This window comes from Catalinimonas locisalis (assembly GCF_038039535.1).
Taxonomy (GTDB): Bacteria; Bacteroidota; Bacteroidia; order Cytophagales; family Cyclobacteriaceae; genus Catalinimonas.
The window spans coordinates 173015-229978 of record NZ_JBBPHP010000009.1 but is presented as its reverse complement, the minus strand read 5'-3'; the positions used below and the strand labels follow the sequence as shown (position 1 = coordinate 229978).

Below are 56964 nucleotides of genomic sequence, written 5' to 3'. Positions count from 1 at the left end.
GCTTGCTAACAGCCAGGGTTTTACGTAGCGGTGGAAGCACATGAAGGTAGATACCGGGTTGCCGGGTAGCGCAAAGACAACTTTGTGTTTCTGACTTTTACCAAACCAAAAGGGTTTGCCGGGCTTTTGTTTCACCCGATGAAATTGCTTTTCAACTCCTAGTGTTTCCAGTACTTCCGGCACATAATCTTTTTTGCCTTTGGAAACCCCTCCGCTCATGATCAGGACATCATGTTTTTCCAATGCACTTTTTAATCCTTGCTGAATGATATCTTTTTCATCTGCGAAGTGATAAAAATGAGCGGTAATCCCCATCTGCTGAAGGGCAGCATAGAGTGCATAAGAATTAGAACGGCGAATCTGATAAGGTTCCGGCTTTTCTTCAACTCCCACCAGCTCATCGCCAGTAGAGATGATGCCTATACTAGGGTTTTGACTTACCAGAAGGTGACTTTTGCCTACTGATGCTGCTACCGCAATCTCTGCCGGACCAATGATCACCCCTGATTCCAGTAATTCGGTACCTTCAATTTCATCCAGTCCTTGCTGGTGTATATTTTGGCCTTTTTTCTTAGGCAGTTCCAGAAGTTTGGCGTACTTCTTTCCCTCTTTTTCTAGAAACTCTACATCCTCATAGCGGGTGACCGTATCCGCATTCACCGGACAGACAGCTCCAGTCATCACTTCTATACATGCCTGGGCATCCTCCAGGGTAGAGGGAGGAGTACCGGCGGCCAGCAGGCTTTCTACTTCCAATAGTGCCCCTTCCTTCACGCTATCAAAGAGGTAAGCAATCCCATCCATAGTGACGCGGTCAAAAGGAGGGAAGTCGCGATCGGCGTAGATTGACTCCTGAAGCACTTTTCCCTGACACTCCTCCAGTGGAAGCGCTTCGGATTTTGGTTGCAAAGTATGCTGCATTACGATCTCAATGGCCTGCTGTACATCAATCATATCGGTAGTGTTTAGGTGATGTGACAATTTTACTAAAGTATAGACAAAATAAAAAAGCGCCCAAAGGACGCTTTCATAACAGTGATATCTAATCTATGTGCTTAGTTATTGAGATTAAGTGACAGATATATCTGAGCCAACGAGTTGCTTACCTCACTCAATATGGCATCTGAAGTAATACCTTCATTGATTTTGGTTAACCCTAGATTATAACGAGTACCAATAGAAAGCACTTCAAAGTCTAAAGCAAATCCTCCGGCCAGCCCGAAGTCTAACGTTTTGAAACTGTCTTCACCATCAAATTCTCCTACTGCATCAGCATCAATATTACTGTTGAGCAAAAAGCCTACATAAGGCCCTATATGGATATTGGCTGACTCACCCAGCTTAAATACTGCTAAAACAGGAATATCTATATAACTCAGGTTAAAATTGACATCGCCTTCGGCCACTCCAAGATCATAAGTAGCTTTGGTACCTTTAGTATTGTATAAAATCTCTGGTTGTATTGCGAACCCATCCAGAATAGGTAGCTGAGCAAATACTCCCACATGAAATCCGGTCCTCATACTCTGATCCTCTACATTCTCCAGCGAAGCAAAATTACTGAAGTTTACGCCTCCCTTTACACCTGCTTTGATATCCTGTGCGATGATACTCAAAGGGATCAGCAAGGCGCACATGATGAGAATAATCAGTCTAATAATTGTCTTTCTTTTTTTATCTATTTGGTCTGTATTTTCCATATAATTAATTACGATGGTTATACCCTTATTATGTAAATATGATGCCACAGCCCCTTAAAGAAGTAGGATGTATCGCAAATACTGCATTTGCTAAAGGGTTAGGCCGTTTATTTATTTTTCTGTGGAACATTAGAAATTAATCTTTACACAAAAGTGTGTAAGATTTACCCAATAATGTGGATTTTTCAGGTACATACTCATGCACTGAAAACTACAAGATGGCCTCATAAGTCCGTTTAACTATGATTATGAGTACCTGCTGTGGAGGTAAGGCTAGTAATAATTCTGGTATGTCATTTGAATCTATTTGTTACAGAAACAAATTTGTTAGATAGATGAAGAGATTCAAATACAATAATTCAAGTAAAATAATGAGTTGGGTAGCCGCTGTTGCGCTACTTGCCAACCTTAGCTTTTTACCTGCCTGCAAGACAATGGATAATACCCAGAAAGGTGGAGCCATTGGTGCGGGTGCAGGAGGTGCCATTGGTGGGGTAATTGGTAATAAAGCCGGTAATACCGCAGTGGGTGCCATCATCGGCGCTACGGTAGGAGGTGCTGCTGGTGCTTTGATCGGGAGGCAGATGGATAAGCAGGCGGAAGAGCTGGAAGAAGACCTGGAAGGCGCGGAAGTTACCCGGGTAGGTGAAGGGATAAAGATTACTTTTGACTCCGGTCTGCTGTTTGACTATGACTCTTATGCGCTGCGAGATAATACCAAAGAGAACCTTCAGGAGATGGCGGAAACGCTTAAAAAGTACGAGGACACCAACATCCTGATTGAAGGGCATACTGACAGTTCTGGTTCGGATGATTATAATGAAGAACTATCCGAAGACAGAGCTGAGGCAGTTTCAGAGTATTTGTTGGGTCTGGGAGTGAGTCCTGGCCGCCTGACTACTATGGGTTATGGAGAAGAGCAACCTATAGCTGATAATGACACTGCTGAAGGTCGCCAGGAAAACCGTCGTGTAGAGGTGGCTATCTATGCCAATGAGGAGATGAAAGAAGCCGCTGAAGATGGCAGACTTGGGGAGTAAATTTAGTATTAATCAACTTGCAAGAAATATAAGCCTCCGTAAACGGAGGTTTTTTTATGCCTTTTTGCCGCTTATCTTAGCAGTTACAGCAAAGTAAAATACTATGGCAAAGGATAAACAGGAACTTACCCATCTGGACGCAGAGAACCAGCCTACTATGGTGGATGTAGGAGCCAAGGAAATCACACAGAGGAGTGCTACCGCACAATGCGTAGTAGTGCTTGGCAAAGAGATTATGCAGGCGCTTACGCAAAGTGAGGGTAAAGAGGAGATTTACAGCAAGAAAGGCCCGGTATTCCAGACCGCGATCATTGCCGGTACTATGGCTGCTAAAAAGACGCATGAGCTGATTCCATTTTGTCACCCACTACCAATTGAGAAGTGCAAGCTGAAGATATACATCAACGAGGCACAGGAGGTGGTGGTGGAGTGTACGGTCGGGGTGACTTCCAGGACCGGGGTGGAGATGGAAGCCCTCACCGGAGCCAATGTAGCCGCCCTCACCATTTATGATATGTGCAAAGCCCTCTCTCATGACATTGTGATCAAAGAGACCCGATTGATGGCCAAGAGCGGCGGCAAGCGGGATTTTAAGCGGGAGTAGACAGACGGCTTAAAGGTGTAAAGCAGTAGGCAATAAGCTGTGTAATAATTGTACTTTGCCCAGAAATGGGCGATATCCCCGCTTCGGTGTGTCTTCGCTTCAGCTTCGGTATTCCTTCGTTACGGCTTTGCTTTGGGGTTTTGGTATTTTTTGGAGATAAGGCTTCTTTTTGTGCTGTGGTAAAGTGGAGGTGCTGGGGTCGGTGGAGACACCGACCATGGATATGCGAGCTTGTATTGAGGCTGAAGTTGCAAACTTCAGTTAGGGTATGTGGGGGTGGTAAAGATTCCCGGTCCCCGGCGGCTCCGCTGCGCTGCGGAATGACGCAATGGAGATATCTTCTAATCCCTGGCCTGTGTCTCCACAGGACAGTTTGCAGCACATAGAGTAAGAAACCTTTTTACAAAGTTTACTTCATATCTTACTCACATATTTTCCGCTAATGTTCCGGCGAAGGGTGCAAAGTAAAGTGGAGGTGCGGGGGTCGGTGGAGACACCGACCACGGGTAAGCAAGGTTATATTGAAGCTGAAGTTACAAACTTCAGTGAGAGGGGATAGCGTACTAACAATAGCTTCTCAAGATAGAAAGGAATTTAGCTTAACACAATGAAAGATTGACAAGTGGTGTTGGGCAGGATAAAATTAATATTCAAGAGAGAGAAGGAAGTTTATAGGCCGGTTGTGTAGTGCTTCTTGGACTTAGGCTACTACTTCTGAGCGCTGGGAGCGGTTGCCGGGAAGGTCAATGGCTTTGATCTCCAGGCGGTTGCCCTGCACCTCAGTGGTCGCTTTCTGGGTGGCATAGGTCCAGTCCAGGCCGTTTTCTTCTGGCGTGGCACTGCCTTCTTCCAGCAATACCCCATTGCCATCATAAATGGCTACCTGCACTTCGGTCACCATATGGTCGTCAGAAGCACGGATTGTCAAAGGGCTGCCTTTCTTGCCATCGTAGAGACTGAAATCTACCAGGCTGATGTCGGGGGCAGTCATGTAATCTGAAACCGCTACACTGTAAGCCGACTGTCCGGGCCTGGCGCGCTGCGCATAGGCTGCCTTGGTTACCGGGTCTTTGATCACCTTCTTCGCGTAGATGGTCGCCTCCCTGAACGTCTGCATCTGCCGAAGCTGGGCTTCGCTTTTTGGAGAGGAGGGTTGAGGCTTTACGGATACCACCGTCTTACCTGCCCTCTGGCTGAATACGATACGGTTACCTAAAGAGCCTGACAGCCCTTCAATCACGATGTTGTTTTTTACTTTTGCCATTGATTCTAATTGTTTTGTTTAACATATATTAATTCTACTTGTGAAGAAACTCCTTTGCTATTTTGAGGCCAGTTATAAGCCATAGTGTATTTATACTCTGGTAATATTATGCTAATCTTCACGATGATGGGATGAGTGTTTCTGTGTATATATCAGGAAAACTTACGAATACTCATTTTTGCTATTCCATTGCAGGTGAGCAGTTTAACTGAATTAAAGACTATTTATTCTTTCCAGGGTAAAATTGTGTCTTATATTTATTGAGCATTTGTACCAACTTCTGCTTGCGTGAGGTTTAGGGCTGTTTGTAAGCAGTGGTTAACAAGGCCTGGAGGAAAAAGCTGCCGGAGGGTCTGTAGGACACTGACCCTGGCTATAGAAGGTCTCACAGACCTGGGGGTGTTTATTTATTATTAGGAGTAAAATGAAAAATGGACCTATATTGCATAGGCTATTGCCTGATGCCTATTGAAGCTGCCTGATTTGAAACCATATAGGCGGAATTTTCATTGCTTAAGCATACATCATCACAATAAGCTTCATTTATCTTTCAATATTTGATCCTCCATGTCAACATCCATAAAAAGCCAGGCAGACATTTTAGCTAAACTAGGCATAGCACAACTGAACCCTATGCAGATAGAGGCGCAGTCTACCATAGCAGGCAGCCCGGAAGTTGTATTACTTTCTCCCACCGGTACGGGTAAAACACTGGCTTTTCTGCTCCCAATTATTAAGGCATTAGATCCCGCTTGTGATGAAATTCAATGTGTAATCATTGTACCATCCCGCGAACTGGCCATTCAGATTGAACAGGTGATGCGGGAGATGGGCACGGGCTTTAAAGTTAATGCCGTATATGGAGGGCGTACAGGTTCTAAAGACAGGCTGGAAATTAAACATAGGCCAGCCGTGCTGATTGGTACACCGGGCAGAGTGGCTGACCATCTCAAAAGAGAAGCATTTGAGACGCGTGATATCAATACCCTGGTGCTGGATGAATTTGATAAATCACTGGAAGTGGGTTTTGAAAGTGAGATGAAAGATATTCTCAGGCTGCTGACCAAAGTGAAGAAGAAGGTATTGACCTCAGCCACGCAGGGGGTCGCTATTCCCGGCTTTGTCAATCTGAAAGACCCTATTGTTATTGATTATCTGGAAAAAAGAAGCCTGCGCCTACAAATCAAATTAGTGATTTCACCGGTCAAAGATAAGCTGGATACGCTTGTTGAGCTGCTGGCGCATATCGGTGATCAGAATGGTATCATCTTCTGCAATTTCAAAGACTCCATACAGCGGGTAAGCGATTATCTGACTGAGCATCATATATCCCATGGTACCTTTTATGGTGGTATGGAGCAGGTAGACAGGGAAAGAGCATTGATCAAATTCAGGAATGGTACGCATAATATCCTCCTGTCCACAGATTTGGCAGCCAGGGGTTTAGATGTGCCTGAAATAGGTTTTATCATTCATTATCATCTTCCCCTCAGGCATGAGGAATTTATCCATCGTAATGGCAGAACGGCCCGTATGCATAGCGATGGGACAGCTTATGTGATTCAGTATAAAAATGAAGATAGCCCCGATTATATAAAAGATATCCCCATTGAAAAGCTCAAGCAAAACCCGACACCCAAGGCTTCTGCCTGGAGTACATTGTTTATTTCCGGAGGCAGGAAAGACAAGATCTCTAAAGGTGATGTGGCAGGCTTATTTATCAAGCAGGGCAAACTTGCGCAGGATGAGGTCGGTGTTATTGAACTCAAAAATGATTGTGCTTTTGTTGCTGTAAAGACCGCTACCATAAAAAAGCTTATTCCCAAAGTAAATAATGTGAAGTTGAAGAAGAAAAAGGTCAGGGTATCGGTGATTTAGGTGGGGTGAATTTTTCTGATGATGTACTTACAGTCCTTATAAGAAAATGTACCGTAGTATGACCTATGCGTTATGCTGACTTCCCTAAGGCTGGGAATACTGTCTATAATGACTGGCTTTTAGATGAGTAAATTTAGGGGCAACAGACTGTATACCGGAGTATGCCTGCCGCCCGTAAAGCTAAACAGACTTTTATTGACCAGCGGTGATATTGGCCTGATCATTCCTTATCTGCCATTGACCGTCGGTATATTGCCATTCCGTTACATAGGTGCCTCTTACCTCATTGCCAGAAGCAAAGAGAATGGTGAACTTGCCCTCTTCTTTGGCGATGTTATCCTCTATACTGATGTGATCAGCAGCCAGTTCTTTGAATGTATACCGGCCCATTTGTACTCTGTAATAATCCGTAAGGTAGTTTTTGTGACAACCAATACCTGCCACACAAGCATCCTCATGATATAAGGTCATCAGTGAATCAATCTCTCCCTGGTTAAACCACTGGACATAATTGGCATTGGCAGTCTGAATAGCCTGTTTGGCCTCATCCTCACTTTGGGCTTTACTTTCCGTACTTAGGGTGAGCATCATGAGACAAATAGCGAAGATAGCGAGTGCGTACATTTTTGTCGTTTTCATCTTTTCTGTGTTTAAGTGTTATGAAATCATGCGTTGATTTGAGCAGGCTTAAAATTTACTACCTGCTGCTTGTCGCATCGGAAACAAGATTAGGGAAAAGCGTCAACACTGAACACGAATTTGACATACATTGGCCCGCCATTCGCCCGACATTTGGTTTGAGGACGCTCAGCCGGGGCTTTTGGGTAGGTCGTCAGGAGTGATGAACAAGATATGTAAGCTATAGATCTGCCTTGTTTCTGAAATGGGCCACTCGGCGGCGGCTAGTACTGGCAGATCCGTTTTGCACTAAGGGAGGTTTTGTAGCATGAAGCGTTTTACATTTTCTCCCATAATGGCTCTGATTTCATCTTCCTCAAAACCCTGGGCGAGCATCTCTTCTACCAGCAGGGGTAAGCCGGTGACATCAAAGGGCACTGTGGCGCTGCCATCATAGTCTGAGCCCAGAGCGATACAGTCTACTCCGGCAATCGCTTTGATGTGTTGCATCGCCTCTACTATCCCCTGGGTAAGAGGTTCATTGACCGCACCGGCAAAAAAGCCTACGCCTATCAGCCCCCCATTTTCAGCGATGCGCCGTATGTGGGCATCTGAAAGGTTACGCACATTGTCCCGGGTGCCTTTTACCCCGGTATGCGAAACCAGTACCGGACGCTGGCTCAGGTCCAGCACATCATCAATAAGCGTGGGAGAGGCGTGGGCCAGATCAATGATTATCTTTAACTCGTCCATACGTTGTATGACTTCACTGCCAAAATCGGTTAGACCTCCTTTATCCATACCGTGGGCAGAGCCGCCCAGGGCATTGTCAAAGAAGTGGGTAGGGGCTAGCATACGGACGCCTTCCTGGTATAGTTTTTCAAGATTCTCCATTTTACCTTCCAGACAATGCGCTCCTTCAATCCCTAAAAAGCCTCCTGTCACTCTTCTGTTCTCTTTCCTCAGAGTAATCAGGCGGTTTAAGTCTTCCCGGCTTTTCACCACGATAAACTCATCCTCGTATGCCTCAGCAAACTGATGGAGCTGCTGACTCTGGTACACCGCCCTTGCTGAGAGGCTGAACCAGTTGGATAGCGGCTTTGCCTGTAGAAAATTCAGCAGGGTGATGTTATCAAAAGAGTCTCCCGAGTTTTTTCTGAAATTCTGCCCAGCCGGAGATTTGGTGACTATGGTAAAGGCTTGCAGTGCCATATTCGCTTCCTGCATTCGGGGAAAGTCCACATGCCCTATGTCATGTTTTTGCGTCAGGTCACGGTCCCAGAGCAGGGCATCACAGTGCAGGTCAGCGACAAAATCCAGAGAGGTATAAAGATTCAGGGCTTTATTAGAGACAAGATAGGGGGGAGGGTTTTGCGTCTTGTTCAACTGCTGGTCAAACTGCCGGGGCACAATCCATGCGACTGCCGAATAAATAATGATAAGGAGCAATAGAACGATGACAGGCCATTTGAATTTTTTCATATCGTCAGAATGGAACGTGTTAGCAGTTTAAAGCAAGCCAGGTTAATCAGCTGTAATTTGAAGGAATATCATGAATATTAAAACTGTGGCTTCTAAAAATATGAACAGAGAAGGTATGAAATAAGAAACCCGCACCAGTAAGCTGAGCGCTTAGAGCCGATGCGGGTGAGAGATGAAGTAATTGGTAAAAGGTGAATGGCTTATTTGGTAAGTTCTGACTCAGTTTCTCTGATCTCTGGTCTATCCGTATGCTCTACCACTTGTACAGCAGGGCTTTCTTCAGATTGTGAAGCCTTCACTTTGGGCTGGCTCACATCTTTGAAGAGCAGCATATCTCCTACACGGGCCGAGGCACCATCATAAAAGCCAGTATCATGTTCAAAGCTTTGAGGATTGTGAAATGTGCCAAAAATGATGTCAAACAGGGCTACATCCGAATAGTTGCATTTATGTATGCCACGAGCATGATGATAGGCATGACTCTCCGGACGTTGTACAATATACCCCAGCCAGCGTGGTGTTTTGATATTGGCATGCTGAAACATACCCAAAAAGGTAGTCACTAAAAGTACCATGGTAATCGCCTGGGGAGATAATCCTACCAGTAGGGTAAAGCACACACTACCCAACATGGTAAAGCCTATCATATCCAGCGGACTGAAGTAAAAGGCACCGTAAGTATCCATACGTTCGGCACTATGATGCATCTGATGAAAGCTACGCCACAGGAAGTTGGAATGGTGCAGGCTGTAGTGCCAGGCAAACACACCAAGCTCATAGAGCAGTATCCCCAACAAACCTCCGCTTACAGTGCCTAAGGCAGAAAGATCAATCAACTGATAAGGGGCCAGCCAGGGATCCACCAGCAGGGGCAGATAGGAGGAGAGGTAAAAGAAGAAGGCAAAGGAGCTCAGTCCTCTAAGCTTCCAGTTTTTTACTTTGGGTAGTGTTTTACCGGGAAACAAAGCTTCCCAAAGCATCAGACCGCCATAAAAAGCAAGAATAATGAGTGATAAAGGGTCCAGCAAAACTTCTAATGGAGTTGGCATAATTCTATAAGGTTTAATTTCTGTTTTACCCTATAGGCGTAAGCTCCGAACTTACGATGTAAGACATATATTCTCTTGCTGATTTTACTTCTGGAAATTTAAGCTACACAGACTGAGTTTCTTCCTGCGAAGGCCAGAACCTGTCCAGGTTCAGGAGGTAGCGGATGAGTTTGAGAGGTAGACGGGTAATGCGATATGGTCCGTTAATGATAAGCCGGGTATTGACTTCACAGCTCCGATAGAGCGCACTTTCAATATCTATGTGGGCTTTGAGCCTTTGGAAATTGTACCATGCGATACCTCTTGACAGCCGAATCCCATAATTGGTAATGATTTCGTCATTGTTTTTGAGGTAGCGGTCCAGAGAAAAAAGACGGTAACTGTACCGCCGTGCTACCAACTCCTGTATTTCATCAATGGAAGTTTGCAAAACATCATTGACCAGATGAAAATCATGAATGCTGAGCGCATCAGGGAGCTTTTGTTCTACTTCCCAAAGTGCAAAGGGCAGGTCATAGCTGATATGCACATACATGCAGATTAGCAGTTCATCCAGCAGAGAAGTAGTAGTTCCCTTGAGTGTATCAAAGGCATAATTCCAGGCCGGGGGACAGTTTAAGTGATTAGAATAAGCTTCAACTGCACTCATATATTTGTGGGCGAAGGATTCAGTAAGAGCGGTTACAGTTTCGGGCTTTAGATAAGCGTGTTCGTTCAGGCTTAGCAGGATTCTGTAAGTCATTCTGGTATATACCAAAGCAAAGGTAGCCCTCGTATCTTGCTGAGATTCCAGCAATCGGGTAAGTTTATCCAAGGCCTTATAAACCTCTTCAATCCGTTGCTGATAGGTGAGCGTAGTAGTTGTCATAGTCTATGAATGGTTTCTATAGATTCGCCCCATTTACACTTCAGTAGCCCATCTACATGATCATGATCCTTCACACTATATTCACAAACCCAGGTGCTACCCAGCAAGGGCATATAGTAGCGGGACTGGAGGCCTTCATCAAGAATCTCTGCCGGATATGATTTTTGTTTATTCAGGAGAAAAGGAAATGGTCCGAATCGGTCATTGGCATTCACCACTACATCTTTACCGTTTGGGTCCAGTATGTATTCTTCTCTCAGCAGATAAAGCGTCAAGCCATATTTATGTATCCTTACTACATTAAAGGCGCTGCCTATCTCGTACTTATCCGGATAGATTTTGATCTCAGAGTCAATCCGGGCCTTCCCCAATAACTTTTGAAATAGCAGCATGGCCTGAACCAGCAGATTATTAATCAGACCCACTTTTTCTTGTGTGAGCCTGTCTTTGTCCGTAAGCCTGAATTCAAACTTTCCTGTCCACTTGCCTTTTCCTACCTTAAAATAATAAATCTGATTGGCTTTTTGATACTCCATCTGCATTTGATTTAAGGTGAGGAATTTACAGTACAGCGAATGGCTTAGACTTTACATACAAGCCTAACTTACCGAAAGCACATCATACGGCTATATTGGTCTGCCGGGATACTCTGGAAATATGATGATCTGGGTTATAGGCTGTTTCATCTTCTTCCATTATACGGTACACTTTAGAGTGGTATTCTTCACGCGTCAGCACACCTTCGTCTCTTAGTATGGCTAACTCACGGAGCAACATTTCAGGCGTTGCCGGATAGTATTTCCAGTTAAATTCCTCTTCATTGAGGATACCCTGCTCTCTTAGTTGTTTAAGGCGTTCCACCCTCTGATAAGAGTTCATTCTTTCTCCAAACCAGAGTAAAAGGACCATCCCGGCAATTGGGGTGAATAATAAAGAGGCAGCGGCTACATAACCCCAATGGAGGTTACTTTTTCTGCCCAGATAGGAGGTAAGCAGTACCATAAAAAAATAGATGCCTCCAAAATACAGCGATAATAAAGTTTCGGTCAGTGCAGTGCTCATGTCGTAGTAAGCTTTTGTGTTCTTTAGAGCTTAGTAGACACTGAGAGGAATGATGTAACCTGGAATTGTATATGTTAATTGTGCAACTCAAATTCCACAGTTGGCGAACACACACTGGCAATCATGTTAAGTATAGCAGACATACCCTTACATCTGCAATACTCAATATTTAAGTTTTATGAAGGTACTACGATACCCAAAGCTTCCAGCTGCTGTTTATCCTCATCAAAAGCAAAGCGGGCGGCTTTGATAAACTTGCTCATCCATAGCTGTAATGCTTTTCGCTCTTCATCACGGCGTACTTTAGCCACCTGTTTACTACTCCTGTACTTGTTTTGCTCTACCCTTGCATCGGCTACTGCCTCAATCATGGCCTGCACCTGGGCCATTTCTTCGGCAGTAATTCCCCTTTGCGCGAGCTGCTCACTTACGGCCCCGGCATATTTATAAAAGGCTTTTACCTGCATGAACCATCCGGCCATATCTCTGCGTCTCTTGCCCTCCAGCTTCATATCGTGCCATGCCTGGCTATTGGGTGAAATGGTCATACGGGCAAACTTCAGATGTGTAACATAAAGGGCGTTGGCTTCTTTAAAAGCATCGCGTAGCTTTTGGGTACTGGATTTCTGCAGGTTCTCTTCCTGTTCGCGCTGCTCCTGCTGCCCTGACATCCGGGCCAGCAAACTGTTGCCATTCATAATTTCTTTACGGTCAAAGCCCAGAGGAGTCAGGGCTTTGATGATCTGAGGATTGGACAAAGCACCGCTGATGATCAGGCGGTTACTTTCCAGTTCGTTGTAAATACCATTCTTTTTCATCACTCTATTTTTTTCAATAAAAATAAGCTGACATGATGCAATTCTCCGCTTCACGAACACAAGCAAACTTACTCAGGTAAGCATATTGATGCTGTCTGCTATTTTTCAAAGAAGTGAGTGGATAGCGGAAACAGGTAGTTACTGTTGTACTAAGCGTGCTGATATGTTACTTGTGGGAAGTAGAGGATGCGGATGAATACTTTGAATGTTAAAAAACGGACGATCGGACCTGATGTCGTCCGGGGCATTCTTAGAGCACTGTACCTTAACCCTTGCCCCGGGCGGGGCGGACACAAAGTACTGATACAATGTACTTGCCCCTGTAAGGTACATGTACCAAACGGCAAAGCTCAACGACTGCCCCACTCAGGGATAGCTACTGAGGACTGGTACTTTATCATTGCCCCATAGCGGGGCAGTCAGTAAGCTTCGCCACTAACACTTTATCCCTTCCGGGACAACTCCAAAACCCTCTTAGCGAGTGATCATTTGAATACAAAGCATTAAGCAGACGCAGGAGAGTACAAATAAGCGCAACGAAAACATAAAGAAGGAATGGGCAAGTAATACTTTGGTTCAGGGTAATGAAAATGCTTTTATGCATACTTATTAGTGGATATTTACAAAACCCATTGATTTCATACATCTTCAATGAAGATAGGGTGAGTTTACTTAGTTTAGAGAAGTTTTACATAGAGGAAATTAGTCTTTTTTACAGATGTTAGGTTTCATAAGAAATGAAAAACACAATATTAATTCTTTTAGGATTTTTACTGCTCAGTTGTAATAAGCAATCAACTTCAGTTGATTCAAGTAATCAAATAGAATTTATCAAAGCACAGATAAACAGGAGAAGCAGTGATCTAATCACTCATGTTGAGGAAACTGGCTACTCACCTGCTGGTAAAGAGTTTATAGAAATTAGTGAGAAGCTATCAGAGAAGACTCAAAATCTTATTTCTAAGATTGATAATGGTGAAATACCACAAAAGGAAGTAGTGCTTGAGATAATAGACCTAGCGAATAACAGATATGATACTATTCCTATAGATAGCTTATTCATCACTCAAGCTTACAATAAATTCAAACAAACTGGAAATAAAGAAATTTTTAAAGTCTCACTACTTCTATTTAATGCGGATTTCATAAATAGCATTCATAGTAAATTTAGTAACTATTTCCAGCATGTAGATTATTTCATACCAATTCCAGTGGGTGATAAATTTACCATAAGAAAAGGAGATAGCTTTAATGGCATGGCGATTTCTCAAGCTAAGATGGTTGCTATTAAATATTTGTATGAAATTGACGATCCACAAACCGATGAAGGATTTGTAGAGTTACCCTCTAATGTTGCCAGTAAATATGATGGAATTATTAATATTAAAGGAAAAGAAGTAGGGGTTCACAAGATCAAATTAAGATCTACTCATTGGCAAAACGGGAAGAAAATATCATTTGAAAATGAATTTGAATTAGAAGTTACTGAATAACCTCCACAGTAACTATGGGTGGCTTAGAGCTAGCTTATTTGACACAGAAACATAAATAAATATCTGTCATTCTTATTTTCTTTTATGCAAGCAAAAAATGAAGTACTCAGCGTCATTCCGTAACGCAGTGGAGGAATCTTCTACAGCCCTACAGATCCATAACTTTCACAACGTATAAGATCCCTCCGGGATCACACGGTGGCGACTGCCGTAGTGGTAACTGCCTCAGTAGAACTGAAAACTTACTTTTTCTTCTTTCAATGATAGCAAGCTGTAAAAAATCAAATAACCTTTGATGCATATTTATTAGTGGATTTATATAAAACCCTCTCATTTAATACATCTTCAATAAAAATAGGGTGAATTAGCTTAGTTTGTGGAGGTATATTAATAAAGGAGATAGGTCTCTTTAATCAGTTATTATCCTCAATTTGAATGGAAGAAATTAATCAAAACAACTTAATTGAATTTTTGAGCAAGCTAAAAACACTTGAGAATGTCTGCGATCACTCAAAATTCAAAGGATGGAATGATTGGAATCCAAATTTTGAACCTGAACTGGTTAGAATCGGACAAATTGAACAAGAAGTAAGTATGGAACCTCCTAAATCATATTGGGGAGAAAAGGCTCCTATCAGTTTGGACGAATACCCTTATTGGCATTGCGAAATTCACCAATGTCCAAAATGTAATGAACTCTTCTTCTTTTACAATGAGGATGGAGGTCATAGTAGACAGAAAAGATATCGTCTGATACAAAAAGAACTGATTGATATTGAAAGTATTAAACCTACTCAAAATTGTCAGATAATTTCAAGTCCGTACAAATATGCGATTTACAAAAAACCTGATTTGACATTTGAGCTATCAATTTGTAAACCTGTTGCTTTGGGAGTTGACATATATCATATAATGACTGATGAAGAGGTGAAGTCATTTATAGATAATGGTATAAAGGTTTTAGAAAACAGAATGAAAGATATGGGTGAAAACTACACAAATTACAGAGTAGTCTCATGGCGATAAAAAATAAGGATGCTACTTAACAACTTCAGATACAATTCAAGGATTAGTAGCTCAAGGAAGAACAATCAACGAGACAATAGAAATTGCACGAGATATTGCTAAAAAATTGTTGGAAGCCCATGTTTAGCCGCTCAGTTGGATGTAAGCGGCTAAACATTGGATGATTAGAAAGGCAATGGCTCGCTCAACTCATCTATCATTTGGTCAAACTTCTTTCGGAGTTTGGGAAGGAGTCTTTCACCTGCTTTGTTTTCTATTTTCCGCCCATCCATTTCACTTACCGGAGTCATCTCTCCCATAGTACCGGTAGCAAATACCTCATCAGCAGTATAAAACTCAGTAAGCGAAAGGTTCTTTTCAATCACTTCTATGCCCAGGGAACGCCCGATTTCAATGGTCAGGCCGCGGGTGATGCCGTGCAGGCAGGCATCGGCATGGGGAGTGTACAGTTTTCCCCCTTTCACCATGAAAAGATTGGTGTCATTGAGTTCGGACACAAAGCCGTAGGCATCCAGCATGATCGCCGCATCGGCACCCGCCACATTGGCCTGTATCTTCGCCAGTATGTTGTTAAGCAGGTTATTGTGGTGAATTTTGGAATCCAGATGCTTGGGGCTGTTACGGGCTATCCCCGACGTAATGACCTTGATGCCTTTTTCGTTATCATACACGGGAGGTTTCCATTCGGCCAGCACGATAAGGCAGCATCCATCCTGGTTTACCCGTGGGTCCATGCCCGAAGTCACTTTCTCACCCCGAGTCAGTGTCAGGCGGATATGGGTGTCGTCTTTCATGCCATTGGCTTCCAGCGTCTGAATGATGGCCTGCCTGATACTTTCGTTAGTTGGAATATTCTCAAACAATAGTGCTTTGGCAGAGTCCTGCAGGCGGTTCAGGTGGCGGTCCAGGCAGAAGATTTTGTTTTTGTACACGCGCAGCCCTTCCCAGACTGCATCCCCTCCCTGTACGGAGCTGTCAAATACGGAGACTTTGGCTTCGGAGCGAGGGTAGAGACCATCTTTCACATATACCTGTATATCGGCGTTCTTAGGATTGAATTTCTGTAGCATGGAGTTGGTAAAAAGTTGAAAGTTAAAGGTTTAAGGTTGTGCTTTAAGTCATTTGAAATTTGTATTCTTCAATTTGCAATTTTAAGCTTTGATGGAATGCTGGTAGAGCGCATCGTAATAAGGCCTGGCTTTTTCGTACAATGGCTGCAGGTGGTCGGGTAGGGAGCGGCGGCTGGTCTCCTGCTTACTGAATCCGGTAGACTGGTGAATATTGTGGTACCAATATTTGGCCCAGACTCCATCTTCGGGTCGTGCCCCGGCTTTCCATTGCAGCATATTTTCATCAAAAGGAATATCCAGCGCGGCACAGAGCTTCTGCATAACGCCCTCCTGATCTTTGAGTAACTCTCCCGAATCCAGCACCACAGGATTTTGTCCATGCTCCTTGAGCCAATGATAGAGTTCGTACTGTTGCTTGGAACCAATATCCTCCATCTCCGGCTGCTTCATCACCTTACCGATGGAAGCAATCAATTGTTTGGGGTTGCGGATCAGAAAGAGGTTGGTCATGGAAAGCATGAAATCCAGCTTCATTTCAATGAGGTGATGGGCCATATCTTTGATAAAAAATATTGGCCGGTCATATTCTTTGAGCAGCACCTCATCAATCACTTGCTGAAGGTCACTGCTCATGCTCTCCATAATTTCGTCCTTTCCCGGATGATCTACATCAGGTCGGAGCTTCAGGTAATAGGCGTATAAAGGTTCATCCACCACCCGGGTATCTTGGCGCTGGGCAAAGGAATACATCAGCGCAGTGGACAGGTTACGGGGGTTAGAGATCAAATGAATTCTTTTCAATATCAGGCAAAATTAGGTTCAGGTTTATCGGCATGTTTTTCCAGGTAACCCTCAATATAGGGTATGGAGTCAAATAATTGTTCGTACGAATTAATAATAAAATATTGAGACTGAAAAACATCTTTGCGATAAGGTGTGCCCATCACTTTGTCTACATCATATGGTAGTTGAGTAGCTTCTTCGCTCAGCGAATATTTGGTCTCTCCTGCGGAGGATAATATGCCTGCTCCGTAAATGCGTAAAGCATTATTCTCTCTGATCAGGCCGAATTCTACGGTGAACCAGTAAATGCGGGAGATCAGATGAATCGCCCACAGGTTGTCAATATATTTTAAAGCAATCTTGCTGAGGGCCTGCAGAAAATCTACGAAAGGCTGATTGGTGAGCATCGGTACATGTCCGAATACATCATGAAACATATCTGGTTCCTCCAGATAATCCAGCTGACTCATTTTGCGGAGCCAGGTAGAAGCCGGAAACCTGCAGTTGGCCATTAGTTGAAAAAACTTGTCATCGTCAATCAGGCCGGGTACTACATGGATTTGCCAGCCGGTAAGCCCTTTGAGTACTGTATTAGTTTCATCAAAGTTGGGGATTTTGTCAGCGGTAAAGTGGATAAGTTGAAGGCCGTCCAGATAAGCCTGGGTGGCGGCATGGGGGAGGTTAACAATCTGCCTTTCGTACAAGGTTTTCCATACCTGAAAATCTTCCTCGCTATACTTTTCATATTCCTGCTTCATCATGGGTTGTTGTTTTATGGTGCTGATGTGCAATCCTAATCTTCATTTTTGGAATGGCACATATGGATACAATTAATTCTATATAGATAAAACCTAAATAAAAGAAAACTGTTGTTTCTAAAAATATAACAAAGTGAAGAAGGTACTTATTGCAGGGGCTTCGGGCGTACTAGGCTTGGAAGTACTCAAACAACTCCACAACCATCCTGAGTATTGGGTGAGAGGGCATATTCGTGATGAAGCCAAGAGAAAAACTATAGCTCCATACTGTGATGAGGTGGTGCTGGCGGATGCCACACAGCCCGAGCAGCTGAGCGGAATATGTGACGATATAGAGATTGTGTTATCTACCATTGGCAAAAGTGTTAGTCTGTTTGCTCCGGAGTGGGGAAACTTCGTGGATATAGATTTCAGGGGCAATCTTAATTTGCTGGAAGAAGCCAAGAAAGCAGGCGTATCCCGCTTCGTCTACACCTCTATTTATGGCAGTGAAACTTCCCCCAATTTGATGCAGGGCTGGGCGCAGGAAATGTTTGCCCAGAACCTGATGCATACCAACTTATCACACACCGTCATCAAGCCGGTAGGTATGTTTTCTGGTCTGAATGATCTGATTATTATGTCTAAAAGTGGAATGCTGATGACTCCGGGGGATGGTAAATGCCTGACCAATGCCATTCACCCCAAAGATCTTGCAAAGTTTTGCATTGAGCATCTTCAGAATGGTCCTCAGATAGCTGAAGTAGGAGGGCCGGAGATTCATAGTCGCAACGAGGTGATGGAAATGGTAGCTGAAGCCACGCACACCAGGCTTACAATGAACATTCCCCTCTGGATTGTGAAACCAGGGCTGATGCTGGTCAGGCTGCTCAACAAAAACCTGTATGATAAGCTCAGCTATTTTTCTTACATCACTACCCATGATATGGTAGCGCCCAGGTATGGCGGTCTAACCTTTAAAGAATATTTGGAAGGACAAGAGCTAAGGCCTGTTCCCTCATAGTACGTTAAGCTGATCTTTTAGCTGCAGAATTTTGCCCTTCTCAGTGTCAGGAATAACAGTATTCACACATAGATGGTAGTAATGATTGAACTGTTCAGCCTGTGCGAAAGAGGGTAAAGATTCTTCCCGGCGGTTGATGAAGGTGCTCATAAAACTATTGTCAGCAATACTGCTGAGCGGATCGCGGGTAGGTACGGTACAGCGGGCGCAGGGCTTTTTGCCAACAAACGAGACATTGCCAAGCTGAAAAAACTTGTCAGTACCCGGGACATCAAATAAACGGTCTTCCCAGAAAGGTGCATAACAGTCGCCTAGCTCAATATTTGCCCGAAAGCGTCTTCTGATATTTCCCAGAGAGAGATCAGGAAACCATTGCTGTACTTCCAGATAAGTAGCGGTACTCACGATGGTAGGGCCGGAGTTTTCATCATCATCGGGAAAACCAGAAACTTCATTTTGCTTGATAAACACCGGCTCTTTAAGGTATTCGCTAAAAAATTCCGCGATTTGCTGCTGTTCATGCTCCATCTGAAAACTTGCCATCAGCCCTTCGGGGGTAGACAGATTAACCCTTAGCTGGTGAAGGTCAAAGCCTGCGCGTACCTTTTGTATAGCCGGGTATTTCTTGGCATTGACCGTTCTGCCTGCCTGATTGTACAGGGCAAACATCCGGTCCAGATACAAAGCTCCTTTGTCAGTAATGCTAGCTTGTGTTACCTCTATGCCATCCAGTGATTTGATAGGGTAGAGGGTTAGTTTTTCAATATAAGGCATAAGTTAGGGATGGGCGGCTACCCATGTTTCTCCGTCTTCAAAAATCTCCTTTTTCCATATGGGTACACTCTGCTTTAGCGTATCAATAGTGTATTTGCAGGCTTCAAAAGCCTCCTGCCGATGGGGTGTAGATACGGCAATGATTACTGCAATGTCGCCAATGTACAAAGTACCTTTGCGGTGATGAATGGCAATTTTAGCAACCGGCCACTTAGAAGCGGTTTCTTCCGCCAGCTTTTCCATCTCCTTGATCGCCATACTGTCGTAGGCTTCGTATTCCAGCCGTACTACAGCGCGCTCCTGCGTCTTATTCCTGACCGTGCCAATGAAAATATCTACTGCACCGGCACTTCCGTCATTGACAGCTTCCAGAGCAGTATTGATATCCAGCGGCTGATCGCTTAGCAGTATGTCTCTCGTCTTACTGTTCATTCCTCTTCAATCATTATATATTTCACTAACCGCCACTTACCGGAGGAATGATAGCGATTTCATCACTTTCCTGTAAAAGTTGATCCTTTTGACTGTATTCATTGTTGACTGCCACCAGCATGGAGTCCAGGTTTTCCAATGCAGGGTAGCTTTGCTTGAGACTTTGCAAAAGATTGCTTACACTAGTTTCCTGAGGTAGCTCCAGTTTTAGCCTTTGCTGCCCAATAATTTCTTTGGTAATGCCGAATAATAAAATGTTAAGTTGCATAGCACACAAATTAAGTCAGTTATGTTTAATACGCAAAGCTATGTACATTTGTATTTGAGCAAGGAAAAAATTCTCTATGCCTGACCTGATATACGATAATCACGGACGTCCTATCACTTACCTGCGGCTGGCAGTCACGGATCGCTGTAATTTGCGCTGTTTTTACTGCATGCCCGCAGAAGGAATCAGGTATCTGCCCAAGCAGGAACTGCTGACTTACGAAGAGATGCTAAAAATGGTGAGTCTGATGGCAGAGATAGGGGTATCTAAAGTGAGAATCACCGGAGGAGAGCCTTTTGTAAGGAAGGATTTAATGTATTTTCTACGACAACTTAGTCAGATTAAGGGCATTGAAGATATTAACATCACTACCAATGGTGTACTGACTACAAATTATGTAGCTGAGCTTAAGCAGTTAGGGATACGCTCGGTCAATCTCAGCCTGGATACTTTTGACCGGGAGCGGTTCGCAGCAATTACCCGCAGGGATGAGTTTGATAAAGTAAAAGCCTGCTTTGACGAGCTGATTGCTCAACAGATTCCTACCAAGATCAATGCGGTGGTGATGGATGGTAAGAATACAGATGATATTATTCCCCTTACTGAGCTCACACGTGATTATCCGGTAGATGTTCGCTTTATAGAAGAGATGCCTTTCAACGGAGAGGGCAGCCACTATCCGGTACTGGTGTGGACGCATCGTAAAATTCTGGAGAAATTAAGAGAGCAGTATCCGAATATTCAGAAAGTAAAGGACGCCGCACATTCCACTTCCTACAACTACCAGATACCCGGGCACAAAGGAAAGGTAGGCATTATTGCTGCCTTCAGCCGTACTTTCTGCGGAAGTTGTAACCGTATCAGGGTCACTGCTCAGGGCACGCTCAAAACCTGCCTTTACGACGATGGTGTATTGGATATTCGTCAGCTTTTGCGTAGTGGGGCTAGTGATGATGAAATCAAGGCTGAACTGAAAAAGGCTTACACCAGCCGTGCTAAAGATGGTTTTGAAGCTGAAAAATCCCGTCAATCATCGCACCCAGCCTCTGAGTCTATGTCTACTATCGGTGGCTGACAGGTATCAGGTTCAGGCTACTCGGGTCAGGTCTTATAATTTTTTTATCTTAGCCACTTATTCAAATAATAATCCATTTCATAATGAAGCGTAAAGCAATTTTTTTCTTATTACTAAGTCTCTTTTTTTTTATTGATTTTCAGGTAAATGCTCAGGGGTCGGATATTTATACGGGAGGCATCAACATCCCAGTAGGGCAGGATAGCAGTAAAAATATTCGTATCATTCTTCTCAATCAGTTTTGGGCCAAGTCGGTAGAAAACAATCCTGGTACGGTTGGTGTCGATGGAGAGTTAGCCACACATAGTTTTGATATCGGTGTACGTAGGGCCAGGGCTACCATCTATTCACAAATTACACCTCGCTTTCTGATTTTTACCCAAATTGGGATCAACAACCAGACCTTTGTCAATGGAGGTGCACCCAGACAGGGACCCAAGAAGCCACAACTCTTTTTTCATGATGCCTGGACCGAATATTCAGTAATTTCACGTGTGAATCCTCAGAATGGAGAGCGGAATCCCTTTTCTCTGGCGTTGGGAATGGGCTTGCATTTCTGGAATGGTGTGTCCCGCTTTACCAATGCCAGTGTAGTGAGCTTTATGACTTTAGACCTGCCGGTTTTCAACTTTCCTAATATTGAGCAGAGTGATCAGTTTGGTCGTCAGTATGGAATCTATGCCAAAGGTAAGGCTGGTCCTTTGGATTACCGCTTTCACCTTAATAAGCCATTTGTAAGTGGAAGTCTGGCTAATGTAAACACTGAAAGTGCAGTTGATATCCCATCTGATGAACTTGCTCTGGGAGGCTATGTGGCTTATGAATTTTTGGAACCGGAAGGAAACCTGACTCCTTTCAAAACGGAAACCTATATTGGTACAAAAAAAGTTTTCAATCTGGGAGCAGGTTTTTATCACCAGCCGGAGGCCAGCGGTGTTCTCAATGTTTCAGGTGACCTGGAACGCCAAGATCACACTGCCTGGGCAGTAGATGCTTTTCTGGACTATCCTTTTGGGCTTAGAGGAATGGCCATAACTGCGTATTCGGTGCTCTACAATTACGATTACGGAACAGATTACTATCGTAGTGTAGGCATCATGAATACGGCTGCCGGACAAACTTCAGCTCCTGCTGGCTTTGAGGGTAATGTATCTGTGGATGGTTTTGGTAATGCCGAGCCGCTTCTGGGTACAGGCAATATTTTCCTTACGCAGGCAGGTTTACTTTTGCCAGACAACTGGCTGGGAAGTCTGGGTAAGTTGCAGCCTTTTGGTCGTGTAGAAATGAAAAACCTGGACTATCTGGATGATTCCATTTTGAATACTGACATTGGACTCAACTGGTTTATTGAAGGACATCATGCTAAAATAACTTTACAGTACGGTACACGACCTTTATTTTTCCGCCAGGAAGGTGAAATCATTTCCAATGAACGTCTGGGACAGTGGACCCTGCAAACTCAGATTTACATATAATAAAACACACATCCATTGTGGTCATTTTTGTTTACATTTGAGCCATTTTTATAAAATTGACAGATATGTTTGATAATATCAGAGCCAAGGTAACCCAGCTAGATGCGTTGGCAGCACTTAGGAATGCCCATGCTGACAAAATGATTGTATTTTGCAGCGGTTGTTATGACATTCTTCAGTCAGGACACGCAGTTTTTTTTAACCAGTGTAAGTCTTTCGGGGACCTGCTGGTAGTAGGGGTGGGAAGAGACGAAACCTTAACCCAACTGAAAGGACCTGGCAGGCCGGTGAACCCTGAAAATAACCGTCTGTATCTGGTAGCTGCCTTGGAAGATGTGGATTATGCAGTCCTCAATGACCACAAAATAGGTAAAGGTAAAATTGATTTTGAGGAGGTAATCACACAGCTGAGACCCGATATCTTTATCCTCAACCAGGATGATTCAGCTATTGAAGAGAAGCAAGCTTTATGTGATAAGCTGGGAGTAAAAATTGAGTATGTAGACAGAGAAGTACCGCCTGAATTGATGCCTACTTCTACCACACGTATCATCAATAAAATCAACTATGCGTATAAAGCACCGCTCAGGATAGACTTTGCCGGTGGCTGGACGGATGTTCCTTATATCATGCAGGGGAAAACCGGTTATGTATCAAACGTAGCAATCAAACCTAGGATAGAGATGAGAAATAAGACTTTTAACTTTTCCGGCTATCCTCGGGGGAGTGGCTTGAGTACCTCTACAGCGGTAAAGCTTTTGGAAATGATCGGTAGCAAAACTTATAACGCTGAACCTAAATCGCTACAGGTAATTGCAGAGGATTTGTTTAATCTGGAGAACAAGGAACTTAACTGGGCTATAGGAAGGCAGGACCAGTACGCGATCGTATACGGAGGATTTAACTGTTTTGAATGTGTGGAAGATGAAGCCAAACCTTTGGATGTAAAAATGTCTAAAAATACCCTTGAAACTTTCCGAAAAAACTTGCTTTTGCTGCATACAGGTGTGTCTCGTAATGCTCAGTCGGCAGTAGAACAGGTGTATCAAAATTATCAGACAGAAGGTGGAAAGCGTGCGCTGGATATCCTTACAGATTGTGGCTATCGCTTTATCCATGCGCTGGCTGAAGAAGATTTTATTGCCTGTGCCCGAATAATGGAAGAAAACTGGGAAGCTCAAAAGTTACTCGCACAAGCCAGCACTAATGAAAACCTGGATGCCATGTATGCTTTTGCCAAAGAAAATGGCGCCTACGGTGGAAAAATATGTGGTGCCGGAGGAGGAGGAGCTTTTGTTTTTTACTGTGAAGATCCTCAGCAACTTAAAAAAGCTATGAAAAAGCAGTTCGTTGACTGTTTTGAAATAGATTTTGAATTTGAATACCAATCTATAAAAGAACTAAACGCACTGTAAATCAGTGCGTTTATTGTCATTAGTTAAATCTGTAAGGCTTAAGCGTAAATACTTTTTCGTGAGGAATAGAATCAAAAACGCCTATGTCCTCCATACCTCGTTCGCCTCTACTGCTGGAGAGTTTTATGCCATCATATTCCTGATAATCATCCCAGGGAGTGACAAAGTTGGGGGAATCCAGTGATGCTTCGCTGTAGTATGCCCACTGTTTAACCAAACGATCATCCTTATCCACATAAACCTGATATTTATTTTGTGGTGTGAAACCTACATTCTCAAAGCGTAACTCTAATACGTCAGCCATATCACCCGTTTGCATGGTATCTTCTCCTACATACGTTAAAGTGACGCCACTGTCTTTGAGTTTGTAAGGCATCACCAGCCAATAGCTATCGTTGACCCATATTTTTTTACCTTGCTCAACATACTTTGCTAGTGAACCAGGATTGGTAATTTCTTCTCCTCCCATCATTACCTGGCCTTCATCATTATTTACATTTATGACATAAGTAGCTGAGTCAGCAGGTACATCAATACGAACGTCACCTGTTTTTTTATCCCAGACCAAAGAACGGCGACCAAAGAAATTCCAGCGAATATAGCGGGTACTGTCCCAGGCTGCACGCCCACCCATAGCTTCCATTACTTCATCGGCAATCTCAATAGCTTCCGGATCTGAGTTGTTGGCATTAAAACCCTCGGCAGCCGGGTTGGTTTCGGCCAAACCTGCACCGTTTACCTCCGCCATTTTTTCGTTGTTCTGCGAGTTACAGGCAAAGTAAAAGCAAGGGATAAGACAAAGTAAGAGCGTTTTTAGCTTCATGATATAAGTTATGTTAGTGTATATCTCTTGTACAACTAACAAAATTAGCAGGAAAGCAACAAGCTTTTCAAGCTTTCATCATACTTTGGCTTCCGGACGGTAGGTTTTTTTTTGAAGCATGTCCAGATAGTGTACTGAATCTTTAGTGGCTTTATGAATGTCTTCCAGCAGCAAGCGGAGTTCAGTGTCATTCACCTCATCTTCAGCAAGTATATGCTTCAGAGTTTCCAGTTTGGGATAAAGCTTTTGGTCTTCCAACATTTTGACAGAAGGCTGAAGCTTATGCATGATTCTGCGTAAGGAGTAAATATCGCGTTCCCTAGCCGTTTCTCTGATTTGCTGAGAAAGTTTATCAAAGCTACTTTTTAGTGATTCAAGCAGGGTGGTTACAAATTGGGTGTCATCGCTATATTCATCCAGTATCTGACAGAGTGTCATGACATTGTCTTCTTCTGAAGGATTATGCTGAAATTTTATATTCAGGTTTTTGGCGATTGTTGAGTTTAACTGTTCTGGCTTAAATGGCTTGGAAAGGTAATCGTTCATTCCTGATTCATTCACTTTCTGACGTACATCTGATACCACATCTGCCGTAAGCGCAATGATAGGGAGCTTTTTGTATTCTTCCCCTAGCTTTCTTATTTCCCGGGTTGCCTCATAGCCATCCATCACCGGCATTTGCAGGTCCATCAGCACAATATCAAATTTTTGCTCCTGAACGATTTGTAAAGCCTGCGCTCCGTTTTCAGCAAAGTCAACTTTCACCCCCATCTTTCCTAAAAAGTTGGAGGCCACAATACGGTTAGCATGATTATCTTCTACAAGCAAGAGGTGTATATCCTGTAATGGATACTGTATATCTTCAATATTTTCCTGCGCTGATTTATCCTGCTGATCTAGCGTATAATTCAGCTCAAAACTGAAAGTACTGCCTATGCCTTCCTTACTTTTTACGCTGACCTTTCCTTTTTGTAGGTGTATAAGTTTTTTACAGATCGTTAACCCCAAGCCTGTGCCACCATATTTTCGGGTCGTATCTTCCTGAGCCTGAGTAAAGTTTTCAAATATTTGCTCCAACTTATCTGCAGCGATACCAATTCCGCTGTCGCTTACCTCAAAAAGTAGCCTTACTCTTCCCTGTCTGCTATCCAGAACCCGGGTTCTGATGGTAATAAAACCTTCATTGGTAAATTTTAAGGCGTTGCTGACCAGGTTGTTAAGAATTTGAGTTAGTCTGACCTGATCTCCTTTAAGAAAAGCAGGTATGTTATTCTCAAAATCTATTCTTAAGTCAATTCCTTTCTCTTCAGCTCTGGCAGAAAATGATTGTTTCACCCCTTCAATCACCTGATAGAGATTAAAGCCAATGTTTTCCAGTTTGATCTTGCCGGCATCAATCTTGGCCAAGTCAAGGATGTCATTAATAATAGTAAGCAAATGATTAGCTGAAAACTCAAGGCTGTTCAGGTATTCTAACTGCTTTTGACTAGGGTTAGCATCGTTCAACAAACGCGTCATACCAATGATCACATTGAGTGGTGTACGAATCTCGTGGCTCATGGTAGCCAGAAAATCTTGTTTGGCATGAGCCTGTTTTATGGCTTTTTCTTTCTCACGCTGTAACTTACGTTCAGAACGTAAGTGATCAGTAATATCCAATGCAACGCAGGTAAAACCAATCTGCTTACCTTGAGTATCAAAAAGAGCAGAGCAACTTAACTCTACCGGAATTTTTCGTCCTGAAAGGTGAGGAATTGTAAAATCACCTGACCATGATTTTCTCTTGCTCAGTTTTTCAAGAAAGCGCTTACCTGCTTTTCTGTGTTCACTTCTTATCATCACTTCTGCTGCAGGCTTTCCCAATACTTCACTACATTTCCAGCCAAATAAGCTCTCAGCACATTGGTTCCAGTAAGTGATGTTGTATTGCAGGTCAGTGGCTATAATTGCACTATCTACCTGTTCCAGAAGAGTCGTTTGTAAACTTATCTGTGCCTGCGCTTCTTTATGTTCGTTGATCTCTTTTTGTAATCTTCTGGCAGTATTTTCCAGATCAAAAGTTCTTTGCAGCACTAAAAGTTCTAGGTTTTCTTTATGTTCGTTCAGGCTCTGCTCTGCTTTTTTTCTTTCCTGAATTTCCTCAGTAAGTCTTTTATTGATTCTCTTTAGCTCTGCTGATGTAGAGGTACTGATGAGCCTTGGGATAAGTTTGATGCTTATAGCAAATAGTAGTATTGAGGCAGTTATCCAGAAGCTGTTCACACCACCAAAGCTAAACCAGGATGTATGCATATCAGCAAATCTTATCAGTGCGAGAAGAGTCAGGTATGATAATAACAGGGCAATAAACGTATGTGATTCTCTTTTCTTTTTATTGGTTTTGAGAAGATAATAAAAACCCAAGGGCAAAGTCAGATAGATCCATTCGTTGTGTACTTCAAGAAAGATACTGATTAAGAAAGCATAGGAATATTGAATAATGTTCCACCCACAGTGTAAAATTCGTGGACTCTCAAGCATCTCCAGTTTAGTGTTAACCAGCGATATTAAACTGTCTAGGTACTTTCCAAAAACTGTTAAAATCATACTTGTAAAAAAATTATGATGATCTCTTTCCCTTCTATCCAATTCAATTAAAAAATTATTGCCTAAACAATATTATATTGTGCTATTTTAAGTCTGTAGTAAGTTTTTACCGAATTAATATTGCACTTACAAAAGTTTAGATAATATTAAACTGTGTTCACAGTAATATTGCTTCTCAGTTATTAGTATACGGTAAAACTAAAGCTCGCGCTTCGTATTTTTCTGTAGTATTAGGTCTAAAAGTTACATTGTCATATAAGAGTACTAAATGGCATAATTTCCTGAGGATTCCCACCTATTTGCGTTTTTGATTAGCTATAATTACTCAGTATATCAGAGTAGTTTTTTTTGGCAGGAGGCAAGAAATAAGGTAGGTTTGGCGGTATTATGCGAGTATTGTTGACTAAAAAGTACGATTTAAGGGGTTAAAATACTTGTTCGTCTAACTTTTGGCAGGATGATATGTGCCTATATGTATGCCTGGGTAATTTTCTTTAAATTCAATATATTTTTCCAGGGCAAACTTGCTTGAACTGAATGCCAGTTGAGTCCAGGGAATATCTTCAATATCAAATAATTTCACTTCCAGACTCTCGTTGCCACAGGCTATTCTATCACTTTTCAGATGAGCAAGAAAATGCAGATACACCTGATTGATATGAGGTAGATTATAAATACAATGAAGCTTAATAATTTCTACTGCCGCATTAGCTTCCTCCAAGGTTTCTCTCGCAGCACCCTCTTCTACAGTTTCATAGTTTTCTAAGTAGCCAGCGGGTAAGTTCCAGAGTCCATAACGAGGCTCAATTGCACGGCGACATATTAAAATTTTATCTTCAAATACCGGAAGACAGCCAACTACCATTTTGGGATTTTGATAGTGTACCGTATTACATTGCTGACAGATATAGCGTGCCCGGTTGTCACCCTCCGGGATATCAAAATTAAGTTTTTCGCTGCCACAATTACTGCAATAGTTCACTTTTTAAAAAGTAGGATGAAGATATTAGTTGGATAATAAATATTCGTTTGATAATAAGAAAAATATGTGCGAATAAAAAAAGCCCCGCTAATGCGGAGCTCTTAATTTATGATTGGATGTTCAAGACATCAAGATTTATTTCTTGTCTTTGTCATCAACCTCTTCGTATTCTACATCTGACACATCACCATCAGCACTGCCAGCATTAGCGTCACCGCCTCCTGGCTGAGCACCTTCAGGTCCTCCGGCTGCTCCAGCCTGGTCAGCACCAGCTGCCTGGTACATTTCCTGAGATGCGTTTTGCCATGCTGAATTCAGCTTGTTCATAGCAGCGTCAATGGCATCAAGGTCCTGCTTGCTGTGGGCCTCTTTCAATTCTGCCAGAGCTTCCTCAATTGGCTTTTTGTTTCCTTCAGAAAGCTTATCACCAAATTCTTTCAACTGCTTTTCAGTTTGGAAGATCAGTGAGTCGGCTGAATTGATTTTTTCCACTTTTTCTTTCTCCTGCTTGTCAGTCTCAGCATTAGCTTCGGCTTCCTTACGCATCTTTTCTATTTCTTCATCAGTAAGGCCGGAAGAAGCTTCAATTCTAATTTTCTGCTCTTTTCCGGTGCCTTTATCCTTGGCAGATACGTTCAGGATACCATTGGCATCAATGTCAAAAGTTACTTCAATCTGAGGTACACCTCTTGGAGCAGGTGGAATACCATCCAGGTGGAATCTACCAATTGTACGGTTCTGGTTAGCCATAGGGCGCTCACCTTGCAGTACGTGGATTTCTACAGAAGGCTGGTTATCAGAAGCGGTTGAGAATACTTCAGATTTCTTAGTAGGAATCGTTGTATTTGACTCAATCAACTTGGTAGACACGCCACCCATAGTTTCAATGCCTAATGACAGTGGAGTAACGTCCAGTAGCAGCACATCTTTAACATCACCGGAGAATACACCCCCTTGTATGGCAGCTCCCACAGCTACTACCTCGTCAGGATTTACACCTTTAGAAGGTTTTTTGCCAAAGAATTTTTCTACCTCTTCCTGAATCTTAGGAACACGGGTAGAACCACCTACCAGGATTACTTCATCAATCTCAGAAGTAGACATGCCTGCATCATCCAAAGCTTTTTTGCAAGGGTCCATGCTACGACGTACCAGGTCATCAATCAACTGCTCAAACTTAGCACGGCTTAGTGTTCTCACCAGGTGCTTAGGAATACCATCTACTGGCATGATGTAAGGCAGGTTGATCTCAGTACTTGTAGAGCTTGACAACTCAATCTTGGCCTTCTCAGCAGCCTCTTTCAGTCGCTGTAGTGCCATAGGATCTTTTCTGAGGTCAATGCCTTCATCTTTCTTAAATTCTTCAGCCAGCCAGTCAATGATTTTACCATCAAAGTCATCACCACCCAGGTGTACATCACCATTTGTAGCTTTTACCTCAAATACTCCATCTCCTAATTCCAGCACTGAGATATCAAAAGTACCACCACCCAGGTCATAGACCGCGATGGTCATATCTTTATTTTTCTTATCAAGACCATAAGCCAGTGCAGCTGCAGTAGGCTCGTTGATAATTCTCTTTACGTTCAAACCTGCTATCTGTCCTGCTTCTTTGGTAGCCTGACGCTCAGCATCGTTAAAGTATGCTGGTACAGTTACTACAGCTTCAGTAATGGTAGTACCCAGATAATCTTCAGCAGTAGATTTCATTTTTTGCAGAATCATCGCTGAGATTTCCTGAGGTGTATATAAGCGGTCGCCAATTTTTACGCGAACCGTATCATTACTACCTTTTTCTAATTCGTAAGAAACGTTCTTTCTTTCCTCTGTTACTTCAGAGTACTTTTTACCCATAAATCTCTTTACAGAGCTAATGGTATGATGAGGATTAGTGATGGCCTGACGTTTTGCCGGGCTACCTACTTTACGTTCACCATTTCCATTATCCAAAAACGCGACCACAGATGGGGTCGTCCTTCCTCCCTCACTGTTAGGGATGACAACGGGCTCGTTACCCTCCATTACAGCGACACAGGAGTTAGTTGTTCCTAAGTCTATTCCTATAACTTTTCCCATAATATCTTATTGATTCGGTTTAATAATTTCAACTTCGTGATAAAGTGATCAATGCTTATGCCAACAGCCGAAGTAGTGACAGATTGGCAGATTTGCTATACTTCCTCTTTAATTAGATGCAAAAAATGTCTTGCCGGATAAGCTTATGTCAAAGCGTCGGCTAACAAATTGTCAAGTTGTGATATTGGAAGGAAGGAGTAACGGCGTTTGAGACATAGGTTTTGCATGAACTTATAGCTAACAAATAGCTTTAAACAAGCAATACATTGGCAAAAATTCGTTTGAATATGAGTTACAGTACTGCTACCATAACTTCTTTCCAATAAATAATGTGAGCCTCAAAGCAGGACTGGTTAGCTGAAAAGGCATTTTTTATAGAAAAATGCATTAATTTTACAGCACGAATGTTGAGGAGGTGCACAATATGACCAAGTTTAACTTTAGCTTTGATTTTTACGATCTTACTATGAATAATAAGTTATTTCTGTGTTCTCTTTTGATGATTCTGCCCTTAGCCTTATTCGCACAGGTAGAGCAAAGTGATGATGAGGAGATGATACGCATTTCTGGTACCATTGTAGATGAGCAGGATGAAGTTGTACCTTACGCTACTATCTCTGTTGGCAGGAGTGGAAAAGGAGTGGTAAGTGATGAAGAAGGTTTTTTTTACATTACTTTTCCTAAATATGATACTCTGACACTCTCTACTGTGGCTCATAAGCCTCAGCAGCTATACTTCGGTGATACTGCTACCACCGATAATTATGATCTTAAAATACGACTTAGTGAACAGGCATATGCGCTTGAAAATGTTACCATTTTTGCTTTTAAAGATGAGTATGCTTTCAAAAAAGCAGTATTGGAAATGGAGTTAGAGGAGGATGAACAGATTCATATCCCGGGTTCATACTACGGACCGAGAAGAGAAGTATCAGCCTCTGCCCTTAATCCGGTTTCTTTTATAGCGAGCAGGCTGAATAAAAGAGCCAGGTTTGAACGGGAGGCAAGAGAAAAAATTGCTGCTGACAAGCGGACCAATGCATTGGCTCAGAAATACAATCGTGATCTGGTAGGAAGAGTAACGGGGCTCAAAGAGAAGAAGCTGGATGAGTTTATGATGTATTGCCGGATGAAAGAATTATTTGTTGAAAGACCTAATGAGTATGAAGTAATTCTGGCCATCAATCAGTGCTACAAAGACTATCAGTTAAAGCACTCACAAAATTAATCTTAAAAAAAACAGGCCGAAGATTGTTCAAAGGCCCGTCTCTCTGAAGATTATTGCATTTATACTTTCCAGGGTTGTCGCATTTCTCTTGAAAGCATAGCGTTTGCCTCTTTATCTCCTTTAAATGTTTCCTTTTTAGGGTCCCATTGTAACGGTCTATTCAACTCATAGGCGATATTACCCAGATTACAAACTGAAGCAGTACGGTGCCCCACTTCTACATCGCATATGGGCTTTTCACTGGTCTTGATACAATTAAGCCAATCCCGATAGTGGTTAAGACTTTGGTACAGATGTGTATCATTCAGGTCAATGGACTGATATTTTAATTTCTCAGGCATATTCAAAAAACTTCTACTCACTTCTATCGTCCCTTCAGAACCAATAAATCTTACAGCATTACCTTTGCCAAAATCTTCACGAATCATGGGTATGCCATTAGCATATTTATAAGTCAGGACTTTTGTTTCCTTACCATCGGGAGGGATAATTTCTACTGGGCCTGAGTTATCCATACCTAAGGCCCACTGGGCTATATCAAACATGTGCGCTCCCCAATCAGTCATCATACCGCCACCATAATGTTTACAATATCTCCATCTTGGCCAGCCATCCCATTCAATAGGAGGCGCAAAGAAAGAGCTATAGCCTCTGTCGGGAGCCGGGCCAAGCCACATATCCCAATCCAGGTATTCTGGAGTAGGTTCATCAGGTTGCTCACATTCCTCGGGCGGACCTCCTACGCTTACCACTACTTTTTCAATATCACCGATATAGCCGTTAATGACCAGTTCGGCAGCCCTGTGAAAGTCTGTCCAGGAGCGTTGCATACTTCCCGTTTGGAATACGACGTTGTTGTTGCGGGCGGCATCCACCATAGCTCTTCCTTCTGCTACAGTAAGCGATAAAGGCTTTTCACAATAGACATGCTTTTTTGCATTGGCGGCAGCAATAGATGCGAGTGCATGCCAGTGGTCAGGTGTGGCCACTACCACGCCGTCAATTTCTGAGCTGCTCAGCATTTCCCTAAAGTCAGCATAAGTGGCCAAGCCCTGGTAGCTATTTTGTTCTTTTTGTGCACTGTAGTATTCAGATACTTTTTGCTCAAAGTCAGAGAGTTTCTTCTGATCAACATCGCAGGCAGCTACGATCTGAACTTCAGGAATTTCAATAAAACTTCTGAACAATGTACCGCGTCCCTGCTTACCTGTGCCAATGTAGGCAAGATTAAACTTATCACTGGGAGCGACGTGATGAGTACCCCCAAGTACATGCCGGGGTACTATACTGATGGTGGCAAGCACCGCGACTGATGTTTTTACAAATTTTCTACGTCCGGATTTGTCGGATTGATCCTGTTTAGAATACTTCATTGTTATCGTTAGGTTGTTGATTTTGATCAATCAATATACAACAATTTTGCTACTGTCGTTAAGAGGATAGAGAGGTGTGCGTAGAAATGACGTTAGCCTGATAATGAGACTATCATGCTCTTGAGTAACGAACAAGAAAAGAAAAAAGATTGTTAACTATGACCGTTTCGCTTCTGATGTTGCTGATCAATCAGGTCGTCTACTGATTGATTGATCTCAGTGATCTTATCCAAGATTGTACGAAGGTCATTAAGCTTTTTAACTGATCTGAATCTTTCTCCGTTCTTTAGTCCTTTGGTTTGGCGAGACACCTGATCAATGTCTGCTTTAAGTTGATTAACTACACCTTTAATATTACTTTCTTCCATGGAGCATATAATTTTGGTGCTGTTCTATGTTATTGTGTAGGTTACCTACAAATTTACATAATGTATACTGTTTGTAACATATATATATCGCATTGTTTGGAAAAACGGTAAAAACAGTTTTAATAATCCAATTATTTATCAGTAAAATATTGTTTTTGTTTAAATATTGATAATAAAATGCCTGCTAAGGTTCTCCATGAATTTTATGTAAAACTAATTATTTTAGCATTTTTTAAATATTCAAACATGGAGTATATCCTGTATCTTTCCTCTTTTTTTACTATCCTGATTGTAGACAAATTGTGTTATAGCAGAATGGATCAGAAACTTTTAGTCATTGTAATAAAATGAATATCAGTATAGATTACTCGTATGTAGAAGAAGTATTTGAGTCAAAAGACGAATACAGATATTTTTTACAGATTATTTGTGTAGAATTTGAAGAAGCAATAAATAAGCTGGTGCTATCTATTAAGAAAGAGGATATACATAGTTTCAGAAAAACATTACATAACGTTGTCTCTCATTTGGAGATGTTGAGGGCAAATGAACTTAGTCAGTTTTTGGAACAGGTAAAACCGCAGCTCAGTGACTCGTCAATGGATGAAAAGAAGAAAGAAGCGCTGATACAAGAGTTGGTACAATCTTTTGATATAGTGTTGACTCAGGTAAAAGAGAAGCATGAGGAACTTTCAAAGGCCTTATAAAGCACACTGAAGACTAAGGAATTGATGGCTACTAGGCTGAAGCTCAACTTTTGCTTGTAATTGCCCGCCCAAAGCATTGATGAGTTGTTTACTAAGGGCAGAGATTTTCTCAGAAAACATGCCTTCCAATTGCATCTCTAATACGTATAATTCTTTCTGTTGATCTACAGTTAGGTGTAAAACGTCAGTATAGCCTGATGCTTTCAGATTATTTAAGCACTCGGTAATGATGATTCCGAGAGCGTAGGCTTTATTCACCTGCCAATGTATTTCGTTATGCTGTATGTGCAATTGGCAATTCTGCTCAAACTGTCCAATCAATCTGGAAAGATACTCGCCAATATTAATAGCTTCGCTATTGGCACTTTTGTGCAGCAATTCATAGGCAATTGATACCGCTATCGTTCTCTTCTGGGCTTGTAACACTGCTAGTTTTGCTTCACCTTCAAGCTGTACAGCCTGCAGTTGGAGAAGTCCGCTGATTTCCTGTAGTGTGTTCTTAAACTGATGCATGATTTTCTTCATGCTTTCCTCATCCCTGACTTGAGATCGAGCTACCTTTTGTAATATCTCCAGCTTGTAGGTGCGATTTGCGGAAAGCTTTAGCCTTGAGGTAGAAGAACGTAGCAAGACCTTTTCACCAGACTTACTTTCGTAGGCCCATTCAGCAGCATTTTCCTCGGACTGTCCTGACACATATTCGTGATGAAGCATCAACGCATAAGGTCGCATGCCTTTAGGCAATAGTTCAGTGAAATTTTTTGTGAGCAGTTCTTCTTTAGCATACCCTAATGTATGGCAGTAAGGTTCATTCGCATCTATGATGACGCCTTCTTCATCAGTGATGCAATAACCATCACTAAGATGTTTTTTCATCATTGACAAGAGTTGGGAAGCTTGCAGACTATTAAGCTCCTTTTCAAAATGGCTAATTCTGGAGTCTACAGAGTCAGAAGACGCGGAATCTTTCATAGGCACATTCACTAGTTTTAGCGATTGTTCTTAAAGCAAATTTTCATCAAAAAGTATGAGTAGGAACAAGGGGAAAGTCAAAGCTCCAAAATCATAGCAATAAAAATGTGACTGTTTGTCAGGGCCTAAGCAACAATGCTGTTGCTTACTTATTTTTCATTCATTAGTCAAGTCATCAGTGATGCGTTTCTTCTTCGTCCACCTCGTATTTTTTATCCAAACGGTTCATCAGCCATACATATATAAAAATGATGACTACAAAAATGTAAATAGAACCCTGCTGGGCAAACCAAAACCCTAGCTTAAACCCACCCATTTTAATCTTGTTAAGCTCATCGGCCAGCAGTATACCGAAACCATAAGAACAAACAAACCAGATTACTAAAAGTATAGCCAGGTACTTAAGATTATGGCGCCAGTATTCCTGCATTTTTGTTCTTTTCATAATTCCTTATTTCTTGGCAATATATGATATTTTTGTTCATTCTGAAGATTGCACCCTGATTTGATCTCCTTTCACTTCTACCTGGTCATGTTTTTTGAGTTGCATACCCTGAGGTAGCGCAAAGCGTAATAAGCCAGAGATTCTTTTATCTAGCAGCACAAAATACTGCTCAGCCTCATTTACTTCTATGATCTTACCTTCAAAATATCCTTCTGAAATCATAGGAAGGCTTTCAAAAGCATGTGCCTCCCGGCTTATCTGACCGTGCTGAATTTCAAGCACCTTGTCAGCCATCAAAGCTACTTCCAGGGCATCATGACTGACCAGTAAAATAGTAGTATTAAACCTTTGATGCAAGCTGAGCACATCCTGCTGAAGCTTTTCACGCATGCTGCGATCCAGGGCGGCAAAAGGTTCGTCCAGCAGGAGTAATTTGGGTTGGCGAATGATGGCCCTGGCCAGTGCTACTCTTTGCTGCTGCCCACCTGAGAGCCTTGCCGGGTTTTGCATTTGTAGTTTTTCCATATGCATCAGTGCCATTACTTCGTCAATCAAGTGAGGGGAAGAGGAGGGTGGAAGTGCGTATTCCAGATTCTGACGTACATTCATATTGGGAAAGAGCGCATAATCCTGAAAGACAAAGCCGATGCTTCTGAGCTGGGGCTTTTTCCAGATTTTTTTTTCGCTATTATACCAGCATTGTTCGCCTACATACATTTGCCCCCGGTCAGGCTTCATGAGTCCGGCCAGCATTTTGAGGATGCTGGTCTTGCCAGCGCCAGAAGGACCCATAAGTGCCCATATGCTATGCAGAGGCATACTGAAAGCAATATCAAGGGCCAGGCTGCCCTCACTTCCCATCAGGTTTTTTTGAAGAGAAACGCTGATCATATTACGCCCTGTGGCCTACGGTTCTGATACATGTATACACTGATGAGTACGATAAAGGAAAATACGAGTAATATACCGGCGTACATATCGGCATTGTCAAAGTTTAACATCTCTACTTCATTATAAATGGCAATGGATGCCACCCTGGTCTCTCCAGGGATATTTCCCCCTATCATCAGTATTACGCCAAACTCCCCGATGGTATGGGCAAAGGTCATGACCAGACCTACCACCACTGAAGATTTCACATTAGGCAAGAGTACATGCCAAAGGGTATTCCAGCGTGATTTGCCCAAAGTATAAGCCGCCTCTTTGTAGGAAGAGGGTAGGTTTTCTATGGCCGACAAGATTGGATTTACCATAAATGGCAGACTGAATATCAGAGAGCCTATCACCAGACCAGGGAAGCTAAATACCAATCTCAGGTCAAACAGCTGCTGGCTCAATTGCCCCAGCCATCCGTCAGGACGCATAAAGATAAGCAGATAATAACCAAGTACGGTAGGCGGCAGCACCAGAGGCATGCTCACCACCGCTTTAAGTAATGGCTTGGCATGGCTGCTATGGAAGTAAATAGCATATACCAGGGGTAGGGCGATAATAAACAGTAATGCCGTGGTTACCATGGCCAGCTGTAGACTCAGGACTAAAGGTTGTAGAAGCTCTGACATAAGCAGTAAAGTGCTGTTTTCTTACAAACCTAAAAGCTTATGCTGCATTTGCAGCATTATTTATGAGAGAATTGATCAAAATCTGCCATTAAGGAAGCTCATAGCCAAATTTTTGAAAAACCTGTGCTGCTACCGGCGACTTTAAGAACTCTACAAATTGGTTAATGGTAATTTTCGGGGCCACGGCATTCTCCAGCAGCACAAATCCATGATCCAGCCGGCTGGGATCACCGCTATATACCGTAAGCGGTTGCCAGTATCCCATGTCTTTCATCTCATCTGCCTGCATGGCTGAGATCGCAGTAAAGGCTGCTTCCACAGTTCCTGAGCGTATGTACTGGTTTACCTGACCAATACTTTCTCCAAAAATTACCTTGGGAAGCACTTTATCATAAATTCCCTTTTCACTCAGCCAGTCTTTGGCCCTTTGTCCGTAAGGAGCCAGTTCGGGCTGGGCGATAGCGATTGATTTTATATTTTCATTTTCCAATAGCCATGCTTCCAGCTTTCCTTCTATTGGGTTTTTACTCCAGAATGCCAGCTTACCCCGGGTAAGCACTTCCGGCTTGGTCACTGCCCGCCCTTCGTTGAAGACTTGCTGAGGGTATTTCATGTCAGCTGCCAGGAAAATATCGTAAGGTGCTCCATTGATGATCTGTGCCGTAAGCTTACCGGAAGAACCGGGAATCAGAATCAGCTCACCGCTATACTTTCTTTCGTAGAGCGTTTTAACTTCCTGCATGGGGAGCAGCAGATTGGCTGCCACCGCTACCTTCAGCGTATGATCACTGTCCTGGGCCCGGGTAGATGCAGGAAAAAGGCTTATGAAAAACATGCATAGCAAGGGCAAATGAAGTAAACTTGACCTTCCTTTATTGAAAGACAGGTGAAAACATTTCAGGTATGGTTGGTATTCTCTACTTTGGATCATATTCTGGTAAAATTAGTATTGCGATTTTAATTAACAAATAAGACCATATGTCTAATCCTATAACAATCAAAGTAACGGGTGTTCCCGAACATTTTAATTTACCCTGGCATCTGGCCATAGAAGAAGGTGCGTTTGAACGCACAGGTATTGATTTGCAGTGGCAGGATGCACCCGGAGGTACCGGAGCTATGATGCAGTCTTTACAGGATGCTGAGGCAGATATAGCCATTGCCCTTACCGAGGGTGTGATGGCGAGTATTGTCAAAGGTACTGACGCTAAGATCGTACAGGTGTTTGTGGCCTCACCGCTTACCTGGGGTATCCATGTGGCAGCGCATACGGATTTTCAAACGGTAGAGGATGTGCAGCGAAGACGATTTGCCATCAGTCGTCCTACTTCAGGTTCTCACCTCATGGCTTTTGTCCTGGCGCAGCAAAAAGGATGGGATACTGCCGGAATTCCTTTCGTAGAAGTGGGAGGCATGGAAGGGGCGCGCAAAGCGCTGGCGCAGGAAGAGGCTGACGCTTTTATGTGGGAAAAGTTTATGACCAAGCCCCTGGTAGATAAAGGAGAGTTCAGAAGGGTAGGAGAGATAGACACCCCCTGGCCCTGCTTTGTAGTGGCAGTACGCAATGAAGTACTGCAAAGCAAAGGTGAAGCCATACAGAAAATACTTGAGGTGATCAATCAGTACGCGGCTGATTTCAAGCAAAGAACGGATGCCTTGAAGCTGATCAGCGATCGTTTTGAACTGTCGGAAGAGGATGCCGCTGCCTGGCTGGACAAAACGGAGTGGGGGAAAGGAGAGAAAGTGGATAAAGCGATGCTGACCCAGGTTATGCAGACTTTAACAGCTTTAGGAGCCATTGATCACCCACTGGCGGTGGAGGAAATTTCCATTCAGTCTAAAGCATAAGATGCTTTGAACGTAAATATCCTTGCCTCTGACATTCTAGATGCGAGGAATATCCTTATCCAAGAGATTTAAAACTATTGTAACAACCTGAATATACATCTTAATCATCCATGAAAATAATCTTCATTTTAGCGCTAAGCTGCACCCTGTTCATCAGCTTACCTACAGCACTTGCACAGGAGGGAAAGCATTTGTTCATCCTTTCTGGTCAGTCTAATATGGGAGGGCTGAGGCCACAGGAGTCTTTCACCCCTGCTGTTGAAGCCGAATTTGGCAGCGACCATGTGATTGTGGTAAAAAGTGCTTACGGAGGTCAGCCTATCAGGCGTTGGTACAAAGACTGGACTCCTCCCCAGGGCGATGAGCCTAAAGCACAGCCTGATCTTTACGATTCTCTCATCAATAAAGTCAATGCAACTATAGAGGAGGAAGAAATAGCAACGGTAACGTTCATCTGGATGCAGGGTGAACGGGATGCCAAAGAAGAACTGGCCGAAGTATACGAAGAAAGTTTGATGGGACTCTATCAGCAGCTCCGTGATGATCTGGGTAGAACGGATATCAACTTTGTCATCGGTAGGCTCAGCGACCATGATCTTGAGAGCCAAAACTATCCCCAGTGGCCGGTGATGAGAGAGATTCAGGTAAAAGTAGCGGAGTCCAATCCTCGTTTTGGCTGGATCAACACCGATGATCTGAATGATGGGGTGAACCGGAAAGGAGACAAAATCAAAGATGATCTGCATATGTCAGCTGAGGGATATGTAGAAATGGGCAATCGCTTTGCCGACAAATCCATTGAACTCATCAGAAAGCAGGAAAGGGAGATGGAGTAAGTTCTATTTCTCCGCCCACGGCCAGTGTCGTCACAGGTTGTAATCAGTACTTTATACCCCCTCAGAGTTACTCGCAGAGAACTCTGAGCGCACAAAAGCTTTTGCTATGCCTAAGAATGAAGTGAAGTGTACATTTTACGCACAAGCGGGACGCTTGCGCTGCTTTGGTGAATATATTTAAATAAAGGATATTAATATAATGTCCTCCGCCCACGGCCTGTGTCGTCACAGGACGTAACACGTATAATGGGCACAGGATGTATCCTCAGGCACAAGCAAGACGTTCAATGCTGGTTTGAGTATAGGCAACTTTAGTGGTCTTACATTCATTAGCATGAAACAATTTCTTTGATAATAGATTTTACTCAAAAAATCATGCAAACCTCTGACAATACTATCCTGATTACTGGTGGCAGCACAGGCATTGGCCTGGCCATGGCAGAAGAATTTATCAAAGCGGGAAATGAGGTGCTCATTTGCGGAAGGCGGGAAAGTAAATTGCTGGAAGCAAAGCAAAAATTACCCCAACTGCACACCCGTGTCTGTGATATCGCCAATGCTTCAGAACGTCAAGGGCTTTACCAGTGGGCGACTTCCAAGTTTTCTGCTATCAATATGCTATTCAACAATGCCGGAATTCAGAAAGAGATAGATTTTCTGACAGGAGCCTCTGGATTGTATGATGAGGAAAGCGAAATTGAAATTAATCTGACCGCCAGTATTCACTTGTCCGCGCTATTTGTTCCGTACTTTTTACAGCAAAAAAAGGAATGTGCTATTGTCAACATAACATCCGGCTTGGCATTTATTCCTCTTAAAATAGTACCGGTCTACTGCGCTACCAAAGCGGGGCTTCATGCTTATTCAATGTCATTACGCTCACAACTCGCCAAGACAAATGTTTGTGTTTTTGAGATTGCTCCTCCCATCGTAAAGACGGAACTTCACCGGGAAGAAAAAGCCCGCAAACAAGCGCAGCGGGGTATTTCAGCTTCTAAGGTTGCGAGAGCAGCTTTTAAGGCCATAAAAAATAATCGCTATGAAAAAGCTATAGGTGAAGCAGGACAGTTGAAAGGTGCCTCACGCATTGCTCCCGGCTTCTTCCATAAAATGCTTAACAAAGTAGCGGCTGGATAAGCATGATGAAAAGGGAGATGGAGTAAGAAACGAAACATTTCCTTCGTCCTCCGCCCACGGCCTGTGTCGTCACAGGACGTAACACGCCCTGCTCAGGTATAGGCGAGACTCTTGCATTGGATTGATGGGGTGCTTAACAAAGTAGCCGCTGGCTAAGCATGATGAGCAATCTGTTTTTCCAATCATGGGCAGTGTATGCCCGGCACGCTTTGCTACCTTAATGTCATACTGAACGAGGTGTAGTGCATATTTTGACGCACAAGTGAGACACTTGCGCTGGTATGCTTAATTTAATCGCCTCAGTTTTGTGTCTCACAGGAATTCTTGCCTAAAATTCGTCCTTTTTGAAATACATAACATGACGCAATGTTGTCGTGACGATCTTACTTCATGGGCAAAAACGATATAAACATAGTTCGTAACCTCTTCCGAAAGACGGATGAGTGCTTATCTATTACATGTGCGACCAAATAAGTTGTAGATGAATACTCATCTATTACATGTACGCATGGAAAACTTATAGATCAGTGTTTATCTATTACATGAACGACCGAACAATGAGCATATCACTGCTTATTTATAAGTTGTAGCATCAAATAAACTATATATCACTACTAATCTATGAGTTGAACGGTCAAATAAAGTATAGATAAACGCTTATCTATGGTCTGGATAAGCAAACAAACTATACATCAGCATTTATCTATCCGTTGGAGCGGCGAACGGACAACAGAAAAGCACTTTTCAATGAGTTGAAGCGAGGGAAAAGGGATAGCCTGGCTACCTTTTTGACGAATGAGAATACAAAAAAAGGATATTAACATAATGTCCTCGCCTCAAGGCCTTTGTCTTTGCGAGTAAATAATTCGTTTAAAAGGAATAGGTCTATAGCAAAACTACTATTATTATTCAATAGGTAGTAAAACAGTGCCTTGCACCAGGAATTTCGGACTAAATAGCAGCAATTCAGTCACCTGATCCATGAATTTTGGACTACATGGCAGAGATGTGGTACCCAAAACCCGGAACTACTGATCGTGATAGAGGATGGCAGTAGGCTGATGCTGAAAAAAGGATGACTGCATATTAGTATTGTAGCCCACTATCTGTTTTAGCGAAGCGCAGGTGTACCCACTCAACGCATAAGCTAAGGCAAAGCTAGCTTATATTTCAAACTCCAAAGCGTTTACAAACAATCCTAAATGCTGTGTAATGGATAAGTTGAAAACCTGTTATTTCATACATTATCTCTTGAAAATGGAGTAAGTAACCTATATTGGAGGATGTGTTGTACATAAATGCAATAAGTTGTCTTTATTAATTGGACATCATCATGAATAAGTCTGTGTTCTTAATTTTAGTTTTAATTGCATCCTGCCAAAAAAATCATCTCATGAAACTACAACTTTTGATCATCAATTTTTTCAGATAGAGTATCCTATAGAATGGCATAAATTAAATGAAAGTGGCGTTATTTTAGCCATTTATAAATACAATAATCTTGAAAAGTATGCATATGCAGAGAATCCTAACTTAGTGATCATATCTGCTGACTTAGCTATCGTCAGTCATACAATGAAGATAGATAATATGGAAAGCTTTTTAGAGGATTTCAAATTGCTTCAACTACAAAAGCCAGGTATTACACTTCAAGAAGATTTAGGTATGAAAATAATAAATGGAGACTCAATCCATGTGGTCAAATTTAAAATAGAAGGTAGATCAACTAATTTTCTGCAAACTCATATTAGTTTCAAAAATCAAGGTCAGTATATCTCTTTAATGGCTACCCATCCATTAAGTAAACCAGATTCCCAATTGACAAAGATCACAGAGTCATTAAGAATAAGTAAACATGAGCACTTGCATAGATTATTAGAAAACGATGACAAATATTAAACATGTCAGCTTCTGGCTATGCCCTTAACAATACTATAAATAATCACTTACTCATTGCTTGAGTCCTTTGATAGCATATAATGACGAATGACCAATATCTAAAGGCAAATTTTTATCTACAATCCAAAAAATATAATGAAGGGTTAAAACTTGTAGAGAACCTTTTGCCCGGATCCCCTCAGGATGACATGCTTTATGCATACCAATCTCTTTTTTTCCAAGGACTTATGAATCTGAGAAAAGCTGAAGCTTCAATTATGAAGGCTATTGAACTTAACCCTGTAGAATATGAGCATTATAAGAATGCTACTAAAATTCAACTTCTTTCCCAAAACCCTGAAAAAGGAGATAAACTTATCACCGCTGCTCTAAATTTGAACCCCAATGACGCTGATTTATTTGGTTTTAGAAGTGTTGTCTACATTTCGCGACAAGAGTACAAAAAAGCTATCCAGATAGCGAATGAGGGGCTTAAGATTGACCCAAATAATTCACAAAGTCTACGAGCCAAGGCTTTAGCCTTATCATTTCTACATGAAAAAGAAGAGGCTGAAAAAATCGCAAACGAACTGCTTAAAGATAATCCAATCAATGCACAAAATCTCCTTACAAAAGGACTTGTTTCTCTTTGCGACCCCAAAAAAAATTCTAAAGTAGAACTGCAATCAGCGTTAGCACAACAACCATATAATCTTCATATCCAAAACGCATATAGGGTTTCATTAAAAAGTGAACTCCCAGGTTTTCTATATTTTAAGAATTGGGCAGTAGAAATTGGGAAACCTGAGTCTATGCCATCAAAATTGATACGTATAATATATATCGGTTTTCTTATTTTTTGCATCATTACTTTACTTAGAGAGGGCATACATGCTGTATGGCTGATGCTTTATTTAGTATTCTGGAATTTAAATCTGGCTATTCAACTTAGTGTAATTGTTTTTTTACCTATTTATGATACTTGGCTATTCTTCCTAAGTAGAGAATCTAGGCCATTATTTACAAAGCACTTGAAATTCAAGTTATTGGTCATGGATTGTTTTATATTAATATCAACCGCTTTTTTTATTCTTGCTGTTATTTTTTATTCTATTGATTTTTATCAAATAGGCTTACATACTTCGTCTCTCCTTGTATTGGTCCATCAAATAATGTATACTAAAAGCATATCTTACAGAGGTTGGCTCATTTACCTGATAATTGTAATTTTTTGCTTGGTATTGAGTATTTATCAATTTGGTGAGGATACTATTCTTTTCATTGTTTTCAATATTATTTTCCGTGCTCTTTCAATGATGTATCATAAAATGAAAGCAATGTTAACAAGTGCTAAAATAGCATAACCTTGCTGTAGGTAAAGTAAGGAATGTCCACACAGACGAGGAAAGCTAAAGCAGAGCTAGCTTTAATTTCAAACTTCAAAGTATTTACTCCCTCTAGCGCGCACCTTCCTGCCCGGCTTGAGCGCTAGCATAATGCGTGCTTAAAGAAGGACTAACGAATTTGGCTGCTATGATTTAAATCAAAATGCTATCTTCATGGTGGAAGATATGGGTAGAGGATAAACCTGAATAACATTAAGCCAACTCCATAGATATGAAATTTTCTTTTCTGCTTTTCTTAGCAGCTATGCTGCAAGTTTCTACGGTATATGCCCAGTCCTGTGTCATTTCAAAGTCTTTCTCAGGCCATGATGAAGCCATATTAGGCCTCGTCCAGTCACCCGATGGTAAATATCTGCTTTCCGGTAGTGAGGACGATAAGGCCATACTCTGGGATGCGGATGGAAACCATCTTCTAAGCCTGAATGTACATCTCAGGAGTGTCAACGATGTGAGCTTTTCTCCCAATGGTCAGCGTTTTGTGACTGCCGGTAGTGATGAGACCTTCATCATCTGGGATAGGGAGGGCAATAAAATCAAAACTGTGAAGGCCGATAAAATTTATGTCAAGACCGTAACCTACTCGCATGATGGTCAATATATCCTGAGTGGAGGAGGAGATAATGTAGCCCGTCTGTGGACTGCTGAGGGAGAGTTGGTCAGAGAATTTCCCGGACATAGCTGTACCATTTATCAGGCTTCTTTCTCACCCGACGACCAGCATATTGTGTTGGCTAGCTGTGATAATACTTTCTCGCTATGGAGTATAGAGGGCGAGCAAAAGTACAGTATTGCTCATCATAGCAATGGCGTGAGTGCGGCCAGCTTTTCACCCGACGCCAAGCATATCTTAACGGCTAGTTTTGATCGTACTGCTGCCCTCTGGTCGGTTGATGGAAAGCTATTGAATACTTTTGAAGGACATAAAGATGAAATCAACCAGGCTGAATTCTCTGCTGATGGTCAGTACATCCTTACCGCCAGCGAAGATGCTACTGCCCGCCTCTGGCGATTAGATGGTACCCTGCTCAAAACTTTTGGTGAGCTTAGCAGAGTGGAATATACCAGCGCCACCTTCTCCCGGGATGGTCGCTTTGCTATCGTTTCCTCTCCGGAACATACGATTAACTTCTGGAACCTGCCCGAAGCAGGTGATTAAACATAGGGACTGACAAAAATTATCCCTGGCCAGCTTCTCAGCAAGATAATCAGTATCGCCAGGTGTATTTTTTAACCTTACTTTCCGGAATCTAACGAGATATCCTGAAGCCGGAGCGCTATAATCTCGGCTGCTAAATGTTTTAAAAATGAAATTGAAGATAGGTACCCAAACGGAGGCCCAGGAAGTAAAGCATGATGGAGAAAGCAAAGAAATTAGTCTGGCTAAAAGCTATTAGCCCTCCGAGGATCCAGCCTAAAGTACTACAGATGATGAGCAGGCAGGCAAAGTTCAGCACTGTAAGTACTTTGCGGCTACGGTTAACGGTACTGCTCTTCTTTTCAACGGCGCTCATATTTCCATAAATGCTCACCAGACCACAAAAGAAAGTAAAGAACATGCCCAGAGGAATCATGCTGGAAAATTGCTGCTCCACCGGAAACTGCGTGCTCACCAAAGCACAGCCCAGGCTGATAAGGAAAATTATCCATCTCTGAACGTTTATCTTCATACTTTTTGCAGTAGGTGAACTTACAAGATAATAAAAAATACTAAGCTTTTGTCGCTGAAAGTTGGAGTGCAAAGCAGTTTATACGAAGCTTTTATGTAGCCAAAATGCCACTACTATGAGGTGGAAATCCCCATTTTTTTACCTCAACTGACATTAAGCTGTTGTGCGAAGTTTATCCTGGATAAAAAATTTCAAAAGTCTTTATTACAATCAAAAAAGCTCTTTTTAAACTGTTTGAATAGGATTTGACCCTTCACTATTGATTCTATCCAGATAAGAATGGTTGCCAAATTGTAATACTTCAGTTATGGTACACATAGAAATCAACACAGGAGATAGCCCCATTGTGACAGCGGCGATACACAACGGTCATCAGATCAGACCGGAGCTTCTGCCTTACCTGAATCTGAATGAGACAGAGCGGCTGAGGGAAGAAGATCCCTTCACCACTGAGTGGCTACAGATCTCCGACAATACAATAAAAGTACACAACTCACGCTTTGAAGTAGATGTCAATCGTCCCAGAGAAAAGGCGGTGTACTCAAAACCTAAAGATAGCTGGGGCTTGCAGGTATGGCAAGAAGATGTGCCTGCCGAACTGATTGAAAAGTCCCTGAATGTATATGATAACTTCTACCGTCAGATCGCCGATCATCTGGATCAGCTGCTGCTGAAGCATCCCTGGCTGGTAGTGTATGATTTTCATTCTTACAACTTCCGCCGGGAAGGGGTAGACCGCTATGCCAGCCCTGAGGAGAATCCGGAAATCAACATCGGTACGCAGAATATGGACCGCAAGCACTGGGCTCCGGTAGTGGATACACTGATACAGAACTTCAGAGAGTACAATTTTGAAGGCAGACACCTGGACGTGCGGGAGAATGTAAAATTTAAGGGAGGTTATTTCAGTAAGTGGATCAACGACCACTATGGAGACAGGGTATGTGTGCTGCCTATAGAAGTAAAGAAGTTTTTTATGAACGAATGGACAGGTGAGGCCAATCAGGATCAGCTCAAACACCTTAGAGAATTATTTATCTCTTCTATGCTCCCTGTTTGTAAGGCCGCTGAAGATCTCTATAAAGTGAAGGCATGAGTCTTGAAAAAACATTCATCAGTTACGTTTGCCGCTCGCTGGCAAATGGTAAAAGTGTGAACCGACGTTTACCCGAGGGAGGTAAGCTGTTTATTGATAAACCGCTGCCATATCTCTGCGTGTATCGCTATGCCGGAAAGGAAGACACATATTTATCCGGTTTGCTGAAGACGCAGGGGGCGTACCTCATCGTGCGACAGGATCTGGAAATTGATGAATTGCTTTCCTGCATTGCAGCTACGGCCTCTCATGCCTTCCATGCCTTTATGATCATTGAATTGTGGATGGCTCCAGAGAATGGCATTGAAACATTCAAGATATATGCCCCTGAAGATCGTTCGCCCGCTACAATCAAAGCCCTGAAAGAAGGCTTTGAAGAGATAGAAGCTGTGTACAATCCGCTGAAAGTACAGGTGCTGAACGCTGTGCATCGCCACCCTCCGGGATTAGCGCCTTTGCTCTCCCTGGACAAAGCGAAGGAGGTAGGAACCTTACAGGTAGGAATAGAAATTCCTTTGATTTATCAGGATGAAAAGGGAAATCTATATGCTTTATTGTACCGCAAGGTGAGGCGCAAAATCTCACAGGTGCTGAAGAAAGCAGCCTTTGAGTTTATCAGGGTACAGACATCCAATCAGTTTGGACACTATCTCACGCTGGGCAAAACTCAACTGACACAAATGGTACGCTCGGCAGATCGTCAGCTGGCGGAAGTGAGTGAGAAGATGAACTTTCTGCTGCGGGTTAGCCCGGTAAACCAGACGGTGGAGTTTGAGAACTTTAAAAAACATCATTACAACAAACCTCCCGAGTTCAATTACCGACTGATCTCACTGGACCCGGAAGAAGCAAAGCGCCGCCTGTTCAATTTACAGCTGGAGAACATTGAAGACCCTACGCTGGCTTTCCTCTTCCGTGACAAACGGATGGAACTGGAAAAACAGCTGCTGATGCTGGAAGAAAGAGAGACCAAAAGCTTTCTGCACCTGAGTAACAGCCTTTATGGTGAGCTGGGAGAGGAACTTATACAAATAGCAAAAGAGATATTGGAAGAAATTTCAGCAGAAGAGCGTGAGGAGGGAGAGCGAATGCAGGCTGAAGAATTTAAGCAACTTGCCTTAACAGAATTAGAGTATTATCGCCCCCATTTTCCTGATGTGGAACTGGGAGTAGAAATCAGAAAAGATATCAATGGTATTATGGTATCCAAAAGCAAGCTGCTGATCGGAGAAGATTTTTCATTAGAAGGAGCAAGGGCAGAGGCACTGCTACAACATGAGGTAGGTACACATATTCTCACCTACGGAAACGGTAAACATCAACCGTTCAAATTATTCTATGCCGGTATGGCAGGATACGACCCTCTGCAGGAAGGCCTGGCGGTGATGGCAGAATACTTAGTAGGGGGCCTGACCGCGGCTCGCTTAAGAATATTAGCCATTCGTGTACTGGCTGTGCAGTCGGTTTGTGAGGGTGCTGACTTCATTGAGACTTATCGCATGCTTAACCAGGATTACGGTTTTGTTGACAAAAGCGCATTCAACATAAGCACCAGGGTACACAGAGGCGGTGGTCTTACCAAAGATGCCGCCTATCTGAAAGGCCTGATAAAGTTGATGGAGTATCTGAGAAAAGGTGGGGAACTGGAACCGCTATACGCCGGTAAATTTGCCCTCGCTCATGTGCCCTATGTTAAAGAACTTATACACCGGCGGGTAGTCAAAACTCCCTTTCTACCGCCTTATATCAATAGCGAACTGGCCAGCAGCATGTTGGATGAAGTTCGCCGGGGGATTCCAATTACTAAACTCATTAATCATGAAGATAGCATTCGTTATCAATAGCATAGAAACAGAACGCGATGGTTATACCACGATTTATCTTGCCTTGTCGGCTTATAAAATGGGGCATGAAGTTTACCTCATAGGGGTGGGCGACCTGGGCTACACCTCAGATGGACATATGGTAGCCCGTGCCAAGACGGTAAAGGAGCATAAATATAAGTCTTCTTCTACCTTTCTAAAGGATTTGCAAAATGCAGAAACTACCCATGTCAGTTCAGAGGAACTGGATGTGATATTTCTGAGGAATAATCCTGCCGATGACATGAACGAAAGGAACTGGGCACAGAATGCGCCCTATATCTTTGCGCAGATTGCGCTGAAAGATAATGTAATCGTTTTGAACCATCCCGGCAGTTTGTCTGATGCCATCAACAAAATGTATTTCCAGCATTTTCCTGAAATACTGCGTCCCAGAACTATTATCACGCGTGATCCAAAAGAAATACATGCTTTTTTCAAGGACGAGAAGGAAAAGATGATTCTCAAACCTTTGCAGGGTTCGGGAGGCTCCAATGTATTTATGGTAGACAATAAGTCCAAAAGTAATCTTAACCAGATCATTGAAGCCATCAGTCGCGATGGATATATCATTGCACAGGAATATCTGCCCAAAGCCAAGGAAGGAGATACCCGCCTCTTCCTGATGAACGGTAAGCCTTTGCAGTGTAATGGTAAATATGCTGGCTTGCGCAGGGTAAATCAGGCAGATGAGATCAGAAGTAACATACATGCGGGAGGTAAACCCATGAAAGCCGAAGTGACCGAAGAAATGCTACAGCTGATGGAAGTGCTGCGTCCTAAACTGGTGCAGGACGGTATGTTTCTGGTAGGCGTAGACATTGTGGGGGATAAACTGATGGAAGTAAATGTGTTTAGTCCGGGAGGGCTTAATCTGATGTCGCAGATGTATGATGTAGATTACGGCAGCAAGATAATAAGAGCAATAGAGAAAAAGGTCTATTACCGAAATACCTATGATGGAGCTATTGATAACAAGACGGTCAATACACTATAGATGATTGCTTTACTGCTAAATTATACCAACCAAACTTTTTTTCATAAAGCGTTATTCCCGTGGAATAGCGCTTTATTTATAAAAAAGCCTCTCCCGGAAATCCCGAAAGAGGCAAGTAAAGGTTAAGCGAGTATATCTTATTTACCTACGGCAGTATTGGCAACCAGACTTACTTCCAGATCAAATTCATCGTAGATGGTTTTGTCACCTAAGTTGTCAAAGAAGCTACCTGAACCATAACGTACATCATATTTTGAACGGTCTACTACGATTTTAGCATCGGCTGTTACCTGACCTCCGTTTACTTTTACAGTAGCTGGGAAAGTCACTTCGTTGGTGATGTTTTTGATTGTCAGGTCACCAGTAATTTCGTACTGACCATCTTTGTTAGCCTTGGCTTTGGTGATGACAAACTGAGCAGTAGGATGATTTGCTACACCGAAGAAATCGTCAGACTTCAGGTGTCCTTCCAGTTTGCCTTTGTATTCGCCTTCCAGATCATCGTTTGCTATGGTGCTCATGTCAATTACAAAACTACCACCTTGCAGCTTATCGCCATTTACATCCAGATTACCTTCTTTGATTTTGATGGTTCCTGTATGCTCTCCGGTTACTTTGCGACCAGTCCATACGAGAGTACTCGCCTCGGCATCCACATTGTAAGATTCAACTTTAGTAGGCAAGGTAAATGATACCAATACCGAAGCGATAAGGGCAATTGAGGCAATGAGTTTAATTGATTTCATAATACTGTTGTTAGTTTGAGAATAACTCTTGTGTTAAATTTAGTTGTATATACAATAATTGTGGCTTAAAGGTTACAATAAGGTTGAGAAAAATGTCAGATAATATTTAAGTTATTGACAGATAGGCAATTAAAATAATTCTACGCCATCAAGAGTAGAGCAAATTCATTTTCAAATAATAAGTAAGGTTGCTAAATGCTGATATTTACATCAATAATTTATTGACAATCCCAATGTCCTCTGGCATAAATGCCTGAAGCAGTCCTGTGAAGTAGTGAAGCTCTGTAATTTCCAATTCAGCTGAAAATAAGTTTAATGAAAATGGACCATGTTTGCCGGTAAAGCTCCATTATTAACACTGTTCATGATTTGAGCACTTGCCAGTACCTCTTTCTTCTTTATCGCTTAGTTCAAGGGTATCCAGCACATATAGATTACGGTTACAAAATACCACTGCAGGAAAAGGAGATTCTCAAAATAATTGTGAATGAGAGAGGTAATAATCTCTGCTCACTCACAATTTTAATGTGTTTCCTTAGTCAGCTCCATCATTTTTAGCAACCTCAATAGTGTAGTTAGCTACTTTGATGCCCTGATCTGTTCCTACTTCCGCATCAAAGCGGTAATGTATGCCTCCGTATATTCTGGACTCCGCAGCTTCTAGCGCGAAGTTTCTGAAGGTTTCCGCTTCATTGGGAAAAATATAGGCAAGCACCTCTGCTCCGGCAGCAGAAAAAGCACTGTGCCCAGAGGTATAGCTGGGAAAATTGGGAGTGCCTGCGATGGTTTTATAGCCAGGAATTGTTTGTATAGGACGAGGATAATGATAATAATATTTGGCATCCCAGCAGCTAATTCCTGCATCCATGATCGCCATATTCATATAAGCAAAAGTTCGTGCTGAACGTAAGGGATTAAAACTATTCTTGACAATATGTTCTTTAGCTATCCTGTTCCAATGTCCTGGAGGAGTATAGGTACCAAGTCCGTCCTGCCAATAATTGGCAATCCTTCTCCATTCGTTATTCATGTTATCAGCAAAGTATTTGAGTTCTCTAGCATCTTTCTCAAATTCGGGCGTACCGGGAGCAGGAGGGGCTATGGGGCGTACCTCTTCTACAGTAGGTACATTCCACATTTTTACTTTGCCGAACAAAGGCGTTAGTCCAACGGGTCTCACAGGTTCCTCCAGATTATCCCATTGCCAGCCAAATCTTGCAAAGGCTGCTGCTTTAATGGAGTCGGATACAGGTTTAGGGCATTGCGCATATTTCATCCCATCATTGGCTGCTCTGGATATTGCCAATTTTGCTACTTCAGTGCCAATCAATTTGCCGGCAGCAATATCACTTTCCACATGAGCTCCTGCCCAGCTCAGGCTTGACAAATGTTCTTCCGCTTTTTCAGCCAGATATTCCTTTTCCAGCGGAAACATAAGAGAGAGTACATCTCTGGAAGCAATGGCAAGTACTGCGGCATCAGAAGGATAAGAGGGTAGGCGGTTATCCGTATAAGCATGCTGAATCGTTTCATCAAACTGATAAGGTGCCTCACGGTTAAACTTATACTTGTAGTGCCAGGCGGTTACGAGTCCATCAAACTGAGCCACACTTAGATAGGCCAGCATACGGCACGCGTAGGGAGGATGTGCAAATGGGAAGAGGGAAGGTCCGTCGGGTTTTGCCGGATCGGGTAAAGTATAACTACCATCTTCATTGGGCCCCGGTATTAAGTTGTATTTAGCTACCAGTTCCAATGCAATTTCATTCCACCGTATTACAGGATTATTGGTCCAGTATTCAACAGCTTCCCTTTGGCTGCTACTAAGGTTACTGACTGTTGCTTTTAAAGAGGACAGTTCGGCCTGGTAAGCATCGGAAGAAACATCATCAGGTACTGCAATTTCAATTTGTTCCGGATCAGAAAGAAGTATAGGATTCCAATTACCTCCATTTTCATCCAGATTGGCATACTCATAAGAAGCAAACTTAATATGAGTGGGCAAGTCTTCTTCACAGGAAAGCAGTGACAAAATCCCAAGACAAGTACAAATAGTATATATAAATAAATGATTTTTCATGATGAGAAGTGTTGTAGTTTTAGATCTTGAACTGATAAGTGACGCCAACTCCTATAAGGGAAAATTTACCTGCATTCCTGCCATTGATGACGTGATTGTAATAAGCCAGCACTCCCAATCCTTTGGGTTTTTTGAAATAGTATTGGGTTAATAATCCCAACTGATCAATATTGACTCTATTAGTAGGCTGACCGGCATTGTATTTCCGTATATCATCACCACTGGTGGATCTGAGGCCCATGTAACTGGCTTCAATCCTGAGTGAATTTTCTAATGCCCACATTCCCACTACGCCATCAAAATTCCACGCACTAGGCACATCCATCCAGGGGGTATAATAGCTGCCATTATTGTAGTAATAGTCTCTTTCGGCTTTAGTCTGACCCCTCCAAAGGTGAGCAAATGAACTGCGCACAAACATGCCATTATTCCACTTGTACTCAAGAATTCCTCTCAGGCTTAGTTCATTCGCTCCAAAGCCAATACTGTAGGGTCGGTAATCGGATAGATAATTGGTGATAGGAGTTGAATAGCCCAAGGTGCTAAGCAAAGCCAGGTTTCCATTTCCAAGCTGTTTGTTGAGAAGTTTTGCTTTTAACGCGAGCCCTAAATCCTGAAAGCCCTGGGCTCCGTAGAATTTTCCACCATTAGGCTCACTGGAAAAAGTTTTGACATAAGGAACGGTGACAATAAGGTTTACTTGATCCAAGAGGCCAATTGCTACCATAGGAACCAGCATTCTTCTGTTGAGGGTAGCTACCGTGGCGTTTTTTCTAAGTTCGCTTCCTTCCCAGTATTGATCCCACGAACCATGTTCATACATCAGGGCAAAACATAGTTCGCGTTTGTTCATCATAATAGCATCCGAAGGTGTTTGTGCCTGAGCAGTTCTCATAGAAAAGAGAAAAATCAGCACACATAGAGTGAGGGTATATATTTTTTGCATTGTTGTAATGTTTAAAGAAATAAAATGGGGTTGATACTCCAGGTATGCTATAGTCGGCATAAAGCTTTTCTATCCTGGCAGTACTACGACTTGATCCAATAGAAAAGACTTTTACTTTAGGCGCTGTAATCTTTTCGCACAGCTATAAGTGTACAAGGCAGGGCCTGAAAGTAATGTAAAGGCTGTCAATCCTGCTAAACGCATTGCATACCTTGAGTATAGTAATTAAAATGGCTTGGTATACTGCCAGACGAATGATGTAATGCTACTACATATTGATATTGTAATACCAGTATATCGCGCTTACTGGAATTCATCAGACTGTGATACCAATCTAATTTATGAGATTTGGGGAGGAGGGATAGGTACTACTGAGATGAATTCATAATGCTTAATTGCTACATCTCCGTAAGGATAAAGATTGAATTTTTTTTCAGGCTCATCCAAACACAAAGTCTGGTGAATAAGAAAGTTTTTGGTGAGGTTGATCCAGAGTTGCTGTCCATCAGCATCGGGCTGTGGAAGTGGAATGATGGAAGCCATCCATTGGTCAACAGATTTTTTCAGTTCTTTTTGTAAAGTGTCCTGCGCATATAAGATATGAAGGGTATCATTAGCATAACGCTGCTTTACTACGCGATAGAAATTACCGTCCACTTCTACTTTTCCGGAGGAAGGCACATACTTCTGCTGGTTGCTTTGGTAAGGGACGGCCAAAGGAATAGAGGTATGTAATAAATTTTCTTCACCCAGGCTTTCATCATAGGCTTTTTGTTGCCAACGATCATCCAGCTGCTGGCTGGCGAGCAGATAAATACCATAATATCCCATATGATACAGGAAGAAAACGCACAAAAGCACTATGGCAGAGATCCGACGCATTTAATTAAGTAGTGATAACTACAAACATGCAGAATTAGTAAGTAAAAATCAATATAATTAAAGTTTTTGAACTGCCGGAGAAGAATTGCAGAATAAAAATTTACCAACTCCCCGAGGCACCACCTCCACCGCTGAAGCCACCACCCCCACTGAACCCTCCCCTGGAAAATCCCCCTCCACCACTAAAGCCGCCTCCACTACTAAAACCTCCTCCTGTAGGAATTATCACTGTTTTTTGCTTTTGAAGCCGGGCAATGCGATATTCTTTTGTATGGGTATAATCGCAGTGTTTGCAGGCATACCTTCTTTCTCCGATTCCATCATGCGCATAGGTGGCACTTCTGACCACTTTTGTTTCTTTGCGGTAGTAAGTCTGGTAGCCACATTTAGGGCATTTGGAGTATGCCTGTTCCCAAATATTTTTATAGGGGATAATCAGCACATCATTCTCTTTGCCCGAGACCCACACATCATAATCTACTGAACCGATTGATTCCTCTACCTGCTGCCCGCGGTCAAGGTGAACATCTTCTTCCTTTTCACTCAGCTTTTTCATGGGTAGCCCCGTTTCCGAACTTACTCTGGGACGGTTCCTGCGGTGCCTTTTGATCAGAAATAATATGAGTCCCAATACTATAAGGCTCATTATGGCAGTGAGCAACCAGTGAAAAAAACTACTTCCTTTGCTTTGAGCAGCCTGTGGCTCCGTCAACTCATCGGTACCTTCAATTTGCCGCATAATGGCATCCGCACCGGCAGTGATTCCCTGCTCATAACTGTCCTGGCGGAAATAGGGGACTATTACATCCCGTATGATGCGGCTGGCATTGGCATCGGTGAGATAAGGCTCCAGTCCGTAGCCTACTTCAATGCGCAACTTTCTGTCTTTTGAAGAGATAAGGAGAAGAACGCCATTATCTTTGCCTGCCTGACCTAATTTCCACTGCTCAAAAGCACGTACTGCAAAGTCTTCAATATTTCCCTCTTCCAGGCTGTTGATGGTGAGGATGACAAGCTGGTGAGTTGTCTGCTGTTCAAAATTATACAGCTTGTCTTCCAATTGTCTTTCACTTTCATCAGGAATAAGGTCGGCATAATCATTGACTCGGGCAGAGAGATAGGGAACTTCCTGAGCATGGGCTGCATGCAGACAGAAAACAAATAATGTTAGCCAACAAAGTAAGCCATATGTACTGAGCTTATTCATCAATATGCACTTTGTTGGGTAATTCATTATCATCATCTACCGCTTTCTGTATGCCACTTTCTTCCAGTACCTTACCGCAACTGATAATTGCGTGAGAAATAGCAGCAGCGTAAGAACTGGTTCTCATATCATTGACCAGTTGTTGTAAAATATCATCCCACACTTGCTGCTCTACCACTTCGCTGATCCCTATATCCGGGAGAATGCTGGCATGCTTTTCAAAAAAGCTGATATAAAGCAGAATGCCCGTACGTTGCTCGGTTTGGCTGATGGATTGTTCTACAAAGAGCTGTTTGGCTTTGCCTTCGGCCTGCTGCCGCAAACTTTCTGCACTGATAAAAAACCGTTTGACAAATGGGAGAGACTCTGCAATTGTAGCTCCGGCTATACCTCCGGTGGTGCAGATCAAAAGCCATAAATAAGGAGGGAGCCAGAGTAGTGCGTCTGAGCTTAAGTAAAAGGTGGTAAGAATAATAGCAGTAAGCAGAGAGAACAGTGCACCGGCTCTCCAAAGCGTCTGCTCGTACCAGGAAGATTGTTTTGAAATGACCGGTACTATTTCTCCTCCTGATAATTTTTCAGCTTCTACTACTGCATTTTTAATTTGTAATACTTCTTCTTTGGTAAAAAGCGATTGGGACATAGTTAATCAAAGTTTACACTGGGGGCATTTTCTGCTCCGGCATTGGCTGAGAAATAGGCTTTGGTATCAAAACCTAAAAGATTATAAGGAAACTTACGGGCTTTGGCATTGTAAGCCTGAACGGACTGGTTGAAGCGCCTTCGCTCCACTGAAATGCGGTTTTCTGTGCCTTCCAACTGTGACTGTAGGTCGCGGAAATTTTCGGTGGCGGTAATCTGCGGATAATCCTCCGCCACTGCCATCAGTCGGGATAAGGATGAGCCTACTGCTGCCTGGTTTTGCTCAAACTGACGAAGGGCAACAGGAGTCAGATCAGTAGGATCCACGCTGCTGCTTATGGCCTGAGTTCTTGCATTGGTTACTTCGGTAAGCACATCCCGCTCAAAATCTGCAGCGGCCTCTACGGTGGCTACCAGATTAGGAATCAAGTCAGCACGGCGTTGGTAAACATTTTCTACCTGAGCCCAGGCTTCTATGGTTTCTTCTTCGGCACTTACCATGCTGTTGTAAGAAGTGAAGTACCAGATAATGACAACTAATGCTATGCCTCCCAGAACCATCCAGCGAATAAATTTACGGTTGCTTGTGCTTTTATGGGTTTGTGTGGTATATATCTCACGGCGGGTATTGAGTTCTTTCTTGAGCTTGAAAGCCTT

The 56964-nt window shown here is 42.6% G+C and carries 56 protein-coding genes (2 of these 56 only partly in view); 21 read left to right on the top strand and 35 right to left on the bottom strand.

Annotated elements, in window-relative coordinates:
- Both WJR50_RS14470 and WJR50_RS14465 read right to left on the bottom strand, forming a co-directional pair.
- Nucleotides 1-954: the 5' portion of a molybdopterin molybdotransferase MoeA gene (locus tag WJR50_RS14470; RefSeq protein WP_341294010.1), read on the bottom strand. 252 nt of this gene lie to the left of the window's left edge; only the first 954 of its 1206 coding nucleotides appear in the window; the start codon lies at nucleotides 952-954; its stop codon lies beyond the left edge, outside the window.
- A gap of 101 nt (nucleotides 955-1055) precedes the next feature.
- Complete coding sequence (locus WJR50_RS14465) at nucleotides 1056-1700, bottom strand: porin family protein (protein WP_341294009.1); 645 nt, start codon at nucleotides 1698-1700, stop codon at nucleotides 1056-1058.
- A gap of 335 nt (nucleotides 1701-2035) precedes the next feature.
- On the opposite strand from WJR50_RS14465, the gene WJR50_RS14460 reads away from it, so the two are divergent.
- Together WJR50_RS14460 and moaC are read left to right on the top strand one after the other, a co-directional pair.
- Nucleotides 2036-2740, top strand: coding sequence for a YiaD family glycine zipper/OmpA-like lipoprotein (locus WJR50_RS14460; RefSeq protein WP_341294008.1), 705 nt, complete (start codon nucleotides 2036-2038; stop codon nucleotides 2738-2740).
- A gap of 103 nt (nucleotides 2741-2843) precedes the next feature.
- Nucleotides 2844-3344, top strand: a complete 501-nt coding sequence (gene moaC / locus WJR50_RS14455; protein WP_341294007.1) for a cyclic pyranopterin monophosphate synthase MoaC — start codon at nucleotides 2844-2846, stop codon at nucleotides 3342-3344.
- Between the two features lie 700 nt (nucleotides 3345-4044).
- Here the strand turns inward: moaC and WJR50_RS14450 are convergent.
- Complete coding sequence (locus WJR50_RS14450; protein WP_341294006.1) at nucleotides 4045-4608, bottom strand: hypothetical protein; 564 nt, start codon at nucleotides 4606-4608, stop codon at nucleotides 4045-4047.
- Between the two features lie 567 nt (nucleotides 4609-5175).
- Here WJR50_RS14450 and WJR50_RS14445 point away from each other — a divergent pair.
- A complete protein-coding gene (locus WJR50_RS14445; RefSeq protein ID WP_341294005.1) occupies nucleotides 5176-6486 on the top strand; it encodes a DEAD/DEAH box helicase in 1311 nt (436 codons plus the stop codon).
- 192 nt (nucleotides 6487-6678) lie between these two features.
- Here the strand turns inward: WJR50_RS14445 and WJR50_RS14440 are convergent, their stop codons facing one another.
- Nucleotides 6679-7125, bottom strand: coding sequence for a Cif family virulence factor (locus WJR50_RS14440; protein WP_341294004.1), 447 nt, complete (start codon nucleotides 7123-7125; stop codon nucleotides 6679-6681).
- 20 nt (nucleotides 7126-7145) lie between these two features.
- Between WJR50_RS14440 and WJR50_RS14435 the strand changes: the two genes are divergently transcribed.
- Nucleotides 7146-7328, top strand: a complete 183-nt coding sequence (locus WJR50_RS14435) for a hypothetical protein (RefSeq protein ID WP_341294003.1) — start codon at nucleotides 7146-7148, stop codon at nucleotides 7326-7328.
- Nucleotides 7329-7413: 85 nt separating this feature from the next.
- Here the strand turns inward: WJR50_RS14435 and WJR50_RS14430 are convergent, their stop codons facing one another.
- The 6 genes from WJR50_RS14430 to WJR50_RS14405 form a co-directional block, all read right to left on the bottom strand.
- Nucleotides 7414-8586, bottom strand: coding sequence for a dipeptidase (locus tag WJR50_RS14430; RefSeq protein WP_341294002.1), 1173 nt, complete (start codon nucleotides 8584-8586; stop codon nucleotides 7414-7416).
- A 200-nt stretch (nucleotides 8587-8786) separates the two neighbouring features.
- Entirely contained in the window at nucleotides 8787-9635 is an 849-nt protein-coding gene (locus WJR50_RS14425) for a sterol desaturase family protein (RefSeq protein ID WP_341294001.1), read from the bottom strand.
- Nucleotides 9636-9738: 103 nt separating this feature from the next.
- Nucleotides 9739-10503 (bottom strand): DUF5995 family protein, encoded by a 765-nt coding sequence (locus tag WJR50_RS14420; protein ID WP_341294000.1) that lies wholly within the window; start codon nucleotides 10501-10503, stop codon nucleotides 9739-9741.
- Nucleotides 10500-11039: a hypothetical protein gene (locus WJR50_RS14415; protein WP_341293999.1), complete on the bottom strand. Its 540-nt coding sequence runs from the start codon at nucleotides 11037-11039 to the stop codon at nucleotides 10500-10502. Before WJR50_RS14415 ends, WJR50_RS14420 begins: the two co-directional genes overlap by 4 nt.
- A gap of 82 nt (nucleotides 11040-11121) precedes the next feature.
- A complete protein-coding gene (locus WJR50_RS14410; protein WP_341293998.1) occupies nucleotides 11122-11565 on the bottom strand; it encodes an SHOCT domain-containing protein in 444 nt (147 codons plus the stop codon).
- 176 nt (nucleotides 11566-11741) lie between these two features.
- Entirely contained in the window at nucleotides 11742-12383 is a 642-nt protein-coding gene (locus WJR50_RS14405; RefSeq protein ID WP_341293997.1) for a PQLLE family protein, read from the bottom strand.
- 737 nt (nucleotides 12384-13120) lie between these two features.
- Here WJR50_RS14405 and WJR50_RS14400 point away from each other — a divergent pair.
- Nucleotides 13121-13876, top strand: coding sequence for a hypothetical protein (locus WJR50_RS14400; protein WP_341293996.1), 756 nt, complete (start codon nucleotides 13121-13123; stop codon nucleotides 13874-13876).
- A 435-nt stretch (nucleotides 13877-14311) separates the two neighbouring features.
- Nucleotides 14312-14902 carry a hypothetical protein gene (locus tag WJR50_RS14395; RefSeq protein WP_341293995.1) on the top strand — a complete coding sequence of 197 codons (591 nt, stop codon included), beginning with the start codon at nucleotides 14312-14314 and terminating at the stop codon, nucleotides 14900-14902.
- Between the two features lie 164 nt (nucleotides 14903-15066).
- On the opposite strand, the gene WJR50_RS14390 is transcribed toward WJR50_RS14395, so the two are convergent.
- The 3 genes from WJR50_RS14390 to WJR50_RS14380 form a co-directional block, all read right to left on the bottom strand.
- Nucleotides 15067-15972, bottom strand: a complete 906-nt coding sequence (locus WJR50_RS14390; RefSeq protein WP_341293994.1) for an aminotransferase class IV — start codon at nucleotides 15970-15972, stop codon at nucleotides 15067-15069.
- An 81-nt stretch (nucleotides 15973-16053) separates the two neighbouring features.
- Entirely contained in the window at nucleotides 16054-16773 is a 720-nt protein-coding gene (locus WJR50_RS14385) for a sulfotransferase-like domain-containing protein (protein WP_341293993.1), read from the bottom strand.
- Between the two features lie 2 nt (nucleotides 16774-16775).
- Nucleotides 16776-17546, bottom strand: coding sequence for a phenylalanine 4-monooxygenase (locus WJR50_RS14380; protein ID WP_341293992.1), 771 nt, complete (start codon nucleotides 17544-17546; stop codon nucleotides 16776-16778).
- A gap of 100 nt (nucleotides 17547-17646) precedes the next feature.
- On the opposite strand from WJR50_RS14380, the gene WJR50_RS14375 reads away from it, so the two are divergent.
- Nucleotides 17647-18516, top strand: a complete 870-nt coding sequence (locus WJR50_RS14375) for an SDR family oxidoreductase (protein ID WP_341293991.1) — start codon at nucleotides 17647-17649, stop codon at nucleotides 18514-18516.
- Here WJR50_RS14375 and WJR50_RS14370 read toward each other — a convergent pair.
- Genes WJR50_RS14370 through moaD form a run of 3 tightly spaced genes read right to left on the bottom strand, consistent with a single transcriptional unit; the run spans nucleotide 18511 to nucleotide 19990 of the window.
- Nucleotides 18511-19290 (bottom strand): MOSC domain-containing protein, encoded by a 780-nt coding sequence (locus WJR50_RS14370; RefSeq protein ID WP_341293990.1) that lies wholly within the window; start codon nucleotides 19288-19290, stop codon nucleotides 18511-18513. The genes WJR50_RS14375 and WJR50_RS14370 overlap by 6 nt on opposite strands.
- 3 nt (nucleotides 19291-19293) lie before the next feature.
- A complete protein-coding gene (locus WJR50_RS14365) occupies nucleotides 19294-19722 on the bottom strand; it encodes a molybdenum cofactor biosynthesis protein MoaE (RefSeq protein WP_341293989.1) in 429 nt (142 codons plus the stop codon).
- A 25-nt stretch (nucleotides 19723-19747) separates the two neighbouring features.
- On the bottom strand, nucleotides 19748-19990 hold the full coding sequence (moaD, locus tag WJR50_RS14360) for a molybdopterin converting factor subunit 1 (protein ID WP_341293988.1): 243 nt from the start codon (nucleotides 19988-19990) through the stop codon (nucleotides 19748-19750).
- Nucleotides 19991-20075: 85 nt separating this feature from the next.
- On the opposite strand from moaD, the gene moaA reads away from it, so the two are divergent.
- From moaA to WJR50_RS14345, 3 genes are all read left to right on the top strand, one after another.
- Nucleotides 20076-21065, top strand: coding sequence for a GTP 3',8-cyclase MoaA (gene moaA, locus WJR50_RS14355; RefSeq protein WP_341294012.1), 990 nt, complete (start codon nucleotides 20076-20078; stop codon nucleotides 21063-21065).
- An 83-nt stretch (nucleotides 21066-21148) separates the two neighbouring features.
- A complete protein-coding gene (locus tag WJR50_RS14350; RefSeq protein WP_341293987.1) occupies nucleotides 21149-22540 on the top strand; it encodes a porin in 1392 nt (463 codons plus the stop codon).
- 65 nt (nucleotides 22541-22605) lie between these two features.
- Nucleotides 22606-23955 carry an adenylyltransferase/cytidyltransferase family protein gene (locus WJR50_RS14345; protein WP_341293986.1) on the top strand — a complete coding sequence of 450 codons (1350 nt, stop codon included), beginning with the start codon at nucleotides 22606-22608 and terminating at the stop codon, nucleotides 23953-23955.
- A 19-nt stretch (nucleotides 23956-23974) separates the two neighbouring features.
- On the opposite strand, the gene WJR50_RS14340 is transcribed toward WJR50_RS14345, so the two are convergent.
- The 4 genes from WJR50_RS14340 to dnaK form a co-directional block, all read right to left on the bottom strand.
- On the bottom strand, nucleotides 23975-24778 hold the full coding sequence (locus tag WJR50_RS14340; protein WP_341293985.1) for a hypothetical protein: 804 nt from the start codon (nucleotides 24776-24778) through the stop codon (nucleotides 23975-23977).
- Between the two features lie 78 nt (nucleotides 24779-24856).
- On the bottom strand, nucleotides 24857-27070 hold the full coding sequence (locus WJR50_RS14335) for a response regulator (RefSeq protein ID WP_341293984.1): 2214 nt from the start codon (nucleotides 27068-27070) through the stop codon (nucleotides 24857-24859).
- A 736-nt stretch (nucleotides 27071-27806) separates the two neighbouring features.
- Nucleotides 27807-28346, bottom strand: a complete 540-nt coding sequence (locus tag WJR50_RS14330) for an NUDIX hydrolase (RefSeq protein ID WP_341293983.1) — start codon at nucleotides 28344-28346, stop codon at nucleotides 27807-27809.
- 135 nt (nucleotides 28347-28481) lie between these two features.
- Nucleotides 28482-30422: a molecular chaperone DnaK gene (gene dnaK / locus WJR50_RS14325; RefSeq protein ID WP_341293982.1), complete on the bottom strand. Its 1941-nt coding sequence runs from the start codon at nucleotides 30420-30422 to the stop codon at nucleotides 28482-28484.
- A gap of 466 nt (nucleotides 30423-30888) precedes the next feature.
- Here dnaK and WJR50_RS14320 point away from each other — a divergent pair, with 466 nt between their 5' ends.
- A complete protein-coding gene (locus tag WJR50_RS14320; RefSeq protein ID WP_341293981.1) occupies nucleotides 30889-31650 on the top strand; it encodes a carboxypeptidase-like regulatory domain-containing protein in 762 nt (253 codons plus the stop codon).
- A gap of 59 nt (nucleotides 31651-31709) precedes the next feature.
- Here the strand turns inward: WJR50_RS14320 and WJR50_RS14315 are convergent, their stop codons facing one another.
- Both WJR50_RS14315 and WJR50_RS14310 read right to left on the bottom strand, forming a co-directional pair.
- On the bottom strand, nucleotides 31710-33023 hold the full coding sequence (locus tag WJR50_RS14315) for a Gfo/Idh/MocA family protein (RefSeq protein WP_341293980.1): 1314 nt from the start codon (nucleotides 33021-33023) through the stop codon (nucleotides 31710-31712).
- A 152-nt stretch (nucleotides 33024-33175) separates the two neighbouring features.
- The gene (locus WJR50_RS14310) at nucleotides 33176-33391 is read right to left on the bottom strand and encodes a hypothetical protein (RefSeq protein ID WP_341293979.1); all 216 of its coding nucleotides are present in this window, start codon (nucleotides 33389-33391) and stop codon (nucleotides 33176-33178) included.
- Between the two features lie 347 nt (nucleotides 33392-33738).
- Between WJR50_RS14310 and WJR50_RS14305 the strand changes: the two genes are divergently transcribed.
- Nucleotides 33739-34098, top strand: a complete 360-nt coding sequence (locus WJR50_RS14305; protein ID WP_341293978.1) for a hypothetical protein — start codon at nucleotides 33739-33741, stop codon at nucleotides 34096-34098.
- On the opposite strand, the gene WJR50_RS14300 is transcribed toward WJR50_RS14305, so the two are convergent.
- The 5 genes from WJR50_RS14300 to modA form a co-directional block, all read right to left on the bottom strand.
- Nucleotides 34093-35070 carry a histidine kinase dimerization/phosphoacceptor domain -containing protein gene (locus tag WJR50_RS14300; RefSeq protein ID WP_341293977.1) on the bottom strand — a complete coding sequence of 326 codons (978 nt, stop codon included), beginning with the start codon at nucleotides 35068-35070 and terminating at the stop codon, nucleotides 34093-34095. The genes WJR50_RS14305 and WJR50_RS14300 overlap by 6 nt on opposite strands.
- Nucleotides 35071-35245: 175 nt before the next feature.
- Entirely contained in the window at nucleotides 35246-35515 is a 270-nt protein-coding gene (locus WJR50_RS14295; protein WP_341293976.1) for a DUF4212 domain-containing protein, read from the bottom strand.
- Between the two features lie 36 nt (nucleotides 35516-35551).
- Nucleotides 35552-36406: an ATP-binding cassette domain-containing protein gene (locus WJR50_RS14290; protein ID WP_341293975.1), complete on the bottom strand. Its 855-nt coding sequence runs from the start codon at nucleotides 36404-36406 to the stop codon at nucleotides 35552-35554.
- Entirely contained in the window at nucleotides 36403-37077 is a 675-nt protein-coding gene (gene modB, locus WJR50_RS14285; protein WP_341293974.1) for a molybdate ABC transporter permease subunit, read from the bottom strand. Before modB ends, WJR50_RS14290 begins: the two co-directional genes overlap by 4 nt.
- Before the next feature lie 88 nt (nucleotides 37078-37165).
- A complete protein-coding gene (gene modA / locus WJR50_RS14280; protein WP_341293973.1) occupies nucleotides 37166-37912 on the bottom strand; it encodes a molybdate ABC transporter substrate-binding protein in 747 nt (248 codons plus the stop codon).
- A 143-nt stretch (nucleotides 37913-38055) separates the two neighbouring features.
- Here modA and WJR50_RS14275 point away from each other — a divergent pair, with 143 nt between their 5' ends.
- The 6 genes from WJR50_RS14275 to WJR50_RS14250 all read left to right on the top strand — a co-directional run bounded on the left by WJR50_RS14275 (nucleotide 38056) and on the right by WJR50_RS14250 (nucleotide 45338).
- Entirely contained in the window at nucleotides 38056-38925 is an 870-nt protein-coding gene (locus WJR50_RS14275) for a substrate-binding domain-containing protein (protein WP_341293972.1), read from the top strand.
- A gap of 110 nt (nucleotides 38926-39035) precedes the next feature.
- On the top strand, nucleotides 39036-39761 hold the full coding sequence (locus WJR50_RS14270) for a sialate O-acetylesterase (protein ID WP_341293971.1): 726 nt from the start codon (nucleotides 39036-39038) through the stop codon (nucleotides 39759-39761).
- A gap of 375 nt (nucleotides 39762-40136) precedes the next feature.
- On the top strand, nucleotides 40137-40898 hold the full coding sequence (locus tag WJR50_RS14265; protein WP_341293970.1) for an SDR family oxidoreductase: 762 nt from the start codon (nucleotides 40137-40139) through the stop codon (nucleotides 40896-40898).
- Nucleotides 40899-42473: 1575 nt separating this feature from the next.
- A complete protein-coding gene (locus WJR50_RS14260; RefSeq protein ID WP_341293969.1) occupies nucleotides 42474-42797 on the top strand; it encodes a hypothetical protein in 324 nt (107 codons plus the stop codon).
- An 80-nt stretch (nucleotides 42798-42877) separates the two neighbouring features.
- Entirely contained in the window at nucleotides 42878-44140 is a 1263-nt protein-coding gene (locus tag WJR50_RS14255) for a tetratricopeptide repeat protein (protein WP_341293968.1), read from the top strand.
- A 253-nt stretch (nucleotides 44141-44393) separates the two neighbouring features.
- Nucleotides 44394-45338: a WD40 repeat domain-containing protein gene (locus WJR50_RS14250; protein ID WP_341293967.1), complete on the top strand. Its 945-nt coding sequence runs from the start codon at nucleotides 44394-44396 to the stop codon at nucleotides 45336-45338.
- Nucleotides 45339-45480: 142 nt separating this feature from the next.
- On the opposite strand, the gene WJR50_RS14245 is transcribed toward WJR50_RS14250, so the two are convergent.
- Nucleotides 45481-45849, bottom strand: coding sequence for a hypothetical protein (locus tag WJR50_RS14245; protein ID WP_341293966.1), 369 nt, complete (start codon nucleotides 45847-45849; stop codon nucleotides 45481-45483).
- 307 nt (nucleotides 45850-46156) lie between these two features.
- Here WJR50_RS14245 and WJR50_RS14240 point away from each other — a divergent pair, with 307 nt between their 5' ends.
- The 3 genes from WJR50_RS14240 to WJR50_RS14230 are packed head-to-tail and all read left to right on the top strand — an operon-like array spanning nucleotide 46157 to nucleotide 49804.
- Nucleotides 46157-46945 carry an N-formylglutamate amidohydrolase gene (locus tag WJR50_RS14240; protein ID WP_341293965.1) on the top strand — a complete coding sequence of 263 codons (789 nt, stop codon included), beginning with the start codon at nucleotides 46157-46159 and terminating at the stop codon, nucleotides 46943-46945.
- The gene (locus WJR50_RS14235; RefSeq protein WP_341293964.1) at nucleotides 46942-48789 is read left to right on the top strand and encodes a peptidase MATCAP family protein; all 1848 of its coding nucleotides are present in this window, start codon (nucleotides 46942-46944) and stop codon (nucleotides 48787-48789) included. The genes WJR50_RS14240 and WJR50_RS14235 overlap by 4 nt, the downstream gene beginning before the upstream one ends.
- Nucleotides 48764-49804, top strand: a complete 1041-nt coding sequence (locus WJR50_RS14230) for a glutathione synthetase (RefSeq protein WP_341293963.1) — start codon at nucleotides 48764-48766, stop codon at nucleotides 49802-49804. Before WJR50_RS14235 ends, WJR50_RS14230 begins: the two co-directional genes overlap by 26 nt.
- A 137-nt stretch (nucleotides 49805-49941) precedes the next feature.
- Here WJR50_RS14230 and WJR50_RS14225 read toward each other — a convergent pair whose 3' ends face one another.
- From WJR50_RS14225 to WJR50_RS14195, 7 genes are all read right to left on the bottom strand, one after another.
- Nucleotides 49942-50550, bottom strand: a complete 609-nt coding sequence (locus WJR50_RS14225) for a YceI family protein (protein WP_341293962.1) — start codon at nucleotides 50548-50550, stop codon at nucleotides 49942-49944.
- Nucleotides 50551-51085: 535 nt separating this feature from the next.
- Entirely contained in the window at nucleotides 51086-52630 is a 1545-nt protein-coding gene (locus tag WJR50_RS14220; protein WP_341293961.1) for a vanadium-dependent haloperoxidase, read from the bottom strand.
- A 19-nt stretch (nucleotides 52631-52649) separates the two neighbouring features.
- Nucleotides 52650-53576 carry a transporter gene (locus WJR50_RS14215; RefSeq protein WP_341293960.1) on the bottom strand — a complete coding sequence of 309 codons (927 nt, stop codon included), beginning with the start codon at nucleotides 53574-53576 and terminating at the stop codon, nucleotides 52650-52652.
- Between the two features lie 339 nt (nucleotides 53577-53915).
- Nucleotides 53916-54458, bottom strand: coding sequence for a hypothetical protein (locus WJR50_RS14210; RefSeq protein ID WP_341293959.1), 543 nt, complete (start codon nucleotides 54456-54458; stop codon nucleotides 53916-53918).
- Between the two features lie 100 nt (nucleotides 54459-54558).
- Nucleotides 54559-55665, bottom strand: a complete 1107-nt coding sequence (locus WJR50_RS14205) for a TPM domain-containing protein (RefSeq protein WP_341293958.1) — start codon at nucleotides 55663-55665, stop codon at nucleotides 54559-54561.
- The gene (locus WJR50_RS14200) at nucleotides 55658-56308 is read right to left on the bottom strand and encodes a TPM domain-containing protein (protein ID WP_341293957.1); all 651 of its coding nucleotides are present in this window, start codon (nucleotides 56306-56308) and stop codon (nucleotides 55658-55660) included. Before WJR50_RS14200 ends, WJR50_RS14205 begins: the two co-directional genes overlap by 8 nt.
- A 2-nt stretch (nucleotides 56309-56310) precedes the next feature.
- Nucleotides 56311-56964 carry the 3' portion of a LemA family protein gene (locus WJR50_RS14195; RefSeq protein WP_341293956.1) on the bottom strand. Its footprint extends 384 nt past the window's final position, so 654 of the gene's 1038 nt are visible here — the last part of the coding sequence; its start codon lies off the right edge, out of view; the stop codon is at nucleotides 56311-56313.

Excerpts from the sequence above, each read along its gene's own strand:
- WJR50_RS14465 (WP_341294009.1), bottom strand. The coding sequence starts at position 1,700 with ATGGAAAATACAGACCAAATAGATAAAAAAAGAAAGACAATTATTAGA.
- WJR50_RS14460 (WP_341294008.1), top strand. The coding sequence starts at position 2,036 with ATGAAGAGATTCAAATACAATAATTCAAGTAAAATAATGAGTTGGGTA.
- moaC (WP_341294007.1), top strand. The coding sequence starts at position 2,844 with ATGGCAAAGGATAAACAGGAACTTACCCATCTGGACGCAGAGAACCAG.
- WJR50_RS14450 (WP_341294006.1), bottom strand. The coding sequence starts at position 4,608 with ATGGCAAAAGTAAAAAACAACATCGTGATTGAAGGGCTGTCAGGCTCT.
- WJR50_RS14445 (WP_341294005.1), top strand. The coding sequence starts at position 5,176 with ATGTCAACATCCATAAAAAGCCAGGCAGACATTTTAGCTAAACTAGGC.
- WJR50_RS14440 (WP_341294004.1), bottom strand. The coding sequence starts at position 7,125 with ATGAAAACGACAAAAATGTACGCACTCGCTATCTTCGCTATTTGTCTC.
- WJR50_RS14435 (WP_341294003.1), top strand. The coding sequence starts at position 7,146 with ATGAAATCATGCGTTGATTTGAGCAGGCTTAAAATTTACTACCTGCTG.
- WJR50_RS14430 (WP_341294002.1), bottom strand. The coding sequence starts at position 8,586 with ATGAAAAAATTCAAATGGCCTGTCATCGTTCTATTGCTCCTTATCATT.
- WJR50_RS14425 (WP_341294001.1), bottom strand. The coding sequence starts at position 9,635 with ATGCCAACTCCATTAGAAGTTTTGCTGGACCCTTTATCACTCATTATT.
- WJR50_RS14420 (WP_341294000.1), bottom strand. The coding sequence starts at position 10,503 with ATGACAACTACTACGCTCACCTATCAGCAACGGATTGAAGAGGTTTAT.
- WJR50_RS14415 (WP_341293999.1), bottom strand. The coding sequence starts at position 11,039 with ATGGAGTATCAAAAAGCCAATCAGATTTATTATTTTAAGGTAGGAAAA.
- WJR50_RS14410 (WP_341293998.1), bottom strand. The coding sequence starts at position 11,565 with ATGAGCACTGCACTGACCGAAACTTTATTATCGCTGTATTTTGGAGGC.
- WJR50_RS14405 (WP_341293997.1), bottom strand. The coding sequence starts at position 12,383 with ATGAAAAAGAATGGTATTTACAACGAACTGGAAAGTAACCGCCTGATC.
- WJR50_RS14400 (WP_341293996.1), top strand. The coding sequence starts at position 13,121 with ATGAAAAACACAATATTAATTCTTTTAGGATTTTTACTGCTCAGTTGT.
- WJR50_RS14395 (WP_341293995.1), top strand. The coding sequence starts at position 14,312 with ATGGAAGAAATTAATCAAAACAACTTAATTGAATTTTTGAGCAAGCTA.
- WJR50_RS14390 (WP_341293994.1), bottom strand. The coding sequence starts at position 15,972 with ATGCTACAGAAATTCAATCCTAAGAACGCCGATATACAGGTATATGTG.
- WJR50_RS14370 (WP_341293990.1), bottom strand. The coding sequence starts at position 19,290 with ATGCCTTATATTGAAAAACTAACCCTCTACCCTATCAAATCACTGGAT.
- WJR50_RS14365 (WP_341293989.1), bottom strand. The coding sequence starts at position 19,722 with ATGAACAGTAAGACGAGAGACATACTGCTAAGCGATCAGCCGCTGGAT.
- moaD (WP_341293988.1), bottom strand. The coding sequence starts at position 19,990 with ATGCAACTTAACATTTTATTATTCGGCATTACCAAAGAAATTATTGGG.
- WJR50_RS14350 (WP_341293987.1), top strand. The coding sequence starts at position 21,149 with ATGAAGCGTAAAGCAATTTTTTTCTTATTACTAAGTCTCTTTTTTTTT.
- WJR50_RS14345 (WP_341293986.1), top strand. The coding sequence starts at position 22,606 with ATGTTTGATAATATCAGAGCCAAGGTAACCCAGCTAGATGCGTTGGCA.
- WJR50_RS14340 (WP_341293985.1), bottom strand. The coding sequence starts at position 24,778 with ATGAAGCTAAAAACGCTCTTACTTTGTCTTATCCCTTGCTTTTACTTT.
- WJR50_RS14335 (WP_341293984.1), bottom strand. The coding sequence starts at position 27,070 with ATGCATACATCCTGGTTTAGCTTTGGTGGTGTGAACAGCTTCTGGATA.
- dnaK (WP_341293982.1), bottom strand. The coding sequence starts at position 30,422 with ATGGGAAAAGTTATAGGAATAGACTTAGGAACAACTAACTCCTGTGTC.
- WJR50_RS14320 (WP_341293981.1), top strand. The coding sequence starts at position 30,889 with ATGAATAATAAGTTATTTCTGTGTTCTCTTTTGATGATTCTGCCCTTA.
- WJR50_RS14315 (WP_341293980.1), bottom strand. The coding sequence starts at position 33,023 with ATGAAGTATTCTAAACAGGATCAATCCGACAAATCCGGACGTAGAAAA.
- WJR50_RS14310 (WP_341293979.1), bottom strand. The coding sequence starts at position 33,391 with ATGGAAGAAAGTAATATTAAAGGTGTAGTTAATCAACTTAAAGCAGAC.
- WJR50_RS14305 (WP_341293978.1), top strand. The coding sequence starts at position 33,739 with ATGAATATCAGTATAGATTACTCGTATGTAGAAGAAGTATTTGAGTCA.
- WJR50_RS14300 (WP_341293977.1), bottom strand. The coding sequence starts at position 35,070 with ATGAAAGATTCCGCGTCTTCTGACTCTGTAGACTCCAGAATTAGCCAT.
- WJR50_RS14295 (WP_341293976.1), bottom strand. The coding sequence starts at position 35,515 with ATGAAAAGAACAAAAATGCAGGAATACTGGCGCCATAATCTTAAGTAC.
- WJR50_RS14290 (WP_341293975.1), bottom strand. The coding sequence starts at position 36,406 with ATGATCAGCGTTTCTCTTCAAAAAAACCTGATGGGAAGTGAGGGCAGC.
- modB (WP_341293974.1), bottom strand. The coding sequence starts at position 37,077 with ATGTCAGAGCTTCTACAACCTTTAGTCCTGAGTCTACAGCTGGCCATG.
- modA (WP_341293973.1), bottom strand. The coding sequence starts at position 37,912 with ATGTTTTTCATAAGCCTTTTTCCTGCATCTACCCGGGCCCAGGACAGT.
- WJR50_RS14275 (WP_341293972.1), top strand. The coding sequence starts at position 38,056 with ATGTCTAATCCTATAACAATCAAAGTAACGGGTGTTCCCGAACATTTT.
- WJR50_RS14270 (WP_341293971.1), top strand. The coding sequence starts at position 39,036 with ATGAAAATAATCTTCATTTTAGCGCTAAGCTGCACCCTGTTCATCAGC.
- WJR50_RS14265 (WP_341293970.1), top strand. The coding sequence starts at position 40,137 with ATGCAAACCTCTGACAATACTATCCTGATTACTGGTGGCAGCACAGGC.
- WJR50_RS14260 (WP_341293969.1), top strand. The coding sequence starts at position 42,474 with ATGAAGATAGATAATATGGAAAGCTTTTTAGAGGATTTCAAATTGCTT.
- WJR50_RS14255 (WP_341293968.1), top strand. The coding sequence starts at position 42,878 with ATGACGAATGACCAATATCTAAAGGCAAATTTTTATCTACAATCCAAA.
- WJR50_RS14250 (WP_341293967.1), top strand. The coding sequence starts at position 44,394 with ATGAAATTTTCTTTTCTGCTTTTCTTAGCAGCTATGCTGCAAGTTTCT.
- WJR50_RS14245 (WP_341293966.1), bottom strand. The coding sequence starts at position 45,849 with ATGAAGATAAACGTTCAGAGATGGATAATTTTCCTTATCAGCCTGGGC.
- WJR50_RS14240 (WP_341293965.1), top strand. The coding sequence starts at position 46,157 with ATGGTACACATAGAAATCAACACAGGAGATAGCCCCATTGTGACAGCG.
- WJR50_RS14235 (WP_341293964.1), top strand. The coding sequence starts at position 46,942 with ATGAGTCTTGAAAAAACATTCATCAGTTACGTTTGCCGCTCGCTGGCA.
- WJR50_RS14230 (WP_341293963.1), top strand. The coding sequence starts at position 48,764 with ATGAAGATAGCATTCGTTATCAATAGCATAGAAACAGAACGCGATGGT.
- WJR50_RS14225 (WP_341293962.1), bottom strand. The coding sequence starts at position 50,550 with ATGAAATCAATTAAACTCATTGCCTCAATTGCCCTTATCGCTTCGGTA.
- WJR50_RS14220 (WP_341293961.1), bottom strand. The coding sequence starts at position 52,630 with ATGAAAAATCATTTATTTATATATACTATTTGTACTTGTCTTGGGATT.
- WJR50_RS14215 (WP_341293960.1), bottom strand. The coding sequence starts at position 53,576 with ATGCAAAAAATATATACCCTCACTCTATGTGTGCTGATTTTTCTCTTT.
- WJR50_RS14210 (WP_341293959.1), bottom strand. The coding sequence starts at position 54,458 with ATGCGTCGGATCTCTGCCATAGTGCTTTTGTGCGTTTTCTTCCTGTAT.
- WJR50_RS14205 (WP_341293958.1), bottom strand. The coding sequence starts at position 55,665 with ATGAATAAGCTCAGTACATATGGCTTACTTTGTTGGCTAACATTATTT.
- WJR50_RS14200 (WP_341293957.1), bottom strand. The coding sequence starts at position 56,308 with ATGTCCCAATCGCTTTTTACCAAAGAAGAAGTATTACAAATTAAAAAT.